Source organism: Marinifilum breve (genome assembly GCF_003202155.1).
Classification (GTDB): Bacteria; Bacteroidota; Bacteroidia; order Bacteroidales; family Marinifilaceae; genus Marinifilum; species Marinifilum breve.
This window is the reverse complement of record NZ_QFLI01000004.1, coordinates 230,687-288,357: the sequence shown is the minus strand read 5'-3', so window position 1 is coordinate 288,357 and position 57,671 is coordinate 230,687. Positions and strand designations below refer to the sequence as shown.

Sequence of the window (57,671 nt, the reverse complement as noted above, 5' to 3'; positions counted from 1 at the left end):
CATCATTCAAGCGCAGAAAGTTGCCTGCGCCAGTATTGGTGTAGGTGGATGTTTTATCTTTACCAAAGAATGAGCCTGTTGCACTGGCCGTAAGTTTACGATCCTTGTTGTCGGCAAACTCTTTACTGTAATTTACTTCGTATTGCCATTTTGGATTGGTGGCTTTTGTTGATTCTTTTCTTTGTGCTTCTTCCGTATTGTTTCCCTCTAGCTCTGAATATTCGTAATCGGTGGTCGAATATTGCTTTTCATTTTCAAAAGCATAATGTCCCGAAATGCTTAAGGTTTGATATTTGGTGATGTGATAATCAGCACCTAAAATGAAATTGTAGAATTGTTCATTTTTCTCCCCATCACCCTTCGATATGGTTTGTGGCTTAAGAGGATTGTTGTAGTTGATCGTTTTGTTATAACTTTCCGATAAAAACCTTCTATCCCCAATACCTATCTGAGTAAACAAATTGAGTTTTTCGGTTCTTTTATTCATGCTAAGTCCCAGACTGTAATTCTTGGGAGTTCCAATATTGGCAGTAACAGCTCCGTTTAAACCTTTTTTATTGTCCTTTTTCAGGATGATATTGATAATTCCACTGGTTCCTTCTGCATCGTACTTAGCCGAAGGATTGGTAACCACTTCAACTCTTTCTATCATATCCGAAGTAATTGTTCCCAGTGTTTTGCTACTGGCCATTACCGATGGTTTGCCATTAATCAGCATTTGAACACTGGTGTTTCCCCTAAGGCTAATGTTTCCCTCAATGTCAACATCAACCGATGGAACATTGTTAAGAATATCCAGGGCACTGCCGCCTGAGCCAACCAAATCTTTACCTACATTAAAAACTCTTTTGTCGAGTTTGAATACCGTTTTGGATTTTTCAGCCCTTACCACCACGTCATCCAATTGAGCATGTGCACTTGCCAAATGAATATTGTTTAGTAATACTCGGTTGTTATTAAGTTCAAATTCTTTTATTTCCTGACTTTCATAACCTATAAAGCTTATTTTAATAAAAAAATCTTTGCGATTTGATTCCAAATGAAAGCTACCATCATGTCCACTTATGCCACCGGTAATTAATTTGCCATCCATTTCATGAATCGAAATGGTAGCATATTCAATGGGAGTATTACTGTTTTTTTCCATTACCTTGCCCGTGATGATTACTTTTCGGAGATTATTTTCGGAAAATGCTTGAAAGCAAAAGAACATGCTGATGATTAATATTGCAGAACTTAAGTATCGTTTCATTATTTTAGAATTTTATAGTGTGATTTTTAATTTCAAATCTATTTTGAAAAGGAAAGGCAGACAAAGAAGATCGATAAGCGACGATTAATTGTTGTTTGAATGCTAATTGGGTAGAATATTGGTTGTACAACCGCTTAATATGGTAGTTGGTCGATTCGTATACTATACAATCGAAAGTATATCTACTTTTGAATAGAATAGTCAAGAATTTATAGATGAAAATCAAATCAATTTACAAAGAGCTTTTATTTCAGTTTCTGATAGTTTTACTATTGATGCTATTAATAGTATTTGATAAGCATCATCCACATTTTCATTGGGATGAGATTTTCTTTTTATTAAATTACTTTTTAATGGCTCTAATTGTAAATTACATTTTTTTGCCTCGATTCTATTACAAGAAGAAATACATCAAATTCAGTATTGGTTTCATTCTGATTTGTGGTCTTGCAATGTTTATTGAAGAATTTATTTTGGAGCAGATTTTTTATCCGGAAAGTCGAGGTAGATATTTTGGATTCATTCACAGTTTACTAGATATTTTGCCTTTGATATTAATATTGGTAGCAAGTAAATTTGTTTGGGATGCTACTGTAAATCAAAATAAGGTTGAGCAATTGAATCGAATGATAGCAGAAAGTAAGTTGGATTATTTGAAGCAGCAAATTAATCCGCATTTCCTGTTCAATAATTTGAATAACCTGTATTCTTATGCCATTGAGAATTCACCCAAAACACCTGATATTATTTTGGAGTTGTCTTCCATGTTGCGATACATGTTGTATGATTGTAAGGAAAATGCTGTGAGCTTAGAAAAGGAGCTGCAACATCTGGGTTCATTTATCAAGTTGAATGAACTGCAATTGGAAGGCAAAGGAATAGTAGAATATAGATCTAAGATTGAGAGTGATTTTTATATTGCTCCCATGATTTTAATTGTCTTTGTTGAAAATGCTTTTAAATATAGTTTAGCCAGTCAATCGGAAGGAATAGAGATTCAAATTTCTGTGGAAATGATTGAGGGGCAGTTGAGGTTTTATTGTAAGAACAGTTTTGATGTAAATGTGAATTTAAAAGATATAGAAGGCGGAATAGGCCTGCAGAATGTGCAAGCCCGATTGGATTTGTTGTATCCAGGCGCTTATCAATTGGAAGCATCAAGGAGTTATTCTGAGTATAAGGTCAATTTAGAAATCGATTTGAATCAGTTAAAACAATGATTACCTGCATTATCATAGAAGATCAGGCTCCGGCTCAGCGAATATTAAAGAAGTATGTTGCTGATTATGGCAATGTGCAAATAAAAGAGGTATTCTCCGATCCGATTCTGGCTTTGGAATACTTGCAAGAGATTCATGTTGATTTGATTTTTCTGGATATACATTTACCAAAGATTTCCGGTATGGATTTTTTAAAGATTCTACCTTATAAACCTTTGGTGATTTTAACTACAGCTTTTCATGAATATGCAGTTCAATCATATGAGTTCGAAGTGTTGGATTACCTCTTAAAACCTATTTCATATGATCGCTTTATAAAAGCAATGGATAGGGTTCAACAAGTATTAAAAGATGAGAATACAGAAAAGAAGAGTGAAAGTATATTGGTGAAAATAGGCTATGAATACGTTAGTGTTGACCTTTCTGAAATTCTCTATGTTAAATCAGATGGGGATTACACCTTTCTGTATTGCTCCAGTAAAAAGCATATGGTTAGCTTGCCATTGAAATATTGGAATGAAACTTTGTCGAAGCAGCAATTTTGCCAAATACATAGATCTTATATCGTGTCATTGGATAAAATTGAAAAGATTTCTGCAAACTCAATAATTGTAAACAAACAGGTGCTTCCGATCGGTAGAAAATACAAACAGATACTAAAAGATAAATTGTCTGGTCAGAATAGGTAGAAGAAATTTAAATATTTAGTAATCTTTCGTAAAAACATAGAGTGCTTTTTATTTGGTAAATCATTCTATCTTAATGAATAAATGTAGCAGAGATTAATACGAACATTTCCAATCATTAAGTGTTTATTTATTGATACAAAAATTAGAATCGATGAACACAGTATTGCACAAGGCCAACACAAGGGGACATGCCAATCATGGCTGGCTGAATTCCTATCATACTTTTAGTTTTGCGAATTATTACAATCCCGACAGAATTCAGTTTGGAGTATTGCGAGTTATCAACGACGATACCGTTGATGCAGGAAAAGGATTCGGGACACATCCTCATGAGAATATGGAGATCATTTCGATACCCTTGGAAGGAGAATTGGAGCACAAGGATAGCATGGGGAATATTGCAAGAATAAAAGCCGGCGATATTCAGGTGATGAGTGCTGGGACTGGAGTTTATCACAGCGAATACAATAAAAATCACGATAGGGCAGTGCAATTCCTTCAGATTTGGGTAATTCCAAATCAACAACAGGTAGAGCCTCGTTACGATCAGATTTCCATAGCCGATATTTCCAAGGAGAATCAGTTCAATCAAATTCTATCTCCAAATGCCAATGATCAGGGAGTATGGATCCATCAGAATGCATGGTTCAACTTGGGACAGTTCACTCTTTCTACCGATAATCAATATCAGCTCCATTCAAATGACTATGGTGTTTATGCTTTCGTTATTGAAGGAAGTGCAGTCATTGAAAATCAGGAATTGCGAAAGAGAGATGGAATGGGCATTTGGGGAACTGATACCATTTCGATAAAAGCTGAGAAAGACTCCAAAATTTTGTTGATGGAAGTTCCAATGAATCAATAATCGATTTAATAAGGTAAGAGAGATAAGCTCGTAGAATTAACTATTTTTGCAACAAAAGAAGAAGCTATGAGATATTTCCTGATGATTTTGATTTTGTTGGTTGGCTGCTTAATGCCAATACAAGCCAGTGTGAATGCCAAGTTGGGTTCATTTCTTAAGGCACCTCTAATGGCTGCATTGGTCAACTTTATTGTTGGTGGTACGATTCTACTTTTTGTGGTGCTTGGCATGCGAACGCCAAATAATTTGTTGCAAGCTATTAAAGAAGCTCCTCTTCATGGCTGGATAGGTGGAGCAATTGGAGCTGTGTATGTATCATCAGTCATCTTCTTGGTACCACGTTTGGGTGCAGCTTTAAGTTTTGCCCTAATCGTATTGGGACAATTGGCTTTTTCATTGATAATCGACCATTTTGGCTTATTTGGAGTTTCGGTTCAACCAATCAACTGGGGAAGAATAGCAGGTGTGCTTTTAATTTTGGCTGGCGTTTTAGTGATACAGAAATTCTAATCAATTACGAATTACGATATTTTATTGTGATCCTTGTGAATCACCTTAGTGTGCTTTGTGGTTAAAAGATAAATCTTTCCTAATTTTAAGCTTCCTAAAAAACACAAACACACTATTTCATGAAAATTTTACAACTAACTATTACCACAATTTTGTTGACGGGAATATCTTTCTCCTGTTGCAACACAACTCCAAACAAAGCAAATACTAAAGAAGAGATTGTAGCAAATGCAGAAAAGGCCTTTGTGGCTTGGGGAAAGAAAAATGCTGTTGTAATTAACTCTTTACTGCCGACATCAGATAATAGTGATTTAAAAGCCATTGCTGAGTCTATTGGTGATGCACGTGTGGTAGCTATTAGTGAAGGATTTCACAACTGCAAGGAAATGATGCAACTGCACGAAAGATTAATTCAATACCTAGTTCAGGAAAAAGGATTCAACACTGTTATTACAGAAAGTGGAATGCCGGAATCGAGAATGGTATATGATTTTATTCAGGGAAAAGATGTAAGCGGAAATATTTACAAAGAAGGTTTCAATAAGATGTATGGCGCTTGGGAAGAAGGCCGTAGTTTGATTGACTGGATGCGTGAATATAATCAGTCTCATGATAATGTATTGAGGTATTATGGAGCCGATATAGGTGGATTTTATACCAATTGGTATCCACCAGTGAAACGAATTACCGATTATTTGCAAAAGGTTGATCCTGCTTATGCAAAACAACTAAGAGAAAAGCTTGATCCGATCCTAAAAATAATGGGAACCACTCAGGCAAGAGTAAACTATCAGGAAAAGTTAAGTGCAGAACAGAAAGCACAGTTGGCAATTATTTTCGATGAGACAATTGAATACTTCAATCAGAATGAAGAGAAGTATGTTGCTAAATGGAACGCTGAAGAGTATCAATGGGCAAGACAAAACTGCATTACCATGCGTATGGCAGAGAACTACTATCGAAACTATGCTGATAGAAAAGGAATGGAACCGCATCGTTATGCTGGATTAAATGGTCGTGAGTTAATGATGTCACATAATGTATTGTGGGCTTTGCAGCAAAGAAAAGAGGCAAAAATCATTTTAATCAATCATGTTGTACATACCAAAACCAAGAGTCAGTTACAAGATGGAGTTTGGGGCAATTTTACTCCTATGTCCCAATTCATCAAACAAGAATTGGGGAAGGATTTCTTCGTAATTGGAATGTGTTATGGAGGAGGAAAATTCTGGAACAAATGGCAACGTCCGGCTGAAAGGTTTGTTGATGACATACAAGAAGTCAAACTGGATGGGATGGAAACAACAATGCAAGCCATAGCTCAGAAAAATTATTTCATTGATTGGAGTAAGGCTCCACTTGAAGCTTATCCTTGGCTTGAGAATGAAACTAATTTGAGAGAGAACGATTACTACATGAAAATGGAACCGGCAGAATGGGATGCTTGTTTTTATTTGCATGAGGTGAGTCCAGGGACAGCAGCGGAAAACAATTAGTAATTAACAATATCCCGGCTAGAGATTTTAATTCCTGGCGGGGATTTTTTTAAATTCTACAATTTAAAATGACTATAAAGCTTTCGATGTTATGGAGTGTTCCTATGTATGTTCTTTGAATTCCTTTTTGAAAAATATTCGCGTTTGTGGTTAAACCAAAAATGGCCCTCCCAATTTCAGAAGAGCCACTTTTTCTCCTTAATACTTTTTACTTCTTAAGTACTACATCTGCAGTCTGTAAAATTTTCAATTTTAAATTCTCAGGGTAATCAGGTCTTTCTTCTAGGAACTTGCGAGTGATATCGCCAGCTTCTTTTGATTGGTGACCACGATAACTTGTGCTTAGCCAATTGTAAGGGAAGAAAATATCACCAGTTACCTGAATTTCTTGTAATAACTCCAATGCTTGTGGCAAGTAACTCAATGCTTCCTGTTCTCTTAATGGATGGTTCAAGTAACCTAATCCTTCTAATGCCCATCGCTCAATTTGTCTGTTCTCCTCATTCTTTAAGCTCTCGAAGAATTCTTTGCGAACCTCGGCATTTGCAGAAAGGGCAGGGGCGACAAAATTCATTTTCTTTTTACGATCGGGATTTTTGATTCTTTCTGTTTGTGTTTTAACTAACTCATCAGCTTTTTCAGGCATTTTAATTGCCAGATTACATGCCAATGCAGTTGCTTTAGTTTCCGAAAGGCTAAAACCGCCAATGGCAATTTCTTCTTTCCAAACTTTGTAAAGTTGAGATAATTTTTCTGGAGTTTCCGCAACACTGCTTAAAGCAGAATACAAGCTCGATTTCTTGCTCATGTCTTGTTCACTGCTTAATCTAATCCACAGACTTTCTTCTAATGTTTTGCCTAGTAGTTTTCTTTCATCTTGATTTAAATCTAACCAATAAGCAGACTTTAAGTAAGAAAGCATGCGCTCAAGAATCAAACTATTTTGCTCCTTTGAAATTTGTTTCTCTAGTGTTGAAACAAATTCTGAACCTGTTACAAATCTTTCACGAAGATTTTCATACAGATTGATTAATGCAATTCCTCTAACCAAATCATCTTTAATACCATCAAAATCGTTTAGCAAATACTGTTTGCTGTTTTCATCCAGTTTAAAGAATCCATATGCATCGCCTTTACCGTTTGGAATAATGTAATCCGGTAAATCTAAACCATTGGCATCTGCAATTAATATCTTTGGTTTATCGATTGTTGCTTTAATATGTTTGCTTTCATCTTTGTATCCGAAAATTAGGTTCAAATCTTGTGTCCAGTCACCGGTATTTCCATGAGCATCTTTCTGCGAAATGCTCAACTTACTAATTTTTCCATTCTCAGATGTTAGATTGCATTCCAGTGTTGGTCTTCCTCCTTTATCAAACCAGACTTTGCTCCATTGTTTCAAGTCAAATTCTGTGGTTGCATCCAAAATTTCAATCAGATCTTCCCAGCTGGCATTACTATATGCATAATTCTTCATATAGGTTTGTAAACCTTTTTTCAGAGCTTCTTTTCCAGTAATATTTTCCAACATGTTCATCACAATTGGCGATTTGTGATAAATGATGGCTCCGTACATTGTTCCTGCATCTTTTAGGTTAGGTAACACCTGGTTGATTGGATTTGGACCAGTAGTTCTGTCAACACTAAATGAACTTGGAAAATGAGCCATCTGGAATTTTAAATTATGGTTCATTTCAGGAAAACTCGGATTGGTAATTTTATCAGCAAGGAAGTTGGCAAATATTTCTTTCAACCAAACCTGGTCGAACCATTTCATGGTAACCAAATCGCCAAACCACATGTGGGCTGTTTCGTGTGCAATTAAGTTTGCACGTGCCAATAAGCGGTTTTTTGTAGCATTCTTATCCAAAAACATTCTCGAGGCATTGTACAGAGTTGCTCCTGTATGTTCCATACCGCCATATTGGAATGATGGAATTACAACAATATCATATTTTGCAAATGGATAGGGAACATCGGTGTATTCTTCTAGCCAATCCAATGACTCGAATAACATTTGGAAAATTTCATCCGTATTATTAGCCAACTTTTCAGGATCAGTTTCACGATGGTACATGGTGTGTTTGCGACCATTGTGTTCACGAGTAATGGTTTCGAACTTACCTGCTACAAATGAGAATAAATAGGTAGGTAGAGGCTTGGTTTTAGCAAATTCATAGAAAGTTCTATCACCTTCTTCTTTTGTTTGGTTTAATTTGCCATTCCCCATGGCTTTCCAATGCGAAGGAACACTCATGTTCAGCTGAAAATTGGCTTTCAAATTAGGCTGATCAAAACATGGGAAAGCAGTTCTTGCACGATCCGGCACAAAAAGAGTGTACAAGAATTCATCATTTCGATTTAAGGATGTATTACCCGCAATGAATTCCAGTTCGATTTCATTTTGTCCTAGATTTAATTCTTCCCTTGGGATGATTACATGTTCCGATTCAAATCGGTAAGCAGATGCTTTTCCGTTTGCCTTAACCGATTTGATTAAATTGGCATTCTCGCGGAAATCAATTTGCAAATCCTGATCTGTACTCGCTAAGTTAAAAATGATCTTATTTTTTCCAGGGATCTCTTCTGATTTTCCTTCCGGGATATCAAACTGAAGATGATATTCCAAATTTGAAATATTCATTTTTCGATAATCAGCAAGAGTTTTTGCGACTCCTGTTTCAACAGGAAGAGTTTTTGTGTTCTTATTGCAAGCTGATAACAGTAGGCAAATAAGAACCATTAGTGTTAGTTGTTTGTTCATTTTTGGTGTGTTAGATTTTGCACATAAAGATAACAGGATTGTGTTCTATTTTTGGTGACATTTGTTAATTCCCCATAAAAAAAGCAAAATCCAGTTCTTGAATTTTGCTCTTTGAATATTGTTTTATCTGATTATGCTTCTCTGTAGTTTGTGCTATCGAAAATCTTATTGGCATTTGCAGCTATAAAACCAGAAAAGAGTTTTCCTGACTCATCGGGATAACGGATAGCAAATTCGTAGAAACAAGCAGGAATATCGTAAGTGCCTTCTTCAAATTCTACTTTAATAATATCTGAAAGGGTTGATGATTGCTGTAAGTAAACCTCGGGAGATCCTTTAATTTCACCTCCAGAAGTATTCATTGGATATCCATTATCTTTCAAAAACTGATTTACCTTCTCAATGGTATCATATTTTTTCAAAGCATTAATACTAACGGTAAAATGATTTACTCTGAATCCATGTACATATAACCAAGCTCCATATTCCGACTCTTCTCTTAAGCTCTGATAAGTTTCATAAGAAGGCTTACCCCAAACGCTACCTTTAAAAATTAAATCAGGATCGGAGTAATAAGCATTTCCAATAGAGTTAAGATGTTTTCTGATAATTTTCTGAAACTTCTCAGAAAATTCAGATAGGATTAATTCTGATATAAAAACTCTTGGTGCTTCTTCGGTAGGATGTTCCAAATGAACAGCATTTAGATGCTTGTCTTCGAATTTGTATTCGCCAACATATTCGTATCCTGCTCTCAAGAATTTCTTAGCCAAAACTTGTATGTTCATTCTAGGATCATCAAAAGTACGAAACGCCACATGATCGTTGATAACTAATTCTCCTTCGTTTGAGAATAAATCATGTATAGCTTGCGCAGAAGGATTTTGCGCAGTGTATCTTTTCCAAAGTTCGTTAAAAAGTTGTTGTTGCATAAGTGTGATTTTTATTTTGACTTAATTAAGATACGAATAAAAATCGATGCCCAACAAGAATTTTTAAAGCAATAAAAAAAAGCCTTCGACTCAAAAGAATCAAAGGCTTCATTTTCTTCAGCGGTCCGGACGAGACTCGAACTCGCGACCCCATGCGTGACAGGCATGTATTCTAACCAACTGAACTACCGGACCAAAATGTTATTAAATAACGTTATTTATTTTGGCGGTCTGGACGAGACTCGAACTCGCGACCCCATGCGTGACAGGCATGTATTCTAACCAACTGAACTACCAGACCAAAATTTTTCAAGAATAATCTTTAGCGGTCTGGACGAGACTCGAACTCGCGACCCCATGCGTGACAGGCATGTATTCTAACCAACTGAACTACCAGACCAGAATTTTTTAAGAACAAATCTTGGCGGTCTGGACGAGACTCGAACTCGCGACCCCATGCGTGACAGGCATGTATTCTAACCAACTGAACTACCAGACCAAATTGGTATTGTTCTTAAATAATCCTAAACTTCGATTATTCTTGTTTCAATATTTTAAAGAACTTTCTCTTCTTAGCGGTCTGGACGAGACTCGAACTCGCGACCCCATGCGTGACAGGCATGTATTCTAACCAACTGAACTACCAGACCGTTTTTTTTGATAGCGATGCAAAGATAATGCAAGTTTTTTTACTTGCAATATCTAGTTGTGTTTTTTTTGCGATAAAAACTGAGTAAGCTCAGTAATATAGCGGTTTTGAGTAGGTTACACTGTAATAAAAATATGCTTATTTTTTTACTCGTTGGTTAATACTTATTATTTGTATTCGAAAAAACTAAAGTTAACACTTCCGTAGGTTCTTTTTTCTGTGAAATTCGGATGAGATGAGAAATCATTTTTAGATCCGTGTTCAACAATTAAAGTACCGTTTTCATTCAATAATTCTTTTTCGAATATCAAATCAGGAATGGTATTTAAAGTTTTTAAATCAAATGGAGGATCTGCAAATATCATATCAAACTTTTGGCGACATGATTTCACAAAACGAAATACATCCGATTTTATCGGAAGAATTTGCTCTAATCCCAGTTCCTGAACTGTTTTTTGAATGAATGCAAAATGGCGATGATTTAGTTCAACGCATATCACTTTTTCAGCTCCTCTTGAGGCAAATTCATAACTAATACCACCTGTACCTCCAAAAAGGTCAAGAACACTTAATTCTTCAATTTCTACAATGTTATTTAAAACATTAAATAGGTTCTCTTTTGCAAAATCGGTTGTAGGGCGAGCCTTAAAGCTTTTATCTGGGGTTATTCTTCTTCCTTTGTGAGTTCCACTAACTATTCGCACTCGGTTAAATTTAAAAGATTAATGAATTGATTGTATTCCTTGTGAGGAATCTCATTTTTAATTCTAAGTTTAGCAGGTAAAAGTTTTACTTCTACTTTCGCAAGGTATTTTTTTAGCAACTGAATGGATTTACTTTCTTCTTGTACCAAACCATCCAATATTAGCTTACTCCTTTCGTTATTTAGTTTTTGCTGCTTGTATACATTTAAAATGTGATAGGTTAAGTCAGCATCCTCTTTGTAAACAAAGCTATTTATAAAATGTTTGCCATTTCTGTCGGGAATTATAATATGGAAATATTCCTTTTGCAAATTCACATAAACCTTAGGATGATTATCAGAAATTTCATCCTTTATGGCAGTTTTATAAAATGGAGTAGAGTTGTGGAAGAATTCTATTGTCGAAAATTGTTTTGCAAGAATCTCTTTAAAGGATAAAGGTACAGCAAAAACATTCTTCGAACTCAAATGATCCAAATCGTTCCAATGCAACTCTTCATCACTACTTAAATTGTGACAAAGTTGGTAGCTCTCAAAAGCAAATTCCTTACTGAAAAATTCATTTGGAATGATTACAGCTTGATTAGAAACCCAAAGTGCAGCAACCGAACTGTATTCTAAATTGAGCAATTCATTGTTTCTAATTAATTTTTTAAATGAATTTAAGATGTCAGATTCAGTATTCTGATTGAATACTTTAAATCGTTCTAGAGCTACGCAGTGCTTATTTGCATTGAGTATAGAAAAAGAAAATCCATCCGAGCTAACTCGGATGGATAATTTATATTCTTTCGATTTGTCTTTATCAAATGTTGAATCAACAAATACAAGGTCGTTCATAAACAGTTTGTTTATTCCCAGTTACCAGCATTGTTGTTCGCTTCTTCAAGTGAACCAACTTTCAAACCAGGATATTTATTCAAACGAATACGGTTTCCGTTTTCTTCTTTAATTTCCTCATTGAACTCTTCATAAACATCTTCGAAGATGATCATGTTAGAAACTTTAGCTTCGAAAACTTGTACTTTAACTTGAGAACCAGTAATGAAAACACCAGCACCCATTTTAAATTGATGTTTACCTTTAGTAAAAGGAACATATCTTAAGTTTTCGATTGGATATTCTTTTCCAAAAAGAGTATCAAGAGCAGCAATCATAATGGTATCACGAATGATGAAACCTTTCTTTACAGCTTCTTTTTCAGTCATACCAGCTTCATATTGCTCATCAGTAAGAGTTCCTTCTGACTTTACAAGTGGCATTGAATCGGTCTTGATAAAACTGATCAAAGTATCGAAACTTCCTGTATACTTACCATTAACATCTTTATAAGCAACTTGCGCCTTACGAATATCTTTTAATTGATCGATAATTCTATCATAACGTTGCTTCTGAATTTTACCAAATTCAATTGGAGTCATAATACTTTGGTAGCTTAAGTAAGCTAGTGCAACAATTGCTATGGCAAGTAAGATTTGAAAGACTTTTTTCATTTTTATTCTTATTAGTTTGTGTAAGTTTGTCTGCAAATTTAAAAAAAAAATCTATTTGGCTATTTTTATATCCATAAAATTTAACGGAAATGCTAAAAAATCATGTGGCTGAGAAGATTAAGGAACACCTTAATTTTGCTCCAACAAGCGATCAAACTAAGGCTATAGTTGGTTTAGCGGATTTTGTGACCCGAGTTCAAAATCAAAGTATATTTTTGTTAAAAGGATATGCCGGAACTGGAAAAACAACTTTGGTAAGTGCTCTAACTTCAACTTTGAGTGATTTTAAAATAAAATCTGTCTTGTTAGCGCCAACAGGTCGAGCGGCAAAAGTGTTAAGTCAGTATGCAAAAAAGCCTGCTTTTACAATTCACAAAAAAATCTACCGACAAAAATCGCTTGCAGATGCGGAAGCTGTTTTTGTAAAGGATAGAAATTTAAATGCCAACACTGTATTTATTGTTGATGAAGCCTCAATGATTTCAAATTATTCGCCGGAAGCTTCCTTTTTTGGTTCAGGTTGTTTGTTGGATGATTTGATTGAATACGTTTACTCGGGGAAAAATTGCAGGTTAATATTGATTGGTGATTCAGCTCAGTTACCGCCTGTCGGATTGGATATCAGTCCAGCACTTGATCCTGAAGAATTGCGTGCATGTTATCATTTTGATATAGAAGAGTTGATTTTAAGACAGGTAGTCAGACAAAATGAGGATTCTGGAATATTGATGAATGCTACCGAGTTAAGAAACATGCTAAATGATGATAGAGATGGATTCCCTGTTTTAAGCACTCAGAACTATCCAGATATTTATAAAATAGGCGGAGGTGAACTGATTGAAGAACTTTCATCTGCTCATTATAAGTATGGTGTTGAGGATACAATTGTAATAAGCAGATCAAATAAAAGAGCAAATCGTTTTAACCAAGGAATTCGAAACACAGTAATGTATCGAGAAGAAGAAATTTCTGCCGGAGATTTGTTAATGGTAGTGAAGAATAACTATTTCTGGGCTCATGATATCGAAAAGATGGATTTTATTGCCAATGGTGATATTGTTGAGATCGTAAAGATTCGCAAGCATATTGAATTGTATGGTTACAGATATGCAGAAGTTACGGTTCGCTTTCCGGATTACAATGATGTGGAGTTGGACACTATGATACTGCTTGATACTTTAGATATTGAAACGGCTTCCTTGGGTTATGAGGAAACCAAACAGCTATTTTTTACAATAGCAGAAGATTATTCAGATATCAGAGACAAGAAAAAACGTTACGAGAAGATTAGAAACAATAAATTCTTTAATGCTCTGCAAGTTAAGTTTGCCTATGCAGTGACTTGTCACAAAGCGCAGGGAGGACAGTGGAAAGCGGTTTTTGTTGATCAGGGATACCTTACTGATGAATTGCTGAATAGGGAATATTACAGATGGCTGTATACTGCTTTAACACGTGCTACAGAGAAATTGTATCTGGTAAACTTTAAGAAGGAATTTTTTCCTGATGAACCTGAATTTTAAAGTTCGATTCCTACAACAAGGATATCATCGGTTTGTTCATTGCTACTTTTCCATTTTTCCAGCCAAGTAAATATATCTGATTTTTGTAGATTTATTGATTTGGTTTGGATTTCGAGCAATTTTTCAAAAAACTGTTTTCTTTTCAGTCTTTTTTGATGATCGCCACCTAATTGATCGGTAATTCCATCACTATACAAGAATATTCTATCGCCAGGTGAAAACTTAATTTTATTGACTGTAAATTCAACAAATTCAGATTCTTTTCCAATGGAATTTCTATCTCCTGCAATTTCAAATAAAGAGAACTGTTCGTTGCTCAACTTGGCCTCTGTGTCTTCGTTGTTTACAATTAGCTGAGAATTATTTTCTCTAATTAAAACCAGTGATCTTTTGGCACCTACAAATTCAATTAATTGTTCTTGCGGATAGATTGAACAGAAAATACCATCCATTCCATCATATTGAGTGTATGTATCAGCTGATGTATTTAATAGCTTACTAAACTTTCTACTTAAAAGTGGGAAGATCTGTTCAGCTTGTATTTCGTTTCCATTTTGAGACAAAGTGTGTAATTCCATTTGTCCCATAACTGTTAGCATAGCTGCAGGAACACCATGGCCAGTACAATCGAAAACACCAATACTATTTTTGTGGAAATTTTGCTGAATCCAGTAAAAATCTCCTCCTACAACATGCTTGGGTAAATTAATGATGAATGATTTAGGATATAATCTTCTAAAATGTTCTGCATCGGGAAGAATGGATCGTTGAATGCGTTGTGCATGAATCATTCCCTGATGGATATCGTAATACGATTTGTATTTAGAGATTTCCTGCTTTTGTTCATTAATTTGGAAAGCAATCAGGACCTTTGTTTGTAATTCGGTAAAATCGATCGGCTTTTTAACGTAGTCTTGAGCACCAAGGTTCAGAGTAGCTTTAATGCTTTCCATCTCAGTTTTCGCCGTAACCATAATTACGGGAATTTCTTTAAGCCTATCGTTTGCCTGAATTCGTTCAAGAACTTCAATTCCATCCATAACGGGCATCATGATATCCAGTAAAATCACATCAGGAATATTTCCTTCTAACCAGGCTAGGGCTTGTTGGCCACTTTCCTTTGATATTACTTCATAATCACGTCTAAAATATGCCTCAATCAACTTGTTGTTGATAGGTGAGTCGTCAACAGAAAGAATTGTTTTCTTGGTGTCCATAAATAAAATAAGTGTAGGGTAGCAGTAACGCTACCCTAAAAATATTAGTTTAAATTCAAAGAATCTATTATTCCTTCAATTTTTTTATTTGCTTTTTCCTCAGTAGCATAGAAATCCTCTATAGAAGGCAATTCTTCTCGTACTTCGAAATAGTATTTGATTTTTGGTTCAGTACCAGAAGGGCGAACAGAAATTTTAGATCCATCCTCTAAGTAAATCTGAAGTACATCTGCTGTTGTTTCGAAATCAAGATCAGTAGCTTCTCCGGTAATTGGATTTGTAGCTTTTCTTGTAGTGTAATCTTTTACCAATACAACAGGCGATCCGTTAATTTCTTTTGGCGTGTTGAATCTGTAATCGTGCATCATTTGTGCAATTTCCTGAGATCCTTGCAAACCTTCACGAACGATATAAATCATTTTCTCTTTAGAGAATCCGTACTCTAAATAGATTTCCTTTAGGATATCAAAAAGGTTTTTATCTTGATCTTTTGCCCAGGCAGCAATTTCAGCCATTATGCTACAAGATGATACAGCATCTTTGTCGCGAGTAAAATCACCTGGCATGTAACCGAATGATTCCTCACCACCTCCTACGTAATTCTTTTCCGGATTTTTACGCATTACATCTGCAATCCATTTGAATCCAGTGTATGCATCAAAACATTCTACATTGTTTTTCTCTGCAACATCTTTGAATAATTCTGTAGTTACAATGGTCTTTACAACGTAATCATTGCCGGTAAGTAATCCTAACTCACGTCTTCTCTTAATCAAATAGTAGGTGAAAATTAATGCAGTTTGATTACCGTTGATAATTTCCCATTCACCTTTGTCATTTTTAACCGAAATTCCTAACCTGTCTCCATCAGGGTCGCAAGCCATTACCAAATCAGCATCAATTTCATCAGCTTTATCAACAGCCATTTTTAATGCTTCTGGTTCTTCTGGATTTGCAGACCAAACCGTAGGAAAGTTTCCATCAACTACATCTTGTTCAGGAATGTGAATTACATTTTCGAAACCGTAATTTGCCAATGAATCAGGAACCAATTTTACAGTTGTTCCGTGCAGTGGAGTAAATACAATTTTCAAATCTTTTTGGTTCTGAATTGCTTCAGGTGAAAGGCTTAATGTCTTAACGGTATCAAGATAAAGTTTGTCCATTTTGGCCCCTAAAACTTCAATCAAATCAGGATTTCCTTCAAATTTGATATCTTCAACCTTAACCGCTTTTACTTCGTCAATTACATTTTTATCGTGTGGAGGCACCAATTGAGATCCATCTTCCCAATATGCCTTGTATCCATTGTATTCTTTTGGATTGTGCGATGCTGTAATGATAACGCCAGACTGGCATCCCAAATGACGAATAGCAAAGGACATTTCTGGAGTAGGGCGTAAGTCTTCGAAAATATAAGCCTTGATTCCGTTTGCTGAGAAGATATTTGCAACGGTATCAGAAAACAATTTGCTGTTGTTACGGCAATCATATCCAATACAAACAGAAATTTGCTCTTTATTAGGGAATGATTTGTTTAAGTAGTTTGCCAATCCTTGAGTTGCAGCACCTACTGTATAAATATTCATACGGTTGGTTCCAGGTCCCATTTTACCTCTTAATCCACCTGTTCCAAACTCTAAATCTTTGTAAAATGAATCTATTAAAGCCGTTTTATCTTCCTGATCAAGTAGTTCTTTTACAGCATCCTTTGTTGCTTGATCATAATTCCCCTCTAGCCACTTGCTGGCTGTTTCAATTACATTGTCTAAAATTTCCGTTTTGTTCATTTTCGAAAAATTTCTTGGTTAACTTTTTATACGATTGATACAATGCGATATCCTTCCCCTCCAGTGTGGAATATCAAGCTCAAAAATATGTTTAATTTTTGATTTATTCAAGACGCTATAGTGAGGTCTTTTTGCTAAAGTTTTAAAGCTCTCGCTATCAGTGCTGTTGATTTTACATTTGTTGTTGGCAACAATTTGTATTTCAGTTGCAAAGTCGAACCAGCTGCAAACACCTTCATTTGAATAGTGGTAAATGCCAAAATCTTCAAATTGATTGTCTTTCTCTAACCTTTCGATGATGTGCATTATGTACATGGCTAAATCATAAGCATAGGTTGGTGTACCAACTTGATCGGTGACAACTTGTAACTCATCTCTTTCTTTTCCAAGATTCAACATGGTTTTCAAAAAGTTTTTCCCGAATGGAGAATACAGCCATGAAGTTCTAATTGTGATATGATTTGGACAAATTTCCTGTAGGTAATTTTCTCCTTTTAACTTGGTATCTCCATAAACACTTTGCGGTTCTGTTTGCTCTTCTTCGCTGTAAGGTTTGAACCCTTTACCAGAAAAAACATAGTCGGTTGAAACGTGAATTGGAACAATATTATTTTGCTTCGAAATGGTAGCCAAATTCTTCACCGCTTCGGCATTTAATAGTTCTGCCATCTCTTTGTTTTCTTCCGCTCCGTCTACATTGGTATAGGCAGCACAGTTTACCAGATAATTAAATTCTTTACCTGCAGCAAAGCTTTCAATGTCAGCAATAGAAGTGATATCCAGTTCTTCGATATCGGTAAAAACAAATTGGATATTCGGATAATTCTTTGATAACTCTTTGATCTCAGAACCCAATTGTCCATTGCTTCCTGTTACTAAAATATTTGTCATGAGTGACTGTTATTTTCCAAATTTGAAATTCTTTTCAGCATCGTTAAAGTTTGGTAAAACCTTATCCTTTGGTGAAACTATCGCATTTTCAGGATCTATTCTCCAATCAATATTTAAACTTGGATCGTTAAAATTAAGACCTCTTTCAGCTTCAGGATTGTATAGATTGTCGCACTTGTAAACAAAAGTTGCAGTTTCGCTTAGTACTGAGAATCCATGAGCAAAACCTCTAGGAACCAAAAACTGAACCTTATTTTCAGCTGACAACTCAATGCCTCTCCATTTGCCATAGGTAGGCGAGCCTTCTCTTAAATCAACGGCCACATCGAAAACTCTTCCTTCAATTACGCGAACCAGTTTGGTTTGAGAGTATGGAGCAAGCTGGTAATGCAATCCTCTAATTACACCATAACTTGATTTCGACTCATTGTCCTGAATAAAATTCAAGTTTAAATTGTGCTTAAGGAATTCATTTTCGTTATAGCTTTCGAAGAAATATCCTCTTTCATCTTCAAATACTCTGGGCTGAATAATTAATAAATCAGGAATTTCGGTTTTTATTATTTCCATTTCTTAGGTTGTTATTCTTGACTGATTCGAACCAAATATTGTCCGTATTGATTTTTTAGCAATGGCTCAGCTAATTTTAAAAGTTGTTCTTTGTTGATAAATCCATTGCGATAAGCTATCTCTTCGATACATGCAACTTTTAAACCTTGTCGCTGCTCAATGGTAGCAATAAAATTTGATGCTTGTAGCATGCTTTCATGAGTTCCAGTATCTAACCATGCCATTCCACGACCTAACACCTTTAAGCTAAGTTTATTTTCTTCCAAATAAATTTTGTTCAGATCGGTAATTTCAAGTTCACCACGTTTCGATGGTTTCAATGCTTTCGCCTTCTCAACAACCGTGTTATCGTAAAAATATAAACCAGTTACTGCATAGTTCGATTTTGGATTTTCAGGCTTTTCTTCCAGGCTTTTTACCAAACCATTCTCATCAAATTCAGCAACACCATATCTTTCAGGATCGTTTACATGATATCCAAACACATAAGCTCCTTCGGTTAATTTAGCTGATTCTTCCAACTGCTTGCTAAATTCATATCCATAGTATAGGTTATCACCAAGAATCATACAAACAGGACTATCGCCAATAAACTCTTCGCCAATAATAAAAGCTTGTGCCAAGCCATCAGGTGATGGTTGTTCAGCATAAGAAATATCCAGGCCATATTGACTACCATCATCAAATAAATTTTTATAAAGAGGGAGATCTTTGGGAGTTGAAATGATAAGAATCTCCTTGATGCCGGCAAGCATTAAAACCGATAATGGATAATAAATCATCGGCTTGTCGTAAATTGGTATAATTTGCTTTGAAATACTTTTTGTGATTGGGTAAAGTCTTGTGCCCGATCCTCCGGCTAATATAATTCCTTTCATATATATTATTTTGAATTTCAGTGTAAGTGATTGGCTTGCAATAAATGCTTATGCATTCTTTGTTTTTGGCCGTTCTATTTAATTGTATTATTGATCTTTTAAAAGAGTATCAAAATAAGTGATGGTTTTTTGTAATCCTTCTCTTAATTGAATCTTAGGCTCCCAGTTGTCCAATTCCTTTTTGGCAAGACTAATGTCTGGTTGTCTTTGCGTAGGGTCATCCTGTGGCAAAGGTAGGTTAATGATTTTAGATTTTGAATTGGTTAATTCGATTACATTTTGAGCCAATTCCAAAATGGTAAACTCATTTGGATTTCCGATGTTAACTGGCCCTGTAAAGTTATGACGGGTTTGCATCATTCTCGACATGCCTTCTACCAAATCATCAACATACTGGAAACTTCTGGTTTGCGATCCATCTCCAAAAATGGTAATGTCTTCGTTTTGCAAAGCCTGCACAATAAAGTTCGATACCACACGTCCATCATCAGGATTCATATTTGGGCCATAAGTATTGAAAATACGTATGATTTTAATGTCAACATTATTTTGGTTGTGATAATCCATAAATAAAGTTTCGGCGCAACGTTTTCCTTCATCGTAGCACGAACGAATACCTATTGGATTTACATTACCCCAATAATCTTCTGTTTGTGGGTGAATTTCAGGATCACCGTAAACTTCACTGGTAGATGCCTGTAAAATTCTTGCCTTTACACGTTTGGCCAACCCAAGCATGTTAATGGCTCCCATAACCGATGTTTTAATGGTTTTTATTGGGTTGTATTGGTAATGAACTGGTGATGCCGGACAAGCCAAGTTGTAAATTTCATCGACCTCGGCAAAGTAGGGAGACGTAACGTCGTGACGTACCAATTCAAAGTATGGATTATCAAGAAGATGAGCAATGTTTTTTTTCGAGCCGGTAAAATAGTTGTCAAGGCAAATTACATCATTTCCTTCCTTAAGAAGGCGCTCGCATAGGTGAGATCCAATGAATCCTGCACCTCCGGTAACTAGTACTCGTTTCATGTGTGTATAGTTAAATTCCTCCCAAGAATTTGGGAGGAATTGATGTTGTAAAATTAATGATTAATTTAATTATTTAGCAAGAACTTTATCTTCCACGCCAATAACTTCTCTACCGATAGAGTAGTAGGTGTACTCATTGTCCTTCATTTCCTCGATGTCGTATATGTTACGTCCGTCGAAAATGATCTTATTCTTCAATAATTTCTCCATTACACGGAAGTTAGGAACTTTAAATTCGTTCCATTCGGTGATTACAATAAGAGCATCAGCATCAATTAATGCTTCGTACTGATCTTTTGCATATTGAACTGAATCACCAATTCTTCTTTCACACTCTTCCATTGCAACAGGATCGTAGGCAACAACTTCAGCACCTTCTTTAAGAAGTTTGTCGATAACTACCAATGCAGGAGCTTCGCGCATGTCGTCTGTGTTTGGTTTAAAGGATAATCCCCAAATACCAAATTTCTTGCCTTTAATATCTCCATCGAAATGAGACATTACCTTCTTGTAAAGAACACTTTTTTGTCGGTTGTTAACCAATTCAACCGATTTAAGAATTTCAAGAGGGTGTCCTTCTTGTTCGGATGTTTTAACCAATGCCTGAACATCTTTAGGGAAACATGATCCACCGTAACCTGTTCCAGGATAAATAAATTTATTTCCGATACGAGAATCCGAACCAATACCTTTGCGAACATTATTCACATCAGCACCAACAATTTCGCATAGGTTTGCGATATCATTCATGAATGAGATTTTTGTTGCAAGCATCGAATTGGCTGCATATTTGGTCATCTCGGCAGATGGAATATCCATAAAAATAACAGGATGATTGTTCATCAGGAATGGCTTGTACAATCTCTTCATTACTTTCTGTGCTTTCTCCGATTCTGTACCAATCACCACACGATCAGGTTTCAAGAAATCATCGATTGCAGCACCTTCTTTCAGGAACTCAGGGTTCGAAGCAACATCAAAAGTCAAGTCTGAATCTCTTTTGTCTAGCTCATCCTGAACGGCAGCTTTAACTTTTTTAGCAGTTCCAATTGGTACGGTACTTTTGGTTACCACCACCATGTAATGTTGCGCATGCTTACCAATTTCGCGGGCTACACCAAGTACATATTGCAAATCAGCACTACCATCTTCGTCAGGTGGTGTCCCCACTGCAATAAATACCGCATCGGCTTCAGTGATACTATCTTTTAAACTGGTTGAGAAAGATAAACGGCCTTTTTCCATATTTCGCTTCACCATAGGTGTTAAGCCTGGTTCATATATCGGAATAATGCCTTTGTTTAGGTTGTCAATTTTCTTTTGATCAACATCAACACAAGTTACGGAAATACCAGTTTCTGCAAAACAGGTTCCCGAAACAAGACCAACGTAACCTGTACCAACAATAGTAATGTTCATATAGATAGTTTTTTAAGTGATTGCTTACGGATTGTGTTTTCGATCCGTAAATTAAAACAAAATAAATTAAAGTAATAGTCTCTAAATAGCAGCATTTTTGCCACTTTAGCGGCTAATGTTATTTTATTACGGAAGATTCAAAGAATAGTTTCTCATAATCAGTTAAAATTTATATTGTTGAGAATCTAAAGAGCTTTAGGTTGATTGTTTGTTCGGCTATAATCATTAAAGGCTGCCCATGTAAAATAGACAGCCTTCATGCTACAACTTAAATTTACTTATGGCATTTATTCAGCTATTGCTGAATATCTTCAGTTTCTTCTTTTTCGTTGCTATTTCGGGTTTTTCTCGATTTAATTTGACTAATCTGGCTAGAAGTTAACTCGTCAATTTCATAGCGGGCATCTATCCAGGATTGATCTACATTTAAATCCGCCATGGTATCGATATATTTAAACAGCAAGCTCATTTCTCTTTTCAGAGCATTAATGGCTTCTTGACTATCAGTATGTTCTCTTTGTGCCTGTGTTTCGTTTCTACTGGTGTAGAAATTTTTAAAATCGTTATGAGCCTTCGTTAGTTTCGTTTGCCAATCGGTAGCATTTATTTTTACAATGGCTGCCGATAAGTTTTCATAGCCTGTAAGGTCGGCAAGTAATTTTTCAAGACGAGAGGTTTCAACCGCATCGCTATCTGAATATAGAGTCCATCCATGCAGCCTAATGCTTTCCACCAGCAGCTCGGCAGCAGCTTCTTTGTCTTCTTCGTTGCAGAGCGTATATGCCCCGCAATAATCGCGAAAGCCTCTAAAAATTTTATCTCTCACTCTGTCTAAGGCCCTAAGCTTTTTAGTGTCCACTTTGGTACTTGGCTTTAGGTGAGCCTTGTCAAGTTTTTCAATACAAGGGGTAAGTCTTGCTTTAATCGCAGATAGATGTGTATCTTCTGGATTGAGAGGAGTAATAATGTTATTCACATTAAGGGAGTAGTTGTACGTTTCGTCAACTTTTGCGTGGGCAAATGGAAATGCTTTCATGAATACTACGTTTTAAAATTACATAAAAAACGAAGCCCTCGGTACTAGCTTTTGTAAGGGAGTATCATATTGGGTTTCGGGTAGGTTTAACATATGGAAATTGAATTTATGGATTTATGTTCTTAAATACAAATAAATAGGGAAAGTTTTTCTTGAGCTGAGGGTTTGTTTATTGATAAGTCTACCTTTCGGGCCAGATAATTCAAGGGCTCTGTAAAAAGCAAAAAAAATGAGTTCATTTTTATATTGATGATATTAATTCAGTTCATGATAAAGGATTTGATTATGATGGACTTGCTTTTTCAATTTTTTGAAAGTAAACTTTGCTGTTGCGATTCATTACTTGAGTTTTTTGAGTGCAGATCTATGCAGAGGAAGGAGCTTTTCAACTTTTTTTAATGCCATCCTTTGTGCATGAAGGTACTTCTCTACTTTTTTGAATGTCATCCTATGTGCACGAACGCACTTCCCAACTTTTTTGAAGCCTGTCCTTGATTGTGGAATTCATTTTTGCTGACAGGATAAGGAAACCACAATGTGCGAGAAGATTAAAAAAAGTCAGGAAATGCCATTAGTACTTGTTGATGGGCCTAAAAAAAATCCAGGAAGTGCTCTCGCGAATGCTTGATGATGTTCAAAAAGTTCAGGAAGTGCATATCTCAATACGAGTTGGTCCTTAAAAAAGTCAGTTAGTGCCTTCGCACTTTCATGGTGGTCCTCAAAAAAGTTGAGAAGCCCTTTCGAACTTTGTTGATGGCTCTCAAAAAAGTCAGGAAGCCATTTTCCGTTTGTTTGATCTTATTCAAAAAACTTGGGAAGGGGTGAGGAGGTGTTTGGTTGGGGTTCAAAAAGTATAAGTAGTGATCAATCTCTTTAATTAGCGAGAGAGGTAGTAAAGAATGATTTGAGATGTGCCTTTATGTGTTCATAGTTTTGATACCTTTGAGATTAAATATTTTTGAAATAGATTAAATATGGATTTAAGATCGAGAGATGATGAGTTTGATTTTATTAAAGATGTGTCAAGGATTTCTGAAGTGGTCAATAGAACGTTGATCGATAGAAGCACTTTGAACCAAACTTTGAGTGCTGTTAATCGAACCGTTGCAAGGTTGGACGGATCAAATCATGCATTAAAGAATTATAATAGATTTTTCAAGCAATTGGGGGGATTGAATCGAATATTTGAAAATTCCGATAAGGTGATCACACGATTGGGAGGATTAAATATTGTGTTAGAAAACCACAATAGAATGTTCACGCAAATGGGAGGGTTGAATCAAGCGTTGGATGATTCTACTAGAGTTTTTAGGCAATTAGGAGGATTAAATAGAATGTTGGAAAAGTCCCATTATTTAAGAAGTTCAAGTGTTCTTGGTTTAGGATTGAATAGGTCCGAGAATAGCTTTTTAACTACAGGTTCAGAACAAATAAAGAGTGTTGTCGGAGTTGAAATTGATCGCGTAAGCAAAGTTGTAAGTGATGTTGTGGATGAGAAAATTGATCCTGCAATAATTGAGATTTGCAAGAAGATTGATTCGAGTAGAGATTCAAAATTTAAAATATTCTTATTTACTATTCTTTTTCCATTGCTTATTAATTATATCACAGATATGATAAATCCATATCTTTTACCAAAATCAAATGAGTCGTCAGTTTCAGATAAAAAGATTATTAAAAAGGAACTCAGTCAAAAGGTAAAAGCAATAGTTCCCTTTTCTTTTATTCGAGATAAGTATCGGTTTGTCAACTGTGATATCTTAAATGTGAGATTGAAACCAACAACCAAATCTGCTGTTGTTGGAAGGTTCAATTTTAGTCAGGTTGTTGAAATAAAGCAAAAGAAACGAAATTGGACTTTGGTTTGTTGGTCAGATCCAGAAAGTGATGTTGTTATTCAAGGATGGGTTTTTACGCGGTACCTTAAAAAATTCAAATAGGGAATATACCATATAAAGTTTGTATGTAGGAAAATTGCTTCTTGATAATATGTATACTACCTTTAAAAACCTAAATCAAATCATTAATAATGAAAATCACTCTAAAACGTCCTGCTGAAAGGATAAACAGGAATGTACCTTATCGGATTTATTTAAATGGTAAAAAGCTTACTGAGTTAAAAAATGGAGAAGAAAAAGAGCTTGAACTTGATTCGGTAGGAGAACTTTGTGCTAAAATTAGCTGGTGTGGTAGCAAAAGTTTATCTGACCTTAAAGAGGGTGATGTAGTTGAAGTGAATGGGAGGGTGTTTTATAATAGAGTGTTGCCATTTTTACCTGCAATTGTACCATTGCTGAGTGTTTTTGCTTTTATGGATGGAGTTGGTGATTTTTGGAAGAATGTCATGTTATTACTTATGACATTATTACTAATAGGACTTGTTGTAGCAATAAGCGTTTTTAGAAAGAAGTGGATCAAAATGCGACGAATTTAGATATGATATAAAAAAAACAGGAACTCCAATCAGAGTTCCTGTTTTTTGCTAAAGGCTAATAGCCAACAGCTCAAACTTACATTTTCTTCAGATACTTGGTCAAAATATAAATTTGCTGTCCTTCTACACGTCCTTCGATATGAGTTGGATCGTCGGCAACCAAAGAGATGCGACGCACTGCAGTACCACGTTTTGCAGTAAATCCTGCACCCGATACTTTAAGGTCTTTAATTAATACTACGCTATCGCCAGCTTGCAATTCTACACCATTGCTGTCAACGTGTTTTACTTTGTCTTCATCCTCTTCGCCTTCGCCTGTTGCTTGTGCCCAAGCCATGGTTTCTTCATCCAGGTAAAGCATGTCCAACAAATCTTGAGGCCAGCCTTCAGCTTTTAGGCGGTTCAGCATTCTCCAAGCCATTACCTGTACAGCAGGAACTGTGCTCCACATGCTGTCATTCAAACAACGCCAGTGGTTGGCATTCATTTTATCTTTATCTTCCATTTGCTCGTGGCAAGTTCCACAAACCAAAATGTGTTGGTCGGCCGATCCGTTTGATGGAGCAACTTCGTATGGCTTTAAACCTTCGCTGGCACCACACAATTCGCAAACCGAAGAGCGTGACTGTAATTCTTTTTCTAAGCTCATTGTTATTTGATTATTCTTCGAAATTTGCTGCAAAGGTAAGGGAGAAATGAAATAATGCCAGTTTAAATCACAAAAAATGTATTAATCGAGGAGTAGTGAAAAGGATAGCGTGGGGGATGAATTCATAATTTATCATTTATAATTCATAATTTAAATAAAGCTTTCTAAATAGCTCATTTCCCCTCTAAGGACATGTTTTATTGCAAGATTTTGCGAAAAAAATATCGTAACTTGTATACTCTTCCGGAATAATTTAATACTTTTGCACGGAATTTTATATATAATGTCTAATTTATTAGTAAATCAGTAGTTTAACACATGGTTGAAGAAAACAAAAAAGTTGACCATTCTGCACCAGATGCAGAATTTGATTGGGATGCTTTCACTAACGAAGATGGTTTCGCAGGTGAAAAGAGAACCGAATTAGAAGCAATGTATGATAAAACGTTATCAACAGTTGCTGAAAAAGAAGTAATTGACGGTACAGTTATTTCTTTGAACAAAAGAGAAGTTGTAATCAATATTGGTTACAAATCAGATGGTATTGTAAGCTTAAACGAATTCAGATATAATCCTGAATTAACAGTTGGTGATACTGTTGAAGTTTACGTTGAGTCTCAAGAAGACAAAAAAGGACAATTAGTTCTTTCACACAAAAAAGCTCGCGCTTTACGTTCATGGGATAGAGTTAACTCGGCTCTTGAAAATGATGAAATTATCAAAGGTTACATCAAATGTCGTACTAAAGGTGGTATGATCGTTGACGTATTCGGAATCGAGGCTTTCTTGCCAGGTTCACAGATCGACGTTAAGCCTATCCGCGACTACGATGTTTACGTTGGTAAAACTATGGAATTCAAAGTTGTTAAAATCAACCACGAATTCAAAAACGTTGTTGTATCTCACAAAGCTCTTATCGAAGCTGAATTGGAACAACAGAAGAAAGAAATTATCGCTAAGCTTGAAAAAGGTCAGGTATTGGAAGGAACTGTTAAGAACATCACTTCATACGGTGTATTCATCGACTTGGGTGGAGTTGACGGTTTGATTCACATTACAGACTTATCTTGGGGTAGAGTAACTCACCCAAGCGAAATTGTTGAGCTTGATCAGAAATTGAACGTTGTAATCCTTGACTTCGATGACGATAAGAAACGTATTGCTCTAGGTCTTAAACAACTTACTCCACACCCATGGGATGCTCTTGATGCAGAGTTGAAAGTAGGTGATACTGTAAAAGGTAAAGTAGTTGTTATGGCTGACTACGGTGCATTCGTTGAAATCGCTACAGGTGTTGAAGGTTTGATTCACGTTTCTGAAATGTCTTGGTCACAGCACTTAAGATCTGCTCAAGATTTCATGAAAGTTGGAGACGAAGTAGAAGCTCAAATCTTAACTTTGGATCGCGAAGAGAGAAAAATGTCTCTTGGTATCAAGCAATTGAAAGCTGATCCATGGGCTGAGGTTGACACTAAATATGCTGTTAACTCTAAGCACACTGCTAAAGTTCGTAACTTCACTAACTTCGGTGTATTCGTAGAAATCGAAGAAGGTGTTGACGGATTAATCCACATCTCAGATCTTTCTTGGACTAAGAAAGTGAAGCACCCAGCTGAATTCACTCAAATTGGTGCTGAAATCGAAGTTAAAGTTCTTGAAATCGACAAGGATAACAGAAGATTAAGCTTAGGTCACAAGCAATTGGAAGAAAATCCATGGGATGTATTCGAAACAATCTTTACAACTGATTCTATCCACGAAGGTACTATCGTAGAAGTATTCGAAAAAGGAGCTGTTATCGCTCTTCCTTACGGTGTTGAAGGATTCGCTACTCCACGTCACCTTGTGAAAGAAGATGGTGCTCAAGCTAAAGTTGATGAGAAATTACAATTCAAAGTAATTGAATTCTCTAAAGCTGCTAAGAGAATTATCCTTTCACACTCAAGAACTTTCGAAGATGTGAAGAAAGCTGAAGAGACTGCTGCGAAGAAAGAAGCTGCTAAATCAACGAAAAAAGGTGTTAAAAAAGTGAAAGATTCACTAGAAAAGACTACCTTAGGTGATATATCAGAATTAGCTGCTCTTAAATCGCAATTAGAAGGTGGTAAAGACGCTGAATAATTTTAAAAAATCAAGGTAACTATGAACTTCAAGATTGACAAGAAAGATGGATACACTTTAGTGCAGGTATTGAAAGACAAATTGGATACTCATATCGCTCCTGCTTTAAAATCAGAATTGGTTTTAATTTCTGGAAACGGTGAGAAAAATATTCTTTTGGATTTGACCCCATGTACTTATTGTGATTCTTCTGGTCTTAGTGCAATTCTTGTAGCGAATAGGTTGTGTAAAAATGCCAATGGAACATTTGTTCTTTACGGCTTGCAGCCTGCTGTTGAAAGATTGGTTTCTATTTCACAGTTGGATTCAGTTCTAAATATTGCTTTCAATATGGATGAGGCTGTTTCTACTATGAAAGCTCAAATTGAATTAAACAAGTAATTGGTGAAATTTGAAGTAACTATTCTAGGCAGTAACTCTGCTTTACCAACAACCAAAAGATATCCAACCGCTCAAGTGCTCAATGTACTTGAGCGGTTCTTTTTAATTGACTGTGGTGAAGGTACACAGATTCAGATGAAGCGATTTCGTGTTCCGATGAGTCGGATCAATCATATCTTCATATCGCATACTCATGGCGATCATATATTTGGCTTAATCGGATTACTTTCTACCTATGCTCTTCAAGGGCGAAAATCCGATTTGCATATATATGGACATAGTAAGCTCGAGAAGTTGATTACATTCCAGTTGGAACTTCTTGAAACCAAGAAGCAATACAATATTTATTTCCACACCATTTTTGGAAAAGAAACACAAACTCTTTTCGAAGATGATAAAGTAATTGTTCAATCTTTCCCATTAAAGCATGGAGCAATGCCGTGTGCCGGATTTTTATTCAAAGAGAAGGATAGACCTCGTACTTTGAATGCTGATTTGTTGGACTATTATAATGTTCCAATTCGTTGTCGCCAATCTTTAAAAATGGGAGAAGACTTTGTAACCGAAGAAGGTGAAGTAATTCCTAATAAGAAGCTAACCAAAGATCCTCCTCCAACACGTTCCTATGCTTTTTGCACAGATACAGCTCCATACAAGAAGATTATCCCTATTCTTGAAAATGTGGATTTGTTGTATCATGAGGCAACTTTTCTAAAAACCGAGGCAAAGCTTGCAAAAGCTACCTATCACTCTACAGCAGAACAGGCAGCCAAAGTGGCTGATGAAGCCAATGCAAAAAAATTGATTATAGGGCATTTCTCATCTCGATTTAAAACATTGAATGCTCACTTGGAAGAGGCAAAATCTGTTTTCGAAAATACTCATTTGGCTGAAGACGGTAAAAAGTTCTCTATAGAACTTAATCGCTAAAGGAATAAACCCGATTTTTTATTCGCACTCAGGTTATAAGCAATCAACTTTTTTATAATTTAGCATCTCGAAAGAATTTATATGATTTCTTTAAGAAGAAGTCTTTAAGTTCGATTGTTAAATTTGACACTAAAACCAACAAACATGAAAAAGATTTTAATCGTGCTTATGGCTGTAGCTGTAAGTTCATCTGTTTTTGCTCAACAAAAACAAGACAAATCTAAATTTAAAGAGTACGAACCAGGTTATTATCAAAATTCTATTTTAAAGGATATTAGAATGGTTGATGCTCAACTGGAAAAGAAAGCTGTTGACAAGCGTTTCTTTATGGATCAGAGTTCATATGATCTTCCGAATAAAATTGAATTGTACAAAGACAATACGGAGTGGGCTTACCCTACCATTTCTCAAGGAAATACAGGGACATGTTGGTGTTTTTCTACTACCTCTTTTTATGAATCAGAGGTTTATCGTTTACACAAAAAGAAAGTGGATATCTCAGAATTGTACACGGTTTACTGTGAGTATATCGAAAAAGCTCGTCGTTTTATTCAGGAAAGAGGAGATTCGATGTTCGGACAAGGAGCTGAAGGTAATTCTGTAGCAAGAATGTGGAAGATTTATGGTGCTTGTCCTCAATCGGCTTACACAGGATTATTGAATGGAAGAAAATTTCATACTCATGAGAAAATGTATACTGAAATGATGGCTTTCTTGAATGGTTTGAAAAAAAGCAATGCATGGAACGAAGAAGAAGCATTGGCTACAATCAAATCGATCATGGATCATTATATGGGAACTCCTCCAACAAAATTTACTGTAGAAGGTAAAGAGTATACACCTAAAACTTATTTGAAAGATTATTTGAAATTGAATCCTGACGATTATGTAGAAATTCTTTCTTATAAGCAAGAGCCATACTGGAAGCAAGTTGAATACAAAGTGCCTGATAACTGGTGGCATTCGGAAGAGTATTATAATGTTCCTCTTGACGAATACATGGAGTCAATTAAGAAAGCAATTCGTAAAGGTTACACCATGAGTATTGGTGGAGATGTTTCGGAAGCTGGTTTCTTGAGAACAACAAATTGTGCAATGGTTCCTAGTTTTGATATTCCATCGGCATATATTAACGAAGATGCTCGTCAGTTCCGTTTCTCTAACGGATCAACTACTGATGATCATGGTATGCACTTGGTAGGTTACTATGTTGACAAAGAAGGAAAAGATTGGTATTTGATTAAGGATTCAAGTTCTGGTTCTCGTAATATCGATGAAAACTCAGCTGAGTTTGGATATTACTTCTTCCATGAAGACTATGTGAAGCTGAAAATGATGGGATATACCATTCATAAAGATGCAGTAAAAGATTTACTTAAGAAGTTTAAATAATATATGGCCCCTGAGGAATTCCTCAGGGGTTCTTTTTTTCTTCTAAACTTGTTTTTTGAATTCTTAATAAAGGCATTTTAAAGTCACAAATTTGTGTATCTTTGTACGCCAAATAAGATTACTGAACAACCCTCAATTTGTAAGTTTATGCAGGAAAAAATTCTGATTTTAGATTTTGGCTCACAGTACACTCAGTTAATTGCAAGACGTGTTCGTGAATTAAACGTGTATTGTGAAATTCATCCTTATAATAATCCACCAGCTATCGATGAGTCGATCAAGGGTGTTATTTTATCAGGAAGTCCGTTCTCAGTGAGAGACGAAAAAGCTCCAATTCCAGATTTATCAGAAATAAAAGGCAAATTACCACTTCTTGGAGTTTGTTACGGTGCTCAGCATTTGGCTCACTGCTTTGGTGGTGAAGTAATGGCATCAAACAAAAGAGAATATGGTCGTGCTAACTTAACTTCGGTTGATAATAGCTGTGCTCTTTTAAAAGGAATTAGCTTGAATTCTCAGGTTTGGATGTCGCATGGTGATACCATAGAAAGAATGCCTGCAAATTATAAAGTAACAGCAAGTACCGCTGACGTGGAAAATGCTGCTTTTGCAATTGAAGGTGAAACAACTTATGGTATTCAATTCCATCCGGAGGTTTATCACAGTACAGAAGGTATTGTTTTATTAGAGAACTTTATTGTTGGCATTTGTGGATGTTCACAGGATTGGACTCCAGATGCATTTGTAGAAACAACAGTAGCAGAGTTGAAAGAAAAACTTGGTGATGAGTCGGTTATTTTGGCTCTTTCAGGAGGTGTAGACTCTACTGTTGCTGCTATGTTATTGCACAAAGCAATTGGCAAAAATCTATATTGTATTTTTGTTGATAACGGTTTACTTCGTAAGAACGAGTTTACAAATGTTCTAAAACAATACGAAACCTTAGGTTTAAATGTAACTGGTGTTGATGCAGGAGAGAAGTTCATTTCTGCTTTGGCTGGTGTTACAGATCCTGAAAAGAAACGTAAGATCATTGGTAATGCATTTGTGGAAGTATTCGACGAGGAATCACATAAAGTAGAAAATGCAAAATGGTTAGGCCAGGGAACAATTTATCCAGATGTAATCGAATCCGTTTCAGTTACAGGAGGTCCTTCTCAAACCATTAAGTCTCACCATAATGTAGGTGGTTTGCCTGATTATATGAAGCTAAAAGTGGTAGAACCACTAAAATTGCTTTTTAAAGACGAAGTACGTCGTGTTGGACGAAGTATGGGACTTGAAGATAAATTTATTAGTCGTCATCCATTCCCAGGTCCTGGATTAGGTATTCGTATTCTTGGTGATATTACTGCTGAAAAAGTGAGAATTCTTCAAGAAGTTGATGATATTTTCATTTCAGGTTTGAAAGAAGATGGATTGTACGATGAAGTTTGGCAAGCAGGTGCTATGTTGTTGCCAGTTCAATCTGTAGGAGTAATGGGAGATGAGCGTACCTATGAAAGTGTTGTTGCTCTTCGTGCGGTTGGTTCTACTGATGGTATGACTGCAGACTGGTCGCATTTGCCATATGAGTTTCTTGCTAAAACCTCAAACAAAATCATCAATAATGTAAAAGGTGTTAATAGAGTTGTTTATGATGTAAGCTCTAAGCCACCAGCAACTATTGAGTGGGAATAAATTTGTTAAAACATGATATGGCGGTAGTACTTTAAAGGTGCTACCGTTTTTTTATGTGGTTTCGAATTGATTCTGATTTGACAAATAGAATTCTTTCGCAATTTCAATTTTATCATTCAACTCCTTCAATTTGGTAAGTGACTTTACGGCATCTTCAGAAAGTATTATTTGTTCTAATTCAATTATTGTTGCCTTGGCCTCATGCATGGAGAAATTGGCTAAAACTCCTTTTAGCTTGTGAGCAGAATCTTTAGCTTTTTTATAATCTCCATCTTCTAAAGGGGTCTGAATTTCTAATATTCGAGATTCTTTAATGCTAAAAAACTTTTCAATAACCTCTTTAATGAAGGCTCTATTGTTATCAACTCTGATAAAAAGCTCATTGAAATCGATAATGGCAAGATCTTTGTCTGTCTTTTTGGGTTCGCGGGGTAAATCAATTAATTTTAGAATTAACGATTTTAGATTCATTTCCTCAGGGAAATATAAAAGTTTATTTACCTTACAAATATTATCCTCCTCTTCGGTTGAGGTTAAAACGAGTAATTTGAATGATTCTGAATCAGAAAAATAGTTTTGTAATGACTCTAAAGTTTCATTTAGATCTAAAGCTGTTTTATCACCAAGTTTAAATTTCGAGATAATTAACTTGTATTCATTTGAAAGAAGTAATTCGGTTAATTCATCAAATGAATCACATTTAGAAAAATTAATTTCAGGCAGAGATTCAATACTTAATGAATAAGTAAATCCAAGCAGTAATATATTGGCTTTATGTTTCATGTTTGTTGAATTCAATGCCCGTATTTCTTAAAAAGATTGTATCTTTCGTCAGGTTCTGTAAAGTACAATCAATTTGCGCAAAATTTATTAAAAAGCATAATTTATATGAGTAGTTTGAAAAAATTTTTGAGGAATGGCTTTACGCTTTTATTCTTAAGTGTTTTTGCAATTTGTGGAACACTTAATGCTCAATCAGTGAAACAGCAGGCAATTAAATATCAAAATTTATTGGCTTTAGTTGATGCATTTTATGTGGATACTGTAAACGTGGAGAAGCTGACTGAGGATGCAATTGTAAAAATATTAGCTGAACTTGATCCTCACTCAATCTATATTAGCAAGGATGAGATTAAAGAGATGAATGAGGCCTTGCAAGGAAGTTTTAGTGGAATTGGAATTCAATTTAACTTGTTACGTGACACATTAATGGTGGTAGCAACGATTCCTGGTGGACCATCAGAAAAGGTTGGACTTCGAGCTGGTGATAGAATCATAGAGATTGACAACGAAAATGTTGCTGCGATTGGTATGAAAAATACTGATGTGCATAAGCGTTTACGTGGAGATAAAGGTACGATTGTAAACCTGAAAGTAAAGAGGAAGAAAGAGAAGGGGTTGTTAGAGTTTGTAATTACTCGCGATAAAATTCCAATTCATAGTTTGGATGCTGCTTACATGATTAACAAGCAAATTGGATACATGAAGTTAAACCGATTTGCTCTCACAACTTCCGATGAATTTTTAGAGGCTTTAACCAAGTTAAAAGCTCAAAAAATGAAAGATCTGATTCTTGATTTGCGAGGCAATGGAGGAGGATTTATGACCGCTGCCATTGAAATGGTTGATCAGTTTATGGATGCAGAAAAGCTAATTGTATATACTAAAGGATTATCAACTCCAAGAAGAGAGAATATTTCTACCGCGAAAGGGATTTTTAAAGAAGGAAGAGTTGTAATTCTTTTAGATGAAGGATCAGCATCAGCTTCTGAAATTGTATCGGGAGCAGTTCAAGATTGGGATAGAGGTGTGATTATAGGTCGTAGAACATTTGGAAAGGGATTGGTGCAAAGACAATTTCCACTTTCTGATGGTTCGATGATTCGATTAACAACTGCGCATTATTATACTCCAACAGGAAGATGTATTCAAAAACCATATGAAAATGGTCTGGAAGATTATCATTTGGATATCTTGAAGCGATACAAATCTGGAGAAATGATTAATGCTAATAGTATTCACTTTCCTGATTCTTTAAAATACAATACACTTGTAAAGAAAAGAACAGTATATGGTGGTGGTGGAATTATGCCAGATATTTTTATTCCTATTGATACAACTGCAAACTATAAATATTTCAATCTATTGGTTCGTAAAAATGTTATCTACCCTTATGTGGTGAACTATATGGATAAAAACCTTGAATCATTAAGAAAGAAGTATCCAAAATTTGAACCATTCGCGAAGAATTTCGAAGTAAGCGATGAAATGATGGCAGAAATTGTTGCTTTGGGAGAAAAAGAAGGAATTGAAAAAACTGAAGAGGATTACAATGCAGTATTGGACGATATCAAGTTGCATGTAAAGGCGTTGTTGGCAAGAGATTTATGGGAGAGTACCGAGTATTATAAAATTGTGAATAGCAAGAACGAATTTGTTCAAAAAGCCATAGAGGTACTCAAAAATCCCAAATTATACGATACCGAATTGATTAGCGAGTAATTGCTGATTATGAGCCGAAAGCATCGCTTTCGGCTTTTTTTTTGAATATCTGATTAAAAGCCTATGTTTTTAGGTGTTAAAGATTAATTTTGTAGCCGAAAATCGAATCAAAGACAAGTGCTTTAAATTTGTTAAGAAAAGACGTTTTCGTTGATTTGATAATTGAAATAGTTTAGACGTAGATTTAAAAAGATGGTTGTGAAAACAGACTCGGGTAAATTCAGATTAATTGCAAAAACCTTTCATGGTTTAGAGGAAGTATTGTCTAATGAATTGGAACAATTAGGCGCAGAGGAGATTAGAATTTTAAAACGTGCGGTGAGCTTTGTGGGGGATAAAACCTTACTTTATAAGGCAAACATGCATTTGAGAACTGCCACCCGAGTTATTAAACCAATTCACAAATTTACAGCTCACGATACCGACGAGTTGTACAAAGGAATTCAGGAAGTTGACTGGAGTGAGTACATTACAAATAAAGACACCATTGCTATTGATAGTACAATTAGCTCAGATGACTTTAAGCACTCAAAATTTGTCACTTATCGTGTAAAAGATGCTATTGTAGATCAATTCTTTTATGCTACTGGCGATCGCCCTTCGGTAAGAATGATGAATCCTACTTTACGTGTTAACATTCATATCGATAGAAATACTTGTACAGTTTCCCTAGATAGTTCAGGGGAATCGCTGCACAAAAGAGGATATCGTGTAGGAGAAACAGCAGCTCCACTTAATGAAGTGTTGGCAGCGGGTTTAATTTTACTTTCTGGTTGGGATAAGAAATCTAACTTTATTGACCCAATGTGTGGATCGGGAACCATTTTGATTGAAGCTGCATTAATTGCTTACAATATTCCTCCTGGATTGTATCGTAAAGAATTTGGATTCCAAAAATGGAAAGATTTCGATGAGGATATGTGGGATGATATCTACAATGAAGAAACTGAGGTTGATTACGAAGGAAAAATTATTGGAGCTGATATCTCTGATAAAGCGATGGAAATTGCAGAGGAGAATATCCGTAACGCAGGTTTAAGAAGAAAAATTAAACTGAATGTTACTCCATTCCAACAGTTTGTTCCACCTGTTGAAAAAGGACTGTTGATTACCAATCCACCTTATGGAGAGCGTTTACGACCAAAAGATTTAGAAGGATTGTATGCTATGATTGGAGAAAGATTAAAGCACAACTTTGCTGGTTATGATGCTTGGATTTTAAGCTATGGAAAAGAGTGTTTCGACAGTGTAGGATTGCGTCCATCAAGAAAAATTACACTTTATAATGGTGCGCTGGAATGTAAATTCCAAAAATACAGCATGTTCGAAGGTAAAAAGAAGGATAATTATAAGAAAGATAAATAAGAGCTAAGCAGGAAATTTGATCCTGCTTCACTTTTAACTCTGAGATAATTTGCTAATTTTGTTATTGAGTAACCCTAAGCCTAATAATTTATGAATTTTGACCTTAATCAGTGGTATGAAGAAAAAATAGATGAAGATGCTATTTTTGATTACAAAGGCAGAATTGATGATGAGGATGTTACTCGAATTCTAAATTCGATTGAGAGGATTCTTAAAGCAAAGGACGAGTCTCCGAAAATTTTCAAAAAAATTTTTAATGTTTTAATTGAGTTGGTGCAAAATCTTCATCATCATGGAGAAGTACCTGCTGATTTGAATGTTGATTACAACAAATTTGGAGTACTTATTTTAAGAGATGAAGGAATGCAATATCGCATTAGCGTGGGGAACTTCATAAAAATTGAAGGCCTAAAGCTAATTCGTGATAGAATTGATCAGATCAATACTTTGTCGTCAGAAGAAACCCGAAATTTGTATCGAATCATATTAAATAATGAGCAATTCTCCGAAAAAGGAGGAGGCGGTTTAGGAATGGTAGAGATTGCCAGGAAAAGTGGCAATAATATGGAATATCAGTTTATTGATTATAATGCCGACTATTTATTCCTTTCTATTGATGTTGTAATATAAAACTTAAAGTATAACTTCCATGAATTCACTAGTTTTAGAAGGTAGCCCAAAAACTCCAAGTATTAATTTTAATGGAGCTAATGGAGCTTTTTTAATTGAAGGTCGTTCAATTCCAGAAAACTCGCTTGATTTTTACAAGCCTGTTATGGAGTGGCTGGATTCGTATATCAACGAGCCACAGGAAGAAACTAAAGTTTCGATTAGATTAGAATATTTTAACACCAGTTCGTCGAAATGTATTTTGGACGTATTTAAGAAATTGGAAACCGTTTTTAAACGAGGAAAAAAAGTGATCATCAACTGGCATTACGAAATGGATGATGAGGACATGTTGGAAGCTGGTGAAGATTATCAATCTATTGTAAAGATTCCTTTTAATATGATTGAGGATGATGAATAAAATGTTATTCAATTAGATAAATAAAAAACTGCAATCTATTAGGTTGCAGTTTTTTTATATCATTCAATTTAGGTCTTAAGAATTATAACTCCTTTTTTTAATCCGTTGTTCGAATATACCCAAAGCTTTTTTAAGTAAGCCAAAATACAATACAAGGTATAGGCCAATGCTCGAGCACCAAATCACAATAATGTTTACCCAATAGGTATCGTAGTATTTGCCGAATAGGCACTTTTGTGGTGCATAAAAATGCGCTTTAAGAAATTTGCACTCAGGATCTCGATATATCGGATCAATCTTTTGATACAATCGATCATTATACTCTATGATTCTTTCAATATCGTTGCTGTTACGTACAAACTCGGTTAACCTTTCATTTGAATATTCTTTCTTCATTCTAACAAACTCTTGTTTGTTGTCGTATTGTTTCTGAATTTCAACCAAATGTTCATCCTTTTTTCGGTTCGAAACATTATACAAATTAATGTAGTAGCGATTCAATTTGTCGAAATAGGAGCGCAGATTTTTAATTGTTAAATCATCTAATTTGATAGGAGACAGGTAATCCATTCTTTCAAAATGAAAGGCCAAATTATCCAAATCTTCAAGAGATAATTCATTTCTCAATAAAACCAGGTTTGATTCTAATTTTTCAAGTTTATCGGCTTGGTTTAAATACCTTTCACACTCGTTTAATTTGTTTTTAAGAATAGGAAGCCAATAATTTTTACGGTAGTCGGCTTTACTCATTAGCTTTTCGTAAACGTAGAAATTTGCATTGAATTGATTATCCTTAAACTGTTTTACTGCCAATGCTTCATAAGCCCAACGTGCTGTAATTATTTCTCCATACCAAGGAATAGAGTTTGGAGCGGAGATGTTAGGGTTTAATTTATCAAACTTCACAATTATACCACTAAGTATCAGCTGAGGAATCAGTATAAATGGGATTAGGATATAGATTGTAATTACTGTTTTAAAGCTATCGGATATAATTAAACCAAGCATATTGGCAAAACACCAGGCACTGAATAGGGCAAGCCAGTACTCAAAAAACATTCCCTTGATTTCCAGTATGGAATTGCCTATGAGAGTGAATAAAAATGCCTGAAAGGCTGAAATTGTAAATAGAATTACAATTTTCGAAATTAAATATCCAGATTTACTGAGATTTAAGAAGCGTTCCCTTTTCAGAATTTTTCTATCCTTAATGATTTCCTCAGCACTTAAGGTTAAGCCAATAAATAGAGCCACAATAACTGCCATGAACAGGTAAACGGGCATGTTGCTATTGTTGCTAAAAGTGTAGCCAAGCTCATTGCCTGCATCTACATTATAATACTTGATAATGTAGGATAGAATTAATGCCAACAAAGGTGTCTCGAACAGGTTGATGAACAAATACTGACGATTGGCAAATTTTGAAATTACGTCTCGCTTGGTAAATACCCAAAACTGCTTTAAAGCTGAAGGGATTTTAAAGCTCACTGGCGGTAATTCCTTCGTATCTTCTATGTCTTTGCCATTATTATTATGGTCCTTAAACCTTTGATACCACTGAACAGGGGAAACTTTTCTCACTTGTGTAGGATTGCCATATTCGTCAAGAACTTCTGATTCAACGATGTTAAATATCTGATCAGCATCAACATTACCGCAAGAATTACATTCGCTTTCGGTACGATTCGCTCGTAAAGTTTGCGATTTAAAATAGGTAATGGCATCTAGTGGATTTCCATTAAAGATAAGGTATCCGCCAGTATCCAATATCAACAGGCGATCGAACATTTTAAAAATATCCGAAGCAGGTTGATGAATGACTACAAAAATTAATTTGCCTTTTAAAGCCAGGTTTTTCAGCAAATCCATAATTTTGGCTGAATCTCTTGATGACAAACCGGATGTTGGTTCATCAAGAAATAAAACCGAAGGCTCGCGAATCAATTCCAGTGCAATGTTCAATCTTTTGCGTTGTCCACCACTAATCTTTTTATCTAAAGGGTTTCCTACTTTCAGATTACGGGCTTCGTATAAGCCTAAATCTTTCAAAAGTTTTAAAACCAGCCTGATTAATTGAAAACTACTATGTTTGTCAAAACAAAGTTTCGCATTATAGTATAGGTTTTCAAAAACAGTAAGCGATTCAATCAACAAATCATCTTGGGATACATGCCCAATTACACCTTCAAGTTTCGATTTATCGAAAGTAATATCATAACCATTAATTACAACATTTCCTTTATTTGGTTGAGCCGATCCGTTTAAAACGTTTAATAGGGTGGTTTTACCTGCGCCACTCGATCCGATAATTCCAACCATTTTACCCGATTCTTCCTTGAACGAAAGGTCATGTACACCGATATTATCCTCTTTGAATCGATATTCTATATTTTGAGCTTCAAAAACTACTCTTTTTTGATTGTTATCACGATAAAATGTACCAACAATATCGCTAAAATAAATAGGATCGATTTTAGGGTTACGAATAGATGATCCTTGACTTAGCACATGTACACGATCTGAATTCAACGATTGACCATTCATGAATAATTCGTCAATCCCCTTGAATCGCATTACAAACATATCTACGGTTTGTAATCTAAGAATCTTGATTTTACCAATTAACCCAGGCGAGTAGTAATGTTCTCCAATTTCATGATTCGACTCAGAATTACTTACAGTGAGTAATCTGCTTGATGGTTTAATTTCAGCAAAATCATTAAGGACAAAGTTTCGAAGTCTTTCATAGCCTTCTTTAGGAAGATTAAATGTGTCGGCAACAGTTTCGACAAAGGCAAATTCTTGTTCACTAATTTCATCTTCAGAATTTAAAAATTCCAGAAGTTGGATCAGCACAATAACCTTTTGTCTGATAATCAATTCTTCGTTAATTTCGGTACAAATGCGTAAAACACGAACCGAGCTTGCCGAAGTGTATTTCTTTATTTTTGATTTTTTGTTTTTTCTTTTTTGATTCTCTTCGTAGTGCTGATCGTAAAGAACCAAATATTCTTCAGCAGTTTCCTGATCGAGATGTTGCTTTAAATATTTGGATACCATTCTACGCCTATCGGTTGCGGAACTTTGTGGATGCGCAATGATAGCAAAGAGTTGCATTAAAGCTTTTAGTATGCGTTCGCTCATAGAATGGTAGGGTTAGTTTAGGTTGTCAACCTTATATAAGAGTAGTTGTTTTATTATTGTTTGAATCCAATTAGCATTAATACGAAACCTGAACTTACATTCTTTTGGTTCAATTTGGCTTCGATAGTGCAGTTCATTGAGTTTTCGAATTTAAAATCCCAGTAAGGAGAATTTTTATGATCTCTGTTGGTGAAAATCAAATGATTTTCCTGATCGTAAATTGAAAAAATTACATTGCCTTCATCTTTACCTGTTGCACCAACAATTCTGTAATGATTGCCAGCATAAAAAGTAGTATGAAATTCGGCAATTTCGCCTCCTGATAACAAAGCTTTGTATTGTTGACCATCCGAAATGAATTCAGTTCCCAGATGCTTGGTGCAATTCTTAAGCGTAACATCAGATTGCGCCCTTGCACTCAGCGCAAAAACGGATAACAAACAAAATAGTATAATGGTATATTTAAGTTTCATATGTAAAGGTTTTCTCAGTTTATTTAATAATGTGCTCGCGTAATAGTGAAACTTTTTCTGTGATTTTAGCCAACTGTTTCTTTTTCATTATCAATTCAGATTTACTTTTCACAATAGTAAGTTTTTTATGCGAATCGGTAATAGGAGCTACATATTTGTATTGTTCTTCAATTTCATCGAATGTGTAAGCAAGGTCAATTAGTTTGTCTACCAAGAAATAATAGTCTTTTGATTCGTTAGAGTAAGGAACAAGCAGTTTAATAAGGTTTTCAAGCGGACGTTTTTGTTCTGAAATCCGATCCATTAATTCTTCATTCGGTTTTTCTTTTATTTGTTGAGTTAACAAATAAACAGATTCAATCCATCCTCCTGCGAGGATTAGTGCACCTGTATTTTCACGCTTATTAGCCTTTAAATAGTTATCTATTTTGCGATAAGTATTACTAACAATTACCAAAAGTGAATCCCTGTTTTCGATATTGTTTTCAATTCTTTCAACAGTTGGTTTATCCATGGCATTGTATAAACCAATCTCTTGCGATAAAATTTTAAGAACGGCAAAATAGCTTGCAGCATCCTGAGTTTGTTTGTAAATGTTGATATAACCTAAATCAGAACCATAAACACCAAAGTTGATGGCTTTGCTAAAATTATCGACGTAATCGCCCGACTTTTTAGTTGAGTTAAGCAAATCTTTATTGTACGAAATTCCTGATTTTTCAAGCAATAAGGAGATTTGATACGGTGATGGTAAGCTAAACAGGATGTTGTTGTACTTGAATATATTTCCTGATTTTTCCGCATCGGCCATGATTTCAGCCTCTGTTTCTTGTGCTATGGCTACTTCTTTGTTTTTGGTTTCTGAAGGCTGTAGTATTAAAAATGTAGCAATTGCTGCAATTGCTATTAAAAATAGAAATTTAACACTGTTCGGGATTCTTTTCTTTGGCATTTCTTTTTTCTTTAATTAGTTGAACCAATTATGAAGAAAAAACACGATTTACACAGCTGTTTTCAACCTGTTTGAAAACGATTAGTAATTTAATCCAGTAGTTTTTTCAACTTGATTTTAACAAATATCAAATCAATTGGTAGTCGTCCTGATTAATTTATTCTAACATTATTACTGTATTTATACTAAAAAGGATACATTTGAATGCAAAAAAAATTAAAAAGATATTTAACAACAAATTAAACAAGATGAAAAGAATATTCCTTTTAGTCTATTTATTAATTAATTGTGGGGTTTTCCTAAGCTTAGAGGCACAGACAAAAAAATTGTCTATGGAAGATGCTATTTTAGGGCAATGGAGGCAATTTTATCCAGAAAGCTTATCACAATTATCTTGGAGAGGAGATTTAAGTGAGTACACTTATGTGAAAGAGAATAAAATTATGCATGCAAAACCTGGAGCTGAACCGAAGGTATTATTAAGTTTGGAAGAACTGAATGCAGGTTTAAAAGCGAATGAAATCGAATCATTACAAAGAATGCCTCGTTTTTCTTGGCAATCGGCAAATGTGATGGAATTCAACTTGCGAGGAGCTTTGATTCATTATGATTTTGTTGCCAAAAAAGTATTGCTTAACCTGAAGATGAACTCAAAAGCTGAAAATCAGGATTTTTGTGATGCATCGAATACTGTAGCCTATACCATTGAAAACAACTTGTACATTGCTGGTAAAGATGGACAGGAGATTGCTGTTACCACTGATGCAGATAAAAATATAGTCAATGGTCAGGCAGTTAGTAGAAGTGAGTATGGCATTAGCGGAGGAATTTTCTGGTCTCCTAATGGAAAGCAATTGGCATTCTACAGAAAAGATGAAGCCAATGTAACTTCTTTCCCTTTGGTTGATATCAACACCAGAGTGGGCGATTTAAGAGAGATTAAATATCCTATGGCAGGAATGGGTAGTGAAGTAGTTAGCTTGGGTGTTTACAACTTGAATACCAAGAAAACTTCATGGATTAAGCCTGATGACTTCGGATCAGATCAATATTTGACCAATATTTCTTGGGGAGCTGATAACAAATACATTTACATCCAGGTATTGAATCGTGCTTCGAATCATGCAAAACTGAACAAATATGAAGCTGAAACAGGAAGTTTTGTAGCTACTTTATTTGAAGAGAAAGATGACCGTTGGGTTGAGCCATCACACAAATTGGTATTTTTGAAGAACAAACCAAATCAGTTCATTTATCAAACCAACAATCGTCATGGTTTCAATCATGCATATTTGTACAATACCGAAGGAAAATTAATCAAGCAATTGACTTCTGGCGATTGGGAAATTACTGAAATATTAGGTTTCGATAAAGACGAAAAGTACATGTTCTATGTATCTACCGAAGTAAGTCCGATTGATAGACATGCCTACAAGTTGAACTTGAAAACAGGTAAGAGATATAGATTAACCAAAGATGAAGGATATCACAGCGTGCAGGTAAGTGCCGATGGGAAATACATTTTGGACAATTACAGTAGCCTAAACGTACCAAGAATTATAAATGTAGCTGATACCAGAGGGAAATTCGTAAAAGAATTGGTGAAGGCAGAAAATAAATTGAAGGATTACAATTTGGGTGAAATTTCATTGGGTACTATAAAATCGGCAGATGGTGTTACCGATTTGCATTATCGTATGGTTAAACCAGCAGATTTCGATCCGAATAAAAAATATCCAGTTGTGGTATACGTTTATGGTGGTCCACATGCTCAGTTGGTAACCAACAGATACATGGGAGGTTCTCGTTTGTGGGAGCAGTATATGGCTCAAAGCGGATACTTGCTTTATATCCTGGATAACAGAGGCTCAGCTAACAGAGGTAAAGAATTTGAGGCTGTAATTCACCGCCAGTGTGGACAACCAGAAATGGCAGATCAAATGAAAGGTGTTGAGTTTTTAAAATCATTGCCATATGTTGATGCCGATAAAATTGGAGTTCACGGATGGAGTTATGGTGGTTTCATGACCATTTCATTAATTACGAATTATCCAGACGTATTTAAAGTTGCAGTTGCTGGAGGACCGGTAATTGATTGGAAATGGTACGAGGCAATGTATGGTGAACGCTATATGGATACTCCTGATGAAAATCCAGAAGGATATGCTAAAACTTCATTAATTGCGAAAGCGAAAGATTTAAAAGGAAAACTTTTAATTTGCCAGGGAGCTATTGACCCAACTGTTTTGTGGCAGCACAGCTTGAATTTTATTCGCGAATGTATCAAGAATAACGTTCAGGTTGATTACTTCCCATATCCAAGAGCAGAACACAATGTTCGAGGTCGAGATCGAATTCACTTAAAGCAGAAAGTCAGCAATTATTTTGATGATTATCTGAAATAAAAGAATTAATTTTCGCCGGCTTCAATATTAAGGAGCCGGCTTTTTATTTTATAGAATTTTAGCGTGAGAATACAAACAGACTATAGAAACATTTGGAAGATTGCTTATCCCATTATTTTGGGAAGTGTGGCTCAGAACATCATTGCATTAACCGATACTGCTTTTTTGGGACACCTAAGTGAAGTAGCATTAGGAGCTGCAGCTATCGCTACTATCTTTTATTTTGCCGTGGTGATGCTTGGTTGGGGATTCGGCTTAGGAACCCAAATTGTAATTGCGCGTCGGTTTGGCGAAGGAAACTATGAAAGAGTAGGAAAAACCTTCGATCATGCTTTGTATTTTCTGTTGATATTGGCCGTTCTTTTATTAGGTTTTATGCAGATTCAAGCTCCTCCAATTCTAAAGGGGATTGTTCAATCGGATGCCATATTTCAGGCCAGTACCGACTACATTTCTGTGCGAGCCTGGGGTATTTTATTTGCTTGTGTGAACCTGTTGTTTCGGGCATTTTATATCGGAATTGCCAAAACCAAAGTGATCAGCTGGAGTACCGCTTTTATGGCAATCATTAATATCTTTTTCGATTATGCTTTAATATTTGGTGAGTTTGGTTTCCCAGAAATGGGTATTAAAGGAGCAGCATTAGCATCGGTAATTGCAGAAGCTTGTGTGTTGGTGTTTTTTCTGGTTTATACTTTTAGAAAAACTCCTGTTAAAAAGTACCAGTTGTTTGTTTTTCCAAAAGTTGATAGAGAATTGTACTCGCGATTGTTAAAAGTATCTTTTCCGATGATGATACAAAATTTTCTGGCACTTTCATGCTGGTTTGTGTTCTTCTTATTGGTTGAGAAAATGGGAGAGAGGGAATTGGCTATCTCCAATATTATCAGAAGCATATATGTACTGATTATGGTTCCTGTATGGGCATTTGCATCAGCGGCAAATACTTTGGTGAGTCAGGTTTTAGGCGAAGGAGAGCCGAAGGAGGTGATGCCTGTTATTTTTAGAACCATAAAATTATCGTTTTTAGCTGTATTGGCTTTGGTTGGGATTAGTTTAATTAGTCCCGAATTGGTGATATCCATTTATACAGATGAACCAAGTCTGATTTTAGAAACCAAACCTGTTTTATATGTGATTTTTGGTGCAGCTTTATTATTTCCCATTGCTATTACATTGTTTCAAGGCGTTTCAGGAACAGGCAATACATTTCATGCCATGCTCATTGAAATAGTTGTGCTTGCATGTTACCTGGGAGGGGTTTATTTGCTGATTGAAGTATTCCAATTGTCGATTTCAGGAGTATGGATGTCGGAATATTTTTATGCTGGATTTTTGGCTTTTGGATCCTGGTTGTATTTGAAATTTGCCAACTGGAAGGATAGCAAGGTGTAGATTTGAAGAGTGAAAAGTTGAATACTGGAATAATCTGAAATTTCTATTAAAAGTTGAACTTTTAACATTAAAAATTGAGTTCTCTATGTAGAATATAGAACTTTCCCTATTGAAACTTGTGCTGTTAACATTGTTCATTCACGTATCAACATTAAAAGCTAAGCATTCAACATCATTCCTTGTTCTTTTAATGTTGAAAACTGAGCATTCAATATTCGCAGCTGAGGTTTTTATATTGAAAGCTCGGCTTTTCATTTATAACGATCATTTTTTTGTATAAAAACACAACAAAAAACATCGAAACTTCATCTCACAACATTAAAATATCAACTATCAAGGTTGAAACTTTAGCTCACGATATTAAACTATCAACTTTCAACGTTGAGAGCTCAGCTTGCGATATAAAAATATCATCTTATAATATTAAAACCCTAAATATCAATATTGAATTGTCAGCTTTTAAGATGAAAAGTTCATGTTAAAACGAATTATTCATATTGAACAACATCAGGTTGTCCTACCTTAAAGTCGTTGAATCTAGGCCTTTCTTCACCTGATAAACGGAATGCTACAGATTGAAAATCACTTGGTGCTTTGGGATAAAAAGCCAAACGCAACTGGATTGTTTTGAATACAAGGTTTTCATTGTGTAATCGCACACCAAAACCCAATCCGTAGTAATAATCACCTTTAAAAATGTGTTTCTGATTACTACCAATAATTCCAGCATCGCCAAAAGTATAAAAGGCAAATTTAAAACCACCTAACATGTATGGTGTAAAGACTACACTTTCAGTATTTAGACTCAGTTTCTGCTTTCCTGTAACCTCTTCACTTTTAAATCCACGAATACCGTGTTTGTTATTGAGAGTAATAAATTCTTCAGGAAATCTTCGGATTCCCAAAGTATATTTTAAGTCTCCAAAATTACGGAAACGTAATGCTCCCAATTTTCGAATTCGACTGAAGAATTTTGACTGGGCAATCAAGGTTCCTTGTTCAAATCTTTTTGCGTTGAAGAATCCTCCAATGGCTATACGATTAAAAAGATAACTTCTTGATTTGCGAAGATAGCTTGCGTTCTGAAAATCAAAACCCAAATACAAGCGGTGTGAGTATTCACGATCTTCGTATCCAAAATTCATTTGAGCCAAAAATCCATAAGGTATATCCTCTGTTCTACCAAAATTATAGATTAGGTTACTTTTGTAATATTGAGTTTGACTGATACTTACCCCTCCTAGGTACAAGATGTTATTGTGGAAGAATTGATTCAACTCAGGACCAGTTTCTGGCCTTTCAAAAAACTTTCTACTGGCTACTCTTCCCGTAAAGTACATTTTTCGTCTTGCAAATAGATTTTTGGAGTCAAGTTTTACCGAAGTTCCATACCAAAGGTTCCCATAGTTAAAATCCAGTGGCATTTCGTTTCGAATTGGATCGTCATCCATGATTTTATCCGATCTCATCGTTTTTGATAGGCTGAAACCACCAGCTCTTTTGGTGTTATAGGTTTCAAAGTCTCTTTCAAAATCAATTCCGATTACCGATTTTTCATACGTGTTTTCGTAGATTAAACTGGCGTCAATAAAGCTTCTTTTTATATTGCGAACTGTATACCTACCTGAATAACCAAACTTTTGATCTTCATCACGGTCGTAATGGAATTTATTGCTGAACTCATGGCCAATGCCATATAGGTTTCGGCTGTAAATTTCGAATTCGGTAGATAATTTAGAACCAAGATCTACATCAACCCCCCATGAAAATTGATCTTTTACCCACAGTTGTAAATCAACAAACTTATTTGAACCTTTTACAGGTATAACACGAAAAAATGCATCTTTAATATAGTTTAGTTGCCTTATTAATCTCTCGTTGTCAGCAAGTGTATAAGCATCTAGTTTATCTCCTTTATCTATATGGAGCATTTTTCTTAAGTGTCCACGTCTACTGGTGTGATGTAGGTCGTTACCTGCTCTTTCAATCCAGCTGTTAGCAACTTTTGTAGTATCGTGTAGGCTAGAACCAAAGGGTTCAAGTACTCTTACCTCAATGTTTCTGATTGTTTTGCCCTGGTAAATGATAAAAGCAGTTTCACTACGTTCTGTTTTTATGGTATCGGTTGGAGATATTTTATCAGGAGCTACAAAGAATAACTTGTAAAGCTCTTTAGTAAACTTGCGTTTATAAGCTCCTCGTTGTATTGCATGATAGAATTTACTTCCACTTTTATTCGATCCCTTTTTTTGTTCCTTAACGGTATCCATTAAAAACACGATAGTATCGCGCGAAATGATTATCGTACTATCTGGTAAGAAGATATTTTTAGTGGGGTTTAAGAGGGTGTCTTTTGGAGCGTTCTGCTGTGCATTTGCAGAAGAAAAATAGCCCAATATGATAGCTATTAATAAACAATATGTTGTTGAACTTTGAATAGTATTTTATTTTCGATGTTTACACTCTATTATCAAAGATAAATAAATTGAGATTTTATCGGAGGATCTATCAAGAATTATACCTTAAAAGATATTAATCCAGATTTAATTCTGAATTGTTGATAGTTTTTCGCAGATGGCATTTGTTTTTTCCTCTGGCCAACTCCATTTTCCATCTTTTCTGAGTTCTGCTGATAGAATTTTTCCTTTGAATATTTCCAGAGTTTGGGTTGCAGCACCAAAACCAAATCGTTTCATACTCAATTTATAATTTAGTTTGGGGTATGGAATCCTTTCTTTTCCTCTAGCAAAAATGAAATAGTAATACTGTATATGTAGCTCTTTATTTTGGTCATCAAAAGATACGGATGTAACAATTCTATTGCGTTTAAGCAATAATAAGAGTGAATACATTACAATTATAGCAGTGAAGTATACAAACTTAAATCCTACAAAAAATAGAAGTATAATCACAAGTAGAACCAATAGTGATAATTCTTTTCTAATTCGATCCCAAAGGGTGTATGATTCTTTAGATAATTCAAAGGTTTCCATGCTCAAATTTTTTGCATAGTTAGCAAAATAGCTTGCATTTATCAACTCTTGCAATTTAAAAATATAGTTATCTACTAAATTTTTAGTAAATAAATTTGTCTACTAAAAATTTAGTACTAAGTTTGTAGTAGATTAATCTAAAAGTAAATGTTAAGATGAAGGAGTTGACCAAAGCCGAAGAGCAAGTGATGCAGATATTATGGGAATTAAAAGAAGCCAATGTTAGAGAAGTGGTTTCCAATTTTCCTGATCCAAAGCCGGCATATACGACTGTTGCAACAGTTATGAATGCGCTTGAGAAGAAGGGCTTTGCGGATAAAATCCCTGCAGGAAAATCACATTTGTTCGCGGTTAAAATTTCGAAAGAAGATTATTCAGGCTTTAAAGCAGGAGCTTTGGTGAAAAACTATTTTAATGGCTCATTTTCCCGAATGGCATCCTTTTTTGCAAAAGACAATAAACTAAGCATTCAGGAATTGGAAGAAATGATAAAGATCGCGAAAGAACAAATTGAGAAGGAGAAATAGATATGAATGAATTCTTCAATTATTTAGTGCAGGCCTCGGGAATTCTGGCAGTTTTTTATGTCTTGTATTTCCTGCTATTAAGAAACGAAAGGTTTTTTAACGAAATCAGGTGGTTTCTAATGGCGAGTATGGTTCTTGCAGTTTTTCTACCTCTTGTAAGAATACCATATACTGTACTAGTTGAAGCATCACCAGTAGATGTTTTATCAGGTCTATCTGTTGGAGATTGGATGGCAGGATCAATGCCAGAGGCAATGCCAGAAAATAATAGTCTATTTAGTATTCCTCAGATTTTATTCGGAATCTACTTAAGCGTTTCCTTGGTGCTATTTATAAGAAGCAGCATAAAGGTATGGCAAATATGGATTATGATTGAAGGAAAGGAGTTTATTGAGAGGGATAACTGTAAGGTAATACTACTTGATGAGCAAATACCTGCATTTAGCTTCTTTGGATATGTTGTGATCAACAGGGAAGAGTTCGAAAATGAAGAGTTGAGAAATATATTTATACACGAAAAAGTTCATGCACTTCAAAAGCACTGGATCGATCTGCTTTTGGTGGAAATTTTAAGCATAGTATTTTGGTTTAATCCATTTGTATGGCTTTTTCAAATCGCAATAAAACAAACGCATGAATTATTGGCTGATGACGGAGTAATAGCGCGCGGTTTCAGCATCGGACAGTATCAGGCAATTTTGATTAACCAATTAATGGGAGCAGAAGTGGTTGGTTTAGCCAACAACTTTAATCACTCCATAAACAAAAAAAGAATGATTATGATGTCAAAAGAAAAAGGTCCAAAAATAAGGCGCTATAAATTATTACTTATGATTCCGGTTATAGCTGCTGTATTGGTTTTTAATATGAAAGCTGTTAAAGTACAAGCTCAGGATATTGAAATTGTGGAAATTCAAGAAAAAGATGTGGTTAAAATTTCTGGACTTGTGATTGCCGAAGATGAAAAAGAGCTGCCAGGTGTAACAATTCTTGTGGAAGGATCAAAGGCTGGAACTGTTACTAATGTCTACGGTAAATTTGAATTGCAAGTTGAGAAAGATGCTAATATAACGATTTCATTTATTGGTTTGGAAACCCGGAAAATGGCTGTTGAAGATTTTATTTTAAATGGTAATAAAGAGAATAATTACTTTTTAAAAATTAAAATGAAATCACAAAAAGGAAAAGTACTGCCGTCTGAGGGAAATGACTGGAGTTCTAATGAAAAGGCAAAAAAGAGTACGTTTAATCCTGATGATGTTTTTGTGATGGTTGAAGATATGCCTCAGTTTCCGGGAGGATATGCAGCAATACAGAAGTTCATAAATAAATCAATTGTATATCCTAAAGTTGCCAAAGAAAATGGGATTAAAGGTCGTGTGTTTGTGACGTTTATAATTACAAAAGATGGAAAAATTGATAAACCTAAAGTTGTCCGAAGTGTAGATCCATCGCTGGATAAAGAGGCTATTAGGGTAATTAAATCTATGCCGGATTGGACTCCAGGAAAGCAAAATGGAGTAATAGTTAAGGTTGCCTATACCGTGCCTGTAAATTTTGGTATGGGAAATGAAAAAAAAGAAGCTCTTGAAATTAAAAAGAAAGATGAAACAGTAATTATCAATGGAAAGAAAGCTTATAATATGGTTGATGATATGCCTAAGTTTCCGGGAGGTCATTTAGAGGTTCAAAAGTTTCTTGCAAGAACTCTTGTTTATCCTAAAGTGGCTCAGGACAATGGAATTCAGGGAAGAGTATTTGTTTCTTTTATTGTGAATAAGGATGGAAAGGTGAGTGATCCTAAAATCGTAAGAGGTGTTGATCCTTCATTGGACAAAGAAGCAATTCGAGTTGTGAATTTAATGCCTCAATGGGAACCTGGAACAAAAGATGGTAAACCTGTTAATGTACTTTATACAGTTCCTATTAACTTTAAATTAGGGAAGGGAAATGATCCTTCAATCCATATAGAAAAAGTGAAGAGTGAATAGCATATCAAACTCAAGTTTGAATCTTTAATTCAGCAATGAATGCCTTTGTATAAGCAAAGGCATTTTTTATTTCGCATTGTATTTAAAACAATCTGTTGTGTGATCATTAACCATGCCTGTTGCTTGCATAAAAGCATAGCAAATGGTTGGTCCAACAAAATTGAAACCTCGCTTTTTTAGATCTTTGCTCATAGCAGTTGCTTCATCTGTAAGAGCAGGAACTTCAGATAGGTTTTTCCATGCATTTTTAATGGTTTTACCACCTGTAAAGCTCCAAATGTATTTGTCGAAACTACCGAATTCTGCTTGAACTTTAAGAAAAGCTTTGGCATTTTTAATGGCCGAATTTATTTTCAGTTTATTTCTAATGATGCCTTCATTTTGAAGCAATTCATCCACTTTTTCTTGGTCGTAATTGGCCACAATATTCGGATCGAAATTATCAAAAGCCTTGCGATAGTTTTCTCGTTTTCGAAGTACCGTAATCCAACTTAAACCCGCCTGTGCACCTTCCAAAATCAAAAACTCAAATAACATCTGATCATCATGAAGTGGCACTCCCCACTCATTATCGTGGTAATCGCAGTATAGAGGATCGTTACCTGCCCATTCGCATCTTATTTTTTCCATTTCTGTTAATTTTAAGAATTAGCTAAAGATAGAAAGAGATTTTAAGGATCAAATTAGGCGTAAGGGAAAAATTGATAAGCCTTCGGGAATAATCAACAATGAACGAAGGGTAAAGTTTTAGCATATTTGTACACAGACTTATAGGATTAGTAACATTTAAGATTGAAATGATGAAAGCAATAGAAAATGCAAAGGAATTAGAGAATTTATTGAAAGAGGAGCATGCGATATTCATAGATTTTTACGCCGATACTTGTCCACCATGTCAGGCACTAATGCCAATTGTAGAAAAGCTGGCAGGAGACTACGAAGGAAAAGTAGAGTTTCATAAGTTGGATGTGCATAAGTTTCCCGACTTAAGAACCAAGTATCAAATTGGAAGTATCCCTGCATTATTTTTTGTGAAGAATTCCGAAATTTTGGATAAATCGGTTGGCGTAGTACCCGAATCAACATTGGTAGACAAGTTGGAGAGCTTAATAAAGGCATAATGGTGAATTCTAATCGGAACGATATAAAAAGTGCTGTTTACACTTAGCAAATCGTGTATAACAGCACTTTTTTAGAATAATATCGAAATTGTTTTTTGTTTAGAACTCTAGTGACATTGCAAAATCAACAGCTACTTTTTTACCACGCTGAGAACCAGGTTTCCAATCCTTCATTTTAGAAGCAATTATTTTTGCTGCTTCGGCAGCCACTTTATTTGATTTTTGCAAAATCTGAACATTGCTCACATTTCCCTTTGGAGAAACGGTGAAGCCAACCGTAGCACTACCTTCTAATTTTTTATTTTCGAAGAAAAATTTCTCCTTGATATTCGCAGATTGTTTTTTTACATGTTGCGCAAGTCCATAAAATCCTTGTGGATATTCAGGCATTTCCTCTACAATATAAAAAACAGTTTCGTCAGAACTATCCGGAGCTTCAGGAGCTGGTGGTGGCGGTGGAGGAGGAAGCATTTCACCTGCTTTTTTCAACTCTTTTGCGTTAATTTCAATCACTTCACGTTTCATAATGAAATTTACCTCCATAGGCTTATTGTTTTCTGGAAGAGTAGCTCTGGTTGCATGCGTTTGGTAGCCAACAAAAGAAGCTACGAATGCAACTTTGGATCCTGCAGGTACTTCAATTTCATATTTCCCTTGTCTGTCGGCAACCGTTCCTAAAGTACTACCTTTTAATACTACAGAAGTTCCCGGCATTGGATTTCCATTCACATCTTTTACGGTACCAGAAACTTTAATTGCTTTTTGTTTTTCTTTCGAACTAACAGCTTTCAGAATAAAATCATGTTTCCAATTGGCTCCATTTGTTGAGTTTAAATTAATGGTATTACTTACCATTTCATAAGCCGGATGCATGGCAATCAATCCAAATTCACCTTCATTAGGTAATTCCAACTTATAATTGCCTTTCTGGTCAGTGATTGTTCCAGTTTTAGAGCCTCTTAAGATAATGGATACACCTTGAATAGCATTCCCTTTGTTATCTTTAACATTACCTTTTAATATCACGTGAGAATTTGTTGTGATAGCAACCATTTCTTCTTCTTGCACCTTGTATTCAGGTTGAGCAAACGAGTACATCAATAGTGCCAATACAGGCAGAAGCCAAATCATTCGGTACAATTTTCGTTTCGAACATTTTTCTTTCGTCATCATTTTAAATCGGGTTGGGCCGAGGGCAAAATTCAAGTGATTGGCTAAGCCAATTACTTTTGTGCCCATTAGCTGGTTAATTAATATAGCCTGATACCTGACAGGTGATTGGCCCCGGGATAATACACCTTTGTCGGCCAGGTATTCATGGTTTTGTTTAATTGCGCGTTCAAACAACCATATAAATGGGTTGAACCAAAAAAACACTGTTAACAGCTCTATAATGAACAAATCGATCCAATGACGCTCTTGAATGTGCACTTTTTCATGAGTTAAAATGTCATTTATCTCGTTTTGTTTAAAATATTCAGGATGAATTAAAATCCTGTTAAAGAATGAGAATGGCATTTTGTAAACCGTATTCTCATGCAACAGGTAATCGTCTATTTTTTTAGGATTGGTTTGCAGAATAATCTGTACAGGTTTCCACGATTGAATAATCAGGCGGAGCAAAACCAAAACAAAGCCCAATGTGTAGGCACTTAACAGAAAGTCCCAAATTCCGAATTGAAAGCTTTCCTCCTGTACCATATTGGTATTGCTAATGTTGCGCTGAAACTGATCTGCAAACTCAGAACCTTTTACTGCAGCAGGTGCTTGCATTAATACTTCATATTTAAGTGGAAATGCAGCACAAATTATCGCCAAAACCACACTTGCCAGTAGAAAATATCGATTGGCTTTAAAGTGGGTTAAATTGCGGAGCAACAACCAGTACAGAGCATACATGATGCCTATGCTGACCGATGCTTTTATCAGAAAGTCAAAATAAACATTCATACTATTCGTTTTTGTTGTTGTCTTGCTTCATTTCTTCTTCGGCTTGTTTCATGATATTTTCCAAGTCGGAGATGTCCAAATCGTTTTCACGGGCAAAAAAGCTTGCCATTTTCGGAAACGAACCATTAAAGTAATTACGTAAGAGCGACGAGAATTGTACTTTGGTATAATCAGTTTTACTTACCATGGGGGTAAACAATTTTGTGTTTCCCACTTTGCGGTGTTTTACAAATCCTTTCTTTTCTAACACACTTAATACGGTTGCCACAGTTGTATATGCAGGTTTAGAATCTTTAAAGTTTTCGATTACTTCTTTCACAGTTCCATCGTGTAACTGCCATAAAATCTGCATGATTTGCTCTTCTGCTTTGGTAAGTGATTTGATATCCATATACAATTTCGATTATAATTCTACTACAAATATAGTAGAATGATTTTTAAATCCTACTATTTTTATAGTAAAAGTTCTATTTTAGTAGTAAGAAAAAGTCAAACGGTCTAATAGTCGAGTAGTTAAACCGTTCAATGAGTTGCTTTCTTTTCCGCTGTCACTTGGCATTAGCCAGTGGCTTGAAAGAATAGTAAAAGTGGAGCTTCGACTCCGCTCAGCTACCTAAAAGGGAATAGTAGAGAAGTCGAAAAGTCTAACTTAGGAGTATTTTATATTTGATAATGAATTTAGGCTTGCTCTGTAGGAGCAAAATATTTGTAGCCCAGGGTAAATGAGTGAAACGAATGTCACCCTGGGTAATGATGATTAGCTTAATTGTCGCGACTTGGTTCTTTATTATATCTTTTGGGTTTCTCGCGACGGGTAAAGACCAACAGTCGAATTGTCAAAACGTCTAATTAGGTACTTTCTTTTCATTTGTCACTTGGCTTTAGCCAGTGGCTTGAAAGAATCGTGAAAAGTAGAGCTTCGACTCCGCTCAGCTACCTGAAAGGGAATAGTAGAAAGGTTAGAATAGTTCAACCGTTGAAGTATGTGTTTAGAATGGAAGGGGAAGAGGCGATTCAAATCAAAACAATTATTCATTACACATTGCTAATTAATAATTAAAAAAGGGACACCAACCGGCATCCCTTTATCAATATCTATAATCGTAAATCTTATTTTTTCTTCTCAACTACCTCAACCAAGTTGATATCGAAAATTAAAGTTTCGTTCGGACCAATTTTTTGGCTACCTCTTTCGCCGTAAGCCAAATCACCTGGAATGTACAATCTCCATTCCGATCCTTCAGGCATTAACTGTAATGCTTCAGTCCAACCTTTAATTACACGATTTACACCAAAAGCAGTAGTGTCGCCTCGCTCTTTCGAGCTATCGAAAACAGTACCATCAATTAAAGTACCATGATAAACACATTTAACACGATCGGTTAACTGGGCAACTTTACCCGTACCTTCTTTAATAATTTCGTATTGCAATCCGCTTTCGGTTTCAATAACTCCTTCGCGAGCTTTATTTTCTTCCAAGAACTTTTTCCCTTTGGCCAGGTTGGCTATTCCTTCTTCTTTTTTAAGAGAATCTTTTTGGGCCTTTTGCTTTTCAAAAATCTTTCTTAAATAGATATCTGCACTCATTTCTGAGAAGTATGATTTACCATATGCCAACTCGTTTAGAAAGCCTTTGTAGAAAACATCCTCGTTTAAGTCTTCAAACTGATTTTTTCTAAACTCAACATATCTTTCCGATAGTTTTGTTTTGGCAACAGCTTTGGCAAATGCTACCATAGCGGCAGTATCCATTTGGAAAGGCATACGTTCGAAACTTTTCTTGTAGTTATTTGCTTCGATATAACCCAATGCATAGCTTACACTATCCACACTGTTTTTAAACTTTAATTTACCCGAGCGAGGTACTTTGTTACATGCACTAAAAATTACAATAACAGCCAAGAGAGCAAGAATAATACTACTTCTTTTCATGTGTATAAATTTTATTTAGGGGTTAAAACTTGAATTTTTACTCGCCTGTAACTCGATCAGTAAATCAATAATAAATACTCATTTATTACAGGCGAAGCGAATTTACAATTTTGAGGGAAAATTTAAAAATTCATTTACAAGGCTCTTTGTGTGAGAATATTATTTTAAGATTTTTTAACATTATGGTGTTAATTAAAATGCTTAGCTTTAATTATACTATTGTAAATCAATAGTTGTAAGTAAAATTTTTTAATCATTAGTCTTAAGCGCGCTAGCAATATTGCCTGCGGACAATATTGCACACAGACTACCCTCTTATTACTTCTTTACACAGAAGTTACTACCCAAATTTTATTTAAAACTTTAATTTGTTATAAAATGGACGAAGAAAAGGCTTTGGAAGTACTAAAGCCAACAATTTCGGCAATTCCTAACGATAGGGTGATTGCAATTACCGTTCCTGTAAACGTTTTGGTTCGTGAAACACACGACACGGTAAGATGTGCACGTGTTGATGCCGAGGCTTTGGCTACCATTAATTATACGTCGGAAAAAACGGATAATTTGGAGCAAAGAGCAGGTGCATGCCAGGAAGCTGAGTCGTTATGGTTGGAAGAAAACCATTGTGCCAACAATGCCGAGGAAGATTGGGCAGCTTTAAGAGAGCAGGCCACCGAGGCAAAGTTTGATACCATTCATACTTTTAAGTATGCCTATCGAAACGTTGACAATGTAATGGATGCCATTTCGGATATTGACGATGGAAGTACGCATGCCGATACTTTGCAAGACATCAGCGATTTGGTTGTGTTGGGAAGAAAGCATCCTGAACCATTGCAAGCCATTAACTACGACCTAACCAAATTGGATGATTTGGAGAAGTTGGGTGTTGATGCCTCTAACGCACTGGCCATTGCCAACGAAAATCGTTTAAGTGGTAGCGAAGCCAAATTGTTACGCGATAAATCATACACCTATCTTAAAGAAGGGCTGGATGAGTTACGCGCAGCAGGCAAATATCTTTTCAGAAAAGATGAAAAGAGGCTGAAGCGCTACCAGAGTAAGTATTGGAAAAAGCGAAATGATGCTTACAAGAAGGAAGCTAGCGAAGAGCCGGTAAATTAAAAAATGATTAGTATCATGATTAGAGTCCTGTTGATAAACGGGACTCTTTTTTTGCAAAATTTCTATTTAAAACTTAAATACCGCGGTACGCTGTACCTTGATTTATCACATTGATTACATCCTACAAATACTTCGGTGCGATGCACCTTTCACAAGACAAAAGTATTGGTTAGGACTTTAAATTTACTGAAGCAGCAGAGCTGCGTAGTCTTTATAGCTTTAGTATTTGCTTATGAAAAAAGGTGCAGCG

At 35.5% G+C, this 57,671-nt stretch carries 48 protein-coding genes and 5 tRNA genes (1 of these 53 cut by a window edge); 23 read left to right on the top strand and 30 right to left on the bottom strand.

Going from position 1 to position 57,671, the window contains the following annotated elements; all coding sequences use genetic code 11:
- Positions 1-1,252: the 5' portion of a TonB-dependent receptor gene (locus DF185_RS11180; RefSeq protein WP_110360830.1), read on the bottom strand. Its footprint begins 1,133 nt before the window's first position; 1,252 of the gene's 2,385 nt are visible here — the first part of the coding sequence; its start codon is at positions 1,250-1,252; the stop codon falls past the left edge of the window.
- A gap of 215 nt (positions 1,253-1,467) precedes the next feature.
- Between DF185_RS11180 and DF185_RS11175 the strand changes: the two genes are divergently transcribed.
- From DF185_RS11175 to DF185_RS11155, 5 genes are all read left to right on the top strand, one after another.
- Positions 1,468-2,472, top strand: a complete 1,005-nt coding sequence (locus DF185_RS11175; protein ID WP_110360829.1) for a sensor histidine kinase — start codon at positions 1,468-1,470, stop codon at positions 2,470-2,472.
- A complete protein-coding gene (locus DF185_RS11170; RefSeq protein WP_110360828.1) occupies positions 2,469-3,161 on the top strand; it encodes a LytR/AlgR family response regulator transcription factor in 693 nt (230 codons plus the stop codon). Before DF185_RS11175 ends, DF185_RS11170 begins: the two co-directional genes overlap by 4 nt.
- 151 nt (positions 3,162-3,312) lie before the next feature.
- Positions 3,313-4,026: a pirin family protein gene (locus DF185_RS11165; protein ID WP_110360827.1), complete on the top strand. Its 714-nt coding sequence runs from the start codon at positions 3,313-3,315 to the stop codon at positions 4,024-4,026.
- Between the two features lie 66 nt (positions 4,027-4,092).
- Complete coding sequence (locus tag DF185_RS11160; protein WP_110360826.1) at positions 4,093-4,536, top strand: DMT family transporter; 444 nt, start codon at positions 4,093-4,095, stop codon at positions 4,534-4,536.
- A gap of 119 nt (positions 4,537-4,655) precedes the next feature.
- Positions 4,656-6,032, top strand: a complete 1,377-nt coding sequence (locus DF185_RS11155; RefSeq protein ID WP_110360825.1) for an erythromycin esterase family protein — start codon at positions 4,656-4,658, stop codon at positions 6,030-6,032.
- Between the two features lie 208 nt (positions 6,033-6,240).
- Here the strand turns inward: DF185_RS11155 and DF185_RS11150 are convergent, their stop codons facing one another.
- From DF185_RS11150 to DF185_RS11105, 10 genes are all read right to left on the bottom strand, one after another.
- Entirely contained in the window at positions 6,241-8,796 is a 2,556-nt protein-coding gene (locus DF185_RS11150; protein ID WP_110360824.1) for a M1 family metallopeptidase, read from the bottom strand.
- Positions 8,797-8,927: 131 nt separating this feature from the next.
- Positions 8,928-9,728: a DUF1338 domain-containing protein gene (locus tag DF185_RS11145; protein ID WP_110360823.1), complete on the bottom strand. Its 801-nt coding sequence runs from the start codon at positions 9,726-9,728 to the stop codon at positions 8,928-8,930.
- 121 nt (positions 9,729-9,849) lie between these two features.
- Positions 9,850-9,923: transfer RNA gene (locus DF185_RS11140), tRNA-Asp, on the bottom strand.
- 29 nt (positions 9,924-9,952) lie between these two features.
- Positions 9,953-10,029 (bottom strand) — tRNA-Asp (locus DF185_RS11135).
- A 25-nt stretch (positions 10,030-10,054) separates the two neighbouring features.
- A tRNA-Asp gene (locus tag DF185_RS11130) sits at positions 10,055-10,128 on the bottom strand.
- A 22-nt stretch (positions 10,129-10,150) separates the two neighbouring features.
- Positions 10,151-10,227: transfer RNA gene (locus DF185_RS11125), tRNA-Asp, on the bottom strand.
- Between the two features lie 77 nt (positions 10,228-10,304).
- A tRNA-Asp gene (locus DF185_RS11120) sits at positions 10,305-10,378 on the bottom strand.
- 166 nt (positions 10,379-10,544) lie between these two features.
- Positions 10,545-11,081, bottom strand: a complete 537-nt coding sequence (locus tag DF185_RS11115; RefSeq protein ID WP_110360822.1) for an RsmD family RNA methyltransferase — start codon at positions 11,079-11,081, stop codon at positions 10,545-10,547.
- Positions 11,072-11,920: a DUF3822 family protein gene (locus tag DF185_RS11110; RefSeq protein WP_110360821.1), complete on the bottom strand. Its 849-nt coding sequence runs from the start codon at positions 11,918-11,920 to the stop codon at positions 11,072-11,074. The genes DF185_RS11115 and DF185_RS11110 overlap by 10 nt, the downstream gene beginning before the upstream one ends.
- Positions 11,921-11,931: 11 nt before the next feature.
- On the bottom strand, positions 11,932-12,573 hold the full coding sequence (locus DF185_RS11105; protein WP_110360820.1) for a hypothetical protein: 642 nt from the start codon (positions 12,571-12,573) through the stop codon (positions 11,932-11,934).
- An 89-nt stretch (positions 12,574-12,662) separates the two neighbouring features.
- Between DF185_RS11105 and DF185_RS11100 the strand changes: the two genes are divergently transcribed.
- Positions 12,663-14,096 carry an ATP-dependent DNA helicase gene (locus DF185_RS11100; RefSeq protein ID WP_110360819.1) on the top strand — a complete coding sequence of 478 codons (1,434 nt, stop codon included), beginning with the start codon at positions 12,663-12,665 and terminating at the stop codon, positions 14,094-14,096.
- On the opposite strand, the gene DF185_RS11095 is transcribed toward DF185_RS11100, so the two are convergent.
- From DF185_RS11095 to DF185_RS11060, 8 genes are all read right to left on the bottom strand, one after another.
- A complete protein-coding gene (locus DF185_RS11095; protein WP_110360818.1) occupies positions 14,093-15,313 on the bottom strand; it encodes a response regulator in 1,221 nt (406 codons plus the stop codon). The genes DF185_RS11100 and DF185_RS11095 overlap by 4 nt on opposite strands.
- A gap of 44 nt (positions 15,314-15,357) precedes the next feature.
- Positions 15,358-17,103: a phospho-sugar mutase gene (locus DF185_RS11090; RefSeq protein ID WP_110360817.1), complete on the bottom strand. Its 1,746-nt coding sequence runs from the start codon at positions 17,101-17,103 to the stop codon at positions 15,358-15,360.
- 18 nt (positions 17,104-17,121) lie between these two features.
- A complete protein-coding gene (gene rfbD, locus DF185_RS11085; RefSeq protein WP_110360816.1) occupies positions 17,122-17,994 on the bottom strand; it encodes a dTDP-4-dehydrorhamnose reductase in 873 nt (290 codons plus the stop codon).
- A gap of 9 nt (positions 17,995-18,003) precedes the next feature.
- On the bottom strand, positions 18,004-18,564 hold the full coding sequence (gene rfbC, locus DF185_RS11080; RefSeq protein ID WP_110360815.1) for a dTDP-4-dehydrorhamnose 3,5-epimerase: 561 nt from the start codon (positions 18,562-18,564) through the stop codon (positions 18,004-18,006).
- An 11-nt stretch (positions 18,565-18,575) separates the two neighbouring features.
- On the bottom strand, positions 18,576-19,442 hold the full coding sequence (gene rfbA, locus DF185_RS11075; protein WP_110360814.1) for a glucose-1-phosphate thymidylyltransferase RfbA: 867 nt from the start codon (positions 19,440-19,442) through the stop codon (positions 18,576-18,578).
- 87 nt (positions 19,443-19,529) lie between these two features.
- The gene (locus DF185_RS11070; RefSeq protein WP_110360813.1) at positions 19,530-20,474 is read right to left on the bottom strand and encodes a UDP-glucuronic acid decarboxylase family protein; all 945 of its coding nucleotides are present in this window, start codon (positions 20,472-20,474) and stop codon (positions 19,530-19,532) included.
- Between the two features lie 69 nt (positions 20,475-20,543).
- On the bottom strand, positions 20,544-21,893 hold the full coding sequence (locus DF185_RS11065; RefSeq protein WP_110360812.1) for a UDP-glucose dehydrogenase family protein: 1,350 nt from the start codon (positions 21,891-21,893) through the stop codon (positions 20,544-20,546).
- Positions 21,894-22,188: 295 nt separating this feature from the next.
- On the bottom strand, positions 22,189-22,929 hold the full coding sequence (locus tag DF185_RS11060; protein WP_110360811.1) for a DUF6261 family protein: 741 nt from the start codon (positions 22,927-22,929) through the stop codon (positions 22,189-22,191).
- Between the two features lie 974 nt (positions 22,930-23,903).
- Here DF185_RS11060 and DF185_RS11055 point away from each other — a divergent pair.
- Both DF185_RS11055 and DF185_RS11050 read left to right on the top strand, forming a co-directional pair.
- The gene (locus DF185_RS11055; protein WP_110360810.1) at positions 23,904-24,869 is read left to right on the top strand and encodes an SH3 domain-containing protein; all 966 of its coding nucleotides are present in this window, start codon (positions 23,904-23,906) and stop codon (positions 24,867-24,869) included.
- Between the two features lie 89 nt (positions 24,870-24,958).
- Positions 24,959-25,363, top strand: coding sequence for a hypothetical protein (locus DF185_RS11050; protein ID WP_110360809.1), 405 nt, complete (start codon positions 24,959-24,961; stop codon positions 25,361-25,363).
- 76 nt (positions 25,364-25,439) lie between these two features.
- Here the strand turns inward: DF185_RS11050 and DF185_RS11045 are convergent, their stop codons facing one another.
- Positions 25,440-26,012, bottom strand: a complete 573-nt coding sequence (locus DF185_RS11045) for a PhnA domain-containing protein (protein WP_110360808.1) — start codon at positions 26,010-26,012, stop codon at positions 25,440-25,442.
- Positions 26,013-26,330: 318 nt separating this feature from the next.
- Between DF185_RS11045 and rpsA the strand changes: the two genes are divergently transcribed.
- From rpsA to guaA, 5 genes are all read left to right on the top strand, one after another.
- On the top strand, positions 26,331-28,133 hold the full coding sequence (gene rpsA / locus DF185_RS11040; RefSeq protein ID WP_110360807.1) for a 30S ribosomal protein S1: 1,803 nt from the start codon (positions 26,331-26,333) through the stop codon (positions 28,131-28,133).
- Between the two features lie 21 nt (positions 28,134-28,154).
- Positions 28,155-28,514, top strand: coding sequence for an STAS domain-containing protein (locus tag DF185_RS11035; protein ID WP_110360806.1), 360 nt, complete (start codon positions 28,155-28,157; stop codon positions 28,512-28,514).
- A 3-nt stretch (positions 28,515-28,517) separates the two neighbouring features.
- On the top strand, positions 28,518-29,444 hold the full coding sequence (locus DF185_RS11030; RefSeq protein ID WP_110360954.1) for a ribonuclease Z: 927 nt from the start codon (positions 28,518-28,520) through the stop codon (positions 29,442-29,444).
- Between the two features lie 144 nt (positions 29,445-29,588).
- Positions 29,589-30,836 (top strand): C1 family peptidase, encoded by a 1,248-nt coding sequence (locus DF185_RS11025; RefSeq protein WP_110360805.1) that lies wholly within the window; start codon positions 29,589-29,591, stop codon positions 30,834-30,836.
- A 147-nt stretch (positions 30,837-30,983) separates the two neighbouring features.
- A complete protein-coding gene (gene guaA / locus DF185_RS11020; RefSeq protein WP_110360804.1) occupies positions 30,984-32,516 on the top strand; it encodes a glutamine-hydrolyzing GMP synthase in 1,533 nt (510 codons plus the stop codon).
- A 51-nt stretch (positions 32,517-32,567) separates the two neighbouring features.
- Here the strand turns inward: guaA and DF185_RS11015 are convergent, their stop codons facing one another.
- Positions 32,568-33,299 (bottom strand): Hpt domain-containing protein, encoded by a 732-nt coding sequence (locus tag DF185_RS11015; protein WP_110360803.1) that lies wholly within the window; start codon positions 33,297-33,299, stop codon positions 32,568-32,570.
- A gap of 105 nt (positions 33,300-33,404) precedes the next feature.
- On the opposite strand from DF185_RS11015, the gene DF185_RS11010 reads away from it, so the two are divergent.
- From DF185_RS11010 to DF185_RS10995, 4 genes are all read left to right on the top strand, one after another.
- On the top strand, positions 33,405-35,018 hold the full coding sequence (locus DF185_RS11010) for a S41 family peptidase (RefSeq protein ID WP_110360802.1): 1,614 nt from the start codon (positions 33,405-33,407) through the stop codon (positions 35,016-35,018).
- A gap of 198 nt (positions 35,019-35,216) precedes the next feature.
- A complete protein-coding gene (locus DF185_RS11005) occupies positions 35,217-36,383 on the top strand; it encodes a THUMP domain-containing class I SAM-dependent RNA methyltransferase (protein ID WP_207784631.1) in 1,167 nt (388 codons plus the stop codon).
- A gap of 90 nt (positions 36,384-36,473) precedes the next feature.
- Complete coding sequence (locus DF185_RS11000; RefSeq protein ID WP_110360800.1) at positions 36,474-37,013, top strand: SiaB family protein kinase; 540 nt, start codon at positions 36,474-36,476, stop codon at positions 37,011-37,013.
- 19 nt (positions 37,014-37,032) lie between these two features.
- Entirely contained in the window at positions 37,033-37,413 is a 381-nt protein-coding gene (locus tag DF185_RS10995; RefSeq protein WP_110360799.1) for a DUF1987 domain-containing protein, read from the top strand.
- Between the two features lie 75 nt (positions 37,414-37,488).
- Here DF185_RS10995 and DF185_RS10990 read toward each other — a convergent pair whose 3' ends face one another.
- From DF185_RS10990 to DF185_RS10980, 3 genes are read right to left on the bottom strand one after another with little or no spacing between them, the layout of a single operon-like run.
- The gene (locus tag DF185_RS10990; protein WP_110360798.1) at positions 37,489-40,557 is read right to left on the bottom strand and encodes an ATP-binding cassette domain-containing protein; all 3,069 of its coding nucleotides are present in this window, start codon (positions 40,555-40,557) and stop codon (positions 37,489-37,491) included.
- Positions 40,558-40,610: 53 nt separating this feature from the next.
- The gene (locus tag DF185_RS10985; protein ID WP_110360797.1) at positions 40,611-41,030 is read right to left on the bottom strand and encodes a hypothetical protein; all 420 of its coding nucleotides are present in this window, start codon (positions 41,028-41,030) and stop codon (positions 40,611-40,613) included.
- A 19-nt stretch (positions 41,031-41,049) separates the two neighbouring features.
- Complete coding sequence (locus DF185_RS10980) at positions 41,050-41,982, bottom strand: hypothetical protein (RefSeq protein ID WP_110360796.1); 933 nt, start codon at positions 41,980-41,982, stop codon at positions 41,050-41,052.
- Positions 41,983-42,314: 332 nt separating this feature from the next.
- On the opposite strand from DF185_RS10980, the gene DF185_RS10975 reads away from it, so the two are divergent.
- Positions 42,315-44,387, top strand: a complete 2,073-nt coding sequence (locus DF185_RS10975) for a S9 family peptidase (RefSeq protein ID WP_207784630.1) — start codon at positions 42,315-42,317, stop codon at positions 44,385-44,387.
- A 63-nt stretch (positions 44,388-44,450) separates the two neighbouring features.
- Positions 44,451-45,782, top strand: a complete 1,332-nt coding sequence (locus DF185_RS10970; RefSeq protein ID WP_110360795.1) for an MATE family efflux transporter — start codon at positions 44,451-44,453, stop codon at positions 45,780-45,782.
- Positions 45,783-46,270: 488 nt separating this feature from the next.
- Here the strand turns inward: DF185_RS10970 and DF185_RS10965 are convergent, their stop codons facing one another.
- Both DF185_RS10965 and DF185_RS10960 read right to left on the bottom strand, forming a co-directional pair.
- The gene (locus tag DF185_RS10965; RefSeq protein ID WP_110360794.1) at positions 46,271-48,052 is read right to left on the bottom strand and encodes a BamA/TamA family outer membrane protein; all 1,782 of its coding nucleotides are present in this window, start codon (positions 48,050-48,052) and stop codon (positions 46,271-46,273) included.
- Between the two features lie 273 nt (positions 48,053-48,325).
- Positions 48,326-48,775, bottom strand: coding sequence for a hypothetical protein (locus DF185_RS10960; protein ID WP_133250020.1), 450 nt, complete (start codon positions 48,773-48,775; stop codon positions 48,326-48,328).
- Positions 48,776-48,930: 155 nt separating this feature from the next.
- Between DF185_RS10960 and DF185_RS10955 the strand changes: the two genes are divergently transcribed.
- Positions 48,931-49,302 carry a BlaI/MecI/CopY family transcriptional regulator gene (locus DF185_RS10955; protein ID WP_110360792.1) on the top strand — a complete coding sequence of 124 codons (372 nt, stop codon included), beginning with the start codon at positions 48,931-48,933 and terminating at the stop codon, positions 49,300-49,302.
- A 2-nt stretch (positions 49,303-49,304) separates the two neighbouring features.
- The gene (locus DF185_RS10950; protein ID WP_110360791.1) at positions 49,305-51,293 is read left to right on the top strand and encodes a M56 family metallopeptidase; all 1,989 of its coding nucleotides are present in this window, start codon (positions 49,305-49,307) and stop codon (positions 51,291-51,293) included.
- Between the two features lie 66 nt (positions 51,294-51,359).
- Here the strand turns inward: DF185_RS10950 and DF185_RS10945 are convergent, their stop codons facing one another.
- Positions 51,360-51,923 carry a DNA-3-methyladenine glycosylase I gene (locus DF185_RS10945; RefSeq protein ID WP_110360790.1) on the bottom strand — a complete coding sequence of 188 codons (564 nt, stop codon included), beginning with the start codon at positions 51,921-51,923 and terminating at the stop codon, positions 51,360-51,362.
- A 170-nt stretch (positions 51,924-52,093) separates the two neighbouring features.
- On the opposite strand from DF185_RS10945, the gene DF185_RS10940 reads away from it, so the two are divergent.
- Positions 52,094-52,414, top strand: a complete 321-nt coding sequence (locus DF185_RS10940; RefSeq protein ID WP_165836011.1) for a thioredoxin family protein — start codon at positions 52,094-52,096, stop codon at positions 52,412-52,414.
- A gap of 99 nt (positions 52,415-52,513) precedes the next feature.
- Here DF185_RS10940 and DF185_RS10935 read toward each other — a convergent pair whose 3' ends face one another.
- From DF185_RS10935 to bamJ, 3 genes are all read right to left on the bottom strand, one after another.
- A complete protein-coding gene (locus DF185_RS10935; protein ID WP_110360788.1) occupies positions 52,514-54,364 on the bottom strand; it encodes a carboxypeptidase-like regulatory domain-containing protein in 1,851 nt (616 codons plus the stop codon).
- Between the two features lies 1 nt (position 54,365).
- On the bottom strand, positions 54,366-54,755 hold the full coding sequence (locus tag DF185_RS10930; protein WP_110360787.1) for a BlaI/MecI/CopY family transcriptional regulator: 390 nt from the start codon (positions 54,753-54,755) through the stop codon (positions 54,366-54,368).
- 719 nt (positions 54,756-55,474) lie between these two features.
- Positions 55,475-56,296 (bottom strand): BamJ family beta-barrel-assembly machinery protein, encoded by an 822-nt coding sequence (gene bamJ / locus DF185_RS10925; RefSeq protein WP_110360786.1) that lies wholly within the window; start codon positions 56,294-56,296, stop codon positions 55,475-55,477.
- A 378-nt stretch (positions 56,297-56,674) separates the two neighbouring features.
- Here bamJ and DF185_RS10920 point away from each other — a divergent pair, with 378 nt between their 5' ends.
- Positions 56,675-57,421 carry a hypothetical protein gene (locus DF185_RS10920; RefSeq protein WP_110360785.1) on the top strand — a complete coding sequence of 249 codons (747 nt, stop codon included), beginning with the start codon at positions 56,675-56,677 and terminating at the stop codon, positions 57,419-57,421.
- Positions 57,422-57,671 lie beyond the last annotated feature (250 nt).

Coding starts and splice junctions, on each gene's coding strand:
- DF185_RS11175 (WP_110360829.1), top strand. CDS start 1,468: ATGAAAATCAAATCAATTTACAAAGAGCTTTTATTTCAGTTTCTGATA.
- DF185_RS11170 (WP_110360828.1), top strand. CDS start 2,469: ATGATTACCTGCATTATCATAGAAGATCAGGCTCCGGCTCAGCGAATA.
- DF185_RS11165 (WP_110360827.1), top strand. CDS start 3,313: ATGAACACAGTATTGCACAAGGCCAACACAAGGGGACATGCCAATCAT.
- DF185_RS11160 (WP_110360826.1), top strand. CDS start 4,093: ATGAGATATTTCCTGATGATTTTGATTTTGTTGGTTGGCTGCTTAATG.
- DF185_RS11155 (WP_110360825.1), top strand. CDS start 4,656: ATGAAAATTTTACAACTAACTATTACCACAATTTTGTTGACGGGAATA.
- DF185_RS11150 (WP_110360824.1), bottom strand. CDS start 8,796: ATGAACAAACAACTAACACTAATGGTTCTTATTTGCCTACTGTTATCA.
- DF185_RS11145 (WP_110360823.1), bottom strand. CDS start 9,728: ATGCAACAACAACTTTTTAACGAACTTTGGAAAAGATACACTGCGCAA.
- DF185_RS11110 (WP_110360821.1), bottom strand. CDS start 11,920: ATGAACGACCTTGTATTTGTTGATTCAACATTTGATAAAGACAAATCG.
- DF185_RS11105 (WP_110360820.1), bottom strand. CDS start 12,573: ATGAAAAAAGTCTTTCAAATCTTACTTGCCATAGCAATTGTTGCACTA.
- DF185_RS11100 (WP_110360819.1), top strand. CDS start 12,663: ATGCTAAAAAATCATGTGGCTGAGAAGATTAAGGAACACCTTAATTTT.
- DF185_RS11095 (WP_110360818.1), bottom strand. CDS start 15,313: ATGGACACCAAGAAAACAATTCTTTCTGTTGACGACTCACCTATCAAC.
- DF185_RS11090 (WP_110360817.1), bottom strand. CDS start 17,103: ATGAACAAAACGGAAATTTTAGACAATGTAATTGAAACAGCCAGCAAG.
- rfbD (WP_110360816.1), bottom strand. CDS start 17,994: ATGACAAATATTTTAGTAACAGGAAGCAATGGACAATTGGGTTCTGAG.
- rfbC (WP_110360815.1), bottom strand. CDS start 18,564: ATGGAAATAATAAAAACCGAAATTCCTGATTTATTAATTATTCAGCCC.
- rfbA (WP_110360814.1), bottom strand. CDS start 19,442: ATGAAAGGAATTATATTAGCCGGAGGATCGGGCACAAGACTTTACCCA.
- DF185_RS11070 (WP_110360813.1), bottom strand. CDS start 20,474: ATGAAACGAGTACTAGTTACCGGAGGTGCAGGATTCATTGGATCTCAC.
- DF185_RS11065 (WP_110360812.1), bottom strand. CDS start 21,893: ATGAACATTACTATTGTTGGTACAGGTTACGTTGGTCTTGTTTCGGGA.
- DF185_RS11060 (WP_110360811.1), bottom strand. CDS start 22,929: ATGAAAGCATTTCCATTTGCCCACGCAAAAGTTGACGAAACGTACAAC.
- DF185_RS11055 (WP_110360810.1), top strand. CDS start 23,904: ATGGATTTAAGATCGAGAGATGATGAGTTTGATTTTATTAAAGATGTG.
- DF185_RS11050 (WP_110360809.1), top strand. CDS start 24,959: ATGAAAATCACTCTAAAACGTCCTGCTGAAAGGATAAACAGGAATGTA.
- DF185_RS11045 (WP_110360808.1), bottom strand. CDS start 26,012: ATGAGCTTAGAAAAAGAATTACAGTCACGCTCTTCGGTTTGCGAATTG.
- rpsA (WP_110360807.1), top strand. CDS start 26,331: ATGGTTGAAGAAAACAAAAAAGTTGACCATTCTGCACCAGATGCAGAA.
- DF185_RS11035 (WP_110360806.1), top strand. CDS start 28,155: ATGAACTTCAAGATTGACAAGAAAGATGGATACACTTTAGTGCAGGTA.
- DF185_RS11025 (WP_110360805.1), top strand. CDS start 29,589: ATGAAAAAGATTTTAATCGTGCTTATGGCTGTAGCTGTAAGTTCATCT.
- guaA (WP_110360804.1), top strand. CDS start 30,984: ATGCAGGAAAAAATTCTGATTTTAGATTTTGGCTCACAGTACACTCAG.
- DF185_RS11015 (WP_110360803.1), bottom strand. CDS start 33,299: ATGAAACATAAAGCCAATATATTACTGCTTGGATTTACTTATTCATTA.
- DF185_RS11010 (WP_110360802.1), top strand. CDS start 33,405: ATGAGTAGTTTGAAAAAATTTTTGAGGAATGGCTTTACGCTTTTATTC.
- DF185_RS11000 (WP_110360800.1), top strand. CDS start 36,474: ATGAATTTTGACCTTAATCAGTGGTATGAAGAAAAAATAGATGAAGAT.
- DF185_RS10995 (WP_110360799.1), top strand. CDS start 37,033: ATGAATTCACTAGTTTTAGAAGGTAGCCCAAAAACTCCAAGTATTAAT.
- DF185_RS10990 (WP_110360798.1), bottom strand. CDS start 40,557: ATGAGCGAACGCATACTAAAAGCTTTAATGCAACTCTTTGCTATCATT.
- DF185_RS10985 (WP_110360797.1), bottom strand. CDS start 41,030: ATGAAACTTAAATATACCATTATACTATTTTGTTTGTTATCCGTTTTT.
- DF185_RS10980 (WP_110360796.1), bottom strand. CDS start 41,982: ATGCCAAAGAAAAGAATCCCGAACAGTGTTAAATTTCTATTTTTAATA.
- DF185_RS10975 (WP_207784630.1), top strand. CDS start 42,315: ATGGAAGATGCTATTTTAGGGCAATGGAGGCAATTTTATCCAGAAAGC.
- DF185_RS10965 (WP_110360794.1), bottom strand. CDS start 48,052: ATGGATACCGTTAAGGAACAAAAAAAGGGATCGAATAAAAGTGGAAGT.
- DF185_RS10960 (WP_133250020.1), bottom strand. CDS start 48,775: ATGGAAACCTTTGAATTATCTAAAGAATCATACACCCTTTGGGATCGA.
- DF185_RS10955 (WP_110360792.1), top strand. CDS start 48,931: ATGAAGGAGTTGACCAAAGCCGAAGAGCAAGTGATGCAGATATTATGG.
- DF185_RS10950 (WP_110360791.1), top strand. CDS start 49,305: ATGAATGAATTCTTCAATTATTTAGTGCAGGCCTCGGGAATTCTGGCA.
- DF185_RS10945 (WP_110360790.1), bottom strand. CDS start 51,923: ATGGAAAAAATAAGATGCGAATGGGCAGGTAACGATCCTCTATACTGC.
- DF185_RS10940 (WP_165836011.1), top strand. CDS start 52,094: ATGAAAGCAATAGAAAATGCAAAGGAATTAGAGAATTTATTGAAAGAG.
- DF185_RS10935 (WP_110360788.1), bottom strand. CDS start 54,364: ATGAATGTTTATTTTGACTTTCTGATAAAAGCATCGGTCAGCATAGGC.
- DF185_RS10930 (WP_110360787.1), bottom strand. CDS start 54,755: ATGGATATCAAATCACTTACCAAAGCAGAAGAGCAAATCATGCAGATT.
- bamJ (WP_110360786.1), bottom strand. CDS start 56,296: ATGAAAAGAAGTAGTATTATTCTTGCTCTCTTGGCTGTTATTGTAATT.
- DF185_RS10920 (WP_110360785.1), top strand. CDS start 56,675: ATGGACGAAGAAAAGGCTTTGGAAGTACTAAAGCCAACAATTTCGGCA.